The following is a 57,671-nucleotide window of genomic DNA, read 5'->3' as shown; positions in this document are numbered from 1 at the left end:
AGGTTGACTGTGCTGGCCCTATCGCGAGCAGGCTCGCTTCCACTGGGATCGCTGGTGAGCATGAATTTCAGATACACCCTGAGCCCATGTGGGAGCGAGCCTGCTCGCGATGAGGCCGGCAGCAACACAGCCTATTTGAAAGGTAAAACACCATGCTCCAACTCATCCTCGGCGGCGCCCGCTCCGGCAAAAGCCGCCTGGCAGAAAAACTCGCCACCGACAGCCAATTGCCCGTGACCTACATCGCCACCAGCCAACCCCTGGACGGCGAGATGAATGCCCGCGTCGCGCAGCACCGTGCCCGGCGCCCGGCGGAGTGGGCGTTGGTGGAAGAACCGCTGGCCCTGGCCCGAGTATTGCGAGAACACTCCGCACCTGGCCGCTGCCTGCTGGTCGACTGCCTGACCCTGTGGCTGACCAACCTGCTGATGCTCGACAACCCCGAACAACTGAACGCCGAACGCGAGGCCCTGCTGGACAGCCTCGCCGCGCTGCCCGGTGAAATCATTTTTGTCAGCAACGAAACCGGCATGGGCGTCGTGCCGCTGGGCGAGTTGACTCGCCGTTATGTCGATGAAGCCGGTTGGCTGCATCAAGCCTTGGCCGAACGTTGTCAGCGCGTCGTGCTGACCGTCGCCGGCCTGCCCCTGACTCTCAAAGGTACCGCGTTATGAATCACCGCTGGTGGCTGGACCCGTGCAAGCCTCTCGACACCCAGGCCTTGGAACAGGCTGCGGCCCGTCAGCAACAACTGACCAAACCGGCTGGCTCCCTTGGGCAGTTGGAAACGGTTGCGGTGCAATTGGCGGGGCTGCAAGGGCAGGTCAAGCCGCGCCTGGACGCCGTTTCCATCGCGATCTTCGCCGGTGACCACGGCGTGGTGGCCGAAGGTGTGTCGGCCTTCCCTCAGGAAGTCACCGGGCAGATGCTGCTCAACTTCGTCAGCGGCGGCGCGGCCATCAGCGTCCTGGCGCGGCAGTTGGGCGCCTCGCTGGAAGTGGTGGATCTGGGCACCGTAACGCCTTCGCTGGACCTGCCCGGCGTACGGCATCTGAATGTCGGCCCCGGCACTGCAAACTTCGTCCACGGCCCGGCGATGACCGAGGACCAAGGCGAGCAAGCCTTGCGGGCCGGGCGCGACAGTGTGGAGCGCGCTATCGCCGCCGGAACCCGATTGTTTATCGGCGGTGAAATGGGCATCGGCAACACCACGGCGGCCAGCGCCCTGGCCTGTGCCTTGCTCGATTGTCCGGTGGCCCATCTGGTCGGCCCCGGCACCGGCTTGGACGCAGCGGGCGTCAATCACAAAGCCCTGGTGATCGAGCGAGCGCTGGCGCTGCACGCAGCCCAGAACAACGACCCGTTGCAGACCCTGTTCAACCTCGGCGGTTTTGAGATTGCCGCGTTGGCTGGGGCCTACCTGGCCTGCGCCCAGCAGGGCGTCGCCGTGCTGGTGGACGGGTTCATTTGCAGCGTCGCCGCGCTGGTGGCGGTGCGCCTGAACCCCGCGTGCCGGCCATGGCTGCTGTTCAGCCATCGCGGCGCCGAGCCCGGCCATCGCCATCTGCTGGAAACCCTGGGCGCCGAACCGCTGCTCGACCTCGGCCTGCGCCTGGGCGAGGGCAGTGGCGCGGCGTTGGCCGTGCCGCTGTTGCGCCTGGCCTGTGACCTGCACGGGCAGATGGCGACATTTGCCGAAGCCGCCGTGGCGGATCGCCCGGCATGACCTTGCGCCTGGACCTGCTGCGCCACGGCGAAACCGAGTTGGGTGGCGGCCTGCGCGGCAGCCTCGACGACGCCCTGACCGCCAAGGGCTGGGAACAGATGCACGCGGCGGTCGCCCAAGGCGGGCCGTGGGATCGGCTGGTGAGTTCGCCGCTGCAACGGTGCGCCCGTTTCGCCGAGCAGCTCGGCGCCCGTCTTGGCGTACCGGTGCAACTGGACAAGGACCTGCAGGAACTGCATTTCGGTGCCTGGGAAGGTCGCAGCGCGGCGGCGTTGATGGAGACCGACGCCGACGCCCTGGGCCGGTTCTGGGCCGACCCTTACGGTTTCACGCCTCCCGACGGTGAGCCGGTACTGGCGTTCTCCAGCCGGGTGCTGGCCGCCATCGAACGCTTGCACAGCGCCTATGCCGGCCAGCGGGTCCTGCTGGTCAGCCACGGTGGCGTGATGCGCTTGCTGCTGGCCCAGGCCCGGGGCCTGCCGCGCGAGCAACTGCTGAATGTCGAGGTCGGCCACGGTGCTTTGCTCGCCCTGCGGGTGACGTCCGGCCCGACCCTGACGGAAGAGGCCTGAGCCGATGCTGCCGTTCTGGATCGCCCTGCAGTTTCTCAGCAGCCTGCCGGTGCGCCTGCCGGGCATGCCCGAGCCTGAACAATTGGGCCGCTCATTGCTGTTCTATCCGTTGGTGGGGCTGCTATTCGGTGGCTTGTTGTGGCTACTCAATACCGCGCTCCTCGGCGCACCGCCACTGCTCCATGCTGCGTTGTTGCTGACGGCGTGGGTCCTGCTCAGCGGCGGTTTGCACTTGGATGGCCTGGCCGACAGCGCCGATGCCTGGCTCGGCGGCTTCGGCGACCGTGAACGCACCTTGCTGATCATGAAAGACCCACGCAGTGGACCGATTGCGGTCGTCACCCTGGTGTTGGTGTTGTTGCTCAAATTTACCGCGCTGCTGGCGTTGGTCGAGCAAGGGCAGGGCGTGATGTTGATCATCGTCCCGGTACTGGGACGCGGGGCGTTGCTCGCGCTGTTCCTGACCACGCCTTACGTGCGTGCCGGCGGGTTGGGGCTGGCGTTGGCCGATCATCTGCCACGGCGTGCTGGGTGGCGGGTGTTAGCAGGGGGCGCGTTGGGCTGCGTGTTGGTGGCGGGGTGGAGTGGGATACCCGCGCTGGTGGTTGCCGTGGGGGTGTTTGTTGGCTTTCGGCGGATGATGCTGCGCAGGCTCGGGGGATGTACCGGGGATACGGCTGGGGCGCTGCTTGAATTGCTGGAGATGGCGGTGTTGGTCGCAATTGTGTTGGTCTGACAGGGTCTACGAGGACACTGTGCGTAAGAACACCTGTCAACTCTGACAGTTTCGTCGTAATCGAAAAAAGCGCTTACTTCGTTCAAGTGCAGAACGACGGGAAGCGTCTGGGTAGTGCCCGCTAATAATCGGTCTGCTTTTCGAACTGAAGCGCCATGGACGTCCATGGCGCAAAGTATGAATACGGAGAGCGATAACATGGCTGATTCAGATAAAAAAGAGCAGTCGGCTTCATCAAATGAGAGCGGAGCCGGCGGGCCCGCGCCTTTTGTGATACAGGATCCGGTTGTGGAGCCTCCTCCGTTAGCGGGCTTGCCACTAGGGCTTATCCGCAGGTCAGACCTGGATAACGGTCTGACGACAACAATCCAGACGTGGGGCAACGAGATACCGGAGGATTTTAAGGAGTATTTCCGGCTGCAGATTGCAAGAGGGACGAGTAACGAATGGGATTTGGTACAGGAGCATGAGGTCGCAGGGGGCGCTGACTGGGTGCCGCTGGTGTTCACTATCCCCAGTGCTTTCCTGTTGGACCCGGAGCACGAGGGCACTTTCAGTCTGCGCTACGAGCACGAGAACTTAGGCGGGGTTTTCGATCGGTCCGGACGCGCTTACATCCACATCGATAAGACTCCTCCAGGCGGTACGCTTCCTCCAGACCCAATGACATTCACATTCGTGCCGCCTATTACCGATGATACGTTTGGCACGGATGACTATCTGGAAGCGACAATACCGCCCTGGACTGGCGATCAAAAGGACGTGTTAATCGCGTTCGGCTGGATAAAAGGAGAATTGCCCGAAGACCCTGCTGATATCGACCTCATCGTTCAGCCTATTGATCCTGCGGTCAGCAGGGTAATACAGATTCCCAAGAGCAAGTTCATCGAGGCCGGGGACGGCAGGTGTTGCGGTGGCTATGTACTGATCGACAAGGCCGGTAACCCTAGCCCTCTGTCGAAATATGAACTGATCTCGGTCGCGCTCGATCCGTGGCCTGTTCCACCACTGGATGAGCCCACGGCTGCGGATGCCACGGGTGGAGAGCTCATTCGTTCGGATGTTGTCGATGGGAACGTGCTGGTCAATGTGCCTTACGTCGACAAGGGCAAGAACACCGATATCGTTGTCGTCAAATGGAACACTAAGGAAATCACCCCGGGTACGCCTTTAGGGAGCAACCCTGCGAGCGGGACCAACATTCCCGTGCCTTGGTCGACTATCTGGGAAGAATACGGCAGCACTACGACTGGCGTGGTGCCCACACCACTGTCCTACACGGTGTTTCGAGGGGTAGAGCCCTTTCCATCAGACGTAGCAACCGTACGGTGCAACTTCTCCACCACCGGGCCGGAAGACCCGGATCCGGAACCTGGCAACGATCTATTGGAGCCGGTCACGGTGGTAGGGCTCTCGGGCGTTGACAATGTGCTGGTGCCTAGCGACGAAGATCAAGATATCTTCGCCTATATCAAACTGGTTGCACCGCTGGTCGATGATGACACTTATCAAGTCCTATGGAATGGCACCCCCATCGGCTCCCCCTATGTGATCGATGTCAATAATGATTCGGCTGGGGACGTCATTGAGATTCCACTCGATTGGGACACCATCCGCCTCGAAGGCCCCAGCGCGGCCATGCCGGTCTGGTACAAGTTAACCAACGCGAGCCACGTCAACCCGGGAGAGCCGAAGGAACGCACCCCAGTCCAGATTGACTTCCTGGTTAGCCAACTGCCGCCGGCCATCCCTCAGCATGTGCATCCAACCAATGGTTTAGTGAACTGTGATTCACTGCGCTGGAATGCGGCTGGAACAAGCTACGGCATCGAATATCTGATTCCGCCGAGTCCCTATCTGAAGGCAGGCGACGATGTCGCAGTGCAATGGAACGGTTATACGAACTTTGCGAACCCGGTGCTGGTACCCGGCGCAAATAAAACTCACACATTCACGAATATTACCGAGGAGCAGGCCACTAACGGGATTATCTGGCTCATCGAACCTTATGCCACCCATCTCCTGCCTGTCTGGCAGAGCAATTCCCAGATAGGAAAAGGCGAAGTGAGCTATACGATTCCAGGGAAACCCGTTGTAGCAACGCCTACGGCTGACAGGATAGTGTTATCGCAGGGCGAAGGTACCTGCAACGTCCCAACGATGCCGACCCCTTGAGATGCAGTTATCCAACTGATGCCAGTCACCCAGACCGGGACGTCTGGTTGACTGGCATCAGGAAAAGTTAGGCTCGTTCCTATGATTGGGTTCATCGGTTGTGCAGATAAATTCAGAAAAGTCCTACATACCACGGAATCGACGATCTGTAGCCTGCGCGACCTTCTGTATCCCATTCGCCACAGGGTGCCTGTATGTCCACGCCTAAACCTTTCAAGCTGCGTCCGCTGTTCCGAGCCTTGAAGCTGTTGTCCATCCCACCTCTGGTGCTATTCGCAGAGGTAGGGTACGGGCGGGTCCTCATTCCGGGTGAAGTCGTGGATATCGACAGCACCACCCCAACCGATAACTATGTCTTGAATGGCGAGTCGACATTGAACGCCAATGGCGCCCAGACGCGCGATATTACCGTCAACAATTCCACCCTGAACCTCGACGGTACCAGCGTCCAGGCAACGAGCGCCAATGGCGTTCAACTGAACGCCGGTCGTGCAAACATCAGCAGCAGTCAGATCACCAGCGACCGGATCGGTCTGGCGGTCAGTCGTGACTCCGCAGCTACTCAGGGATCCACCGCGACGGTGAGCGACAGCACCATCACCGGCGCAACGACCGGTGTTTCGGTCACCGGCCTGAGTGAGCTGACACTGGTGCGCTCGACCGTTATGGGCACGGGTGCCAATGCGGCCGGCCTGCGGATGTTCGGCGGAACCGCCACGGTCAGCGACAGCACTATCTCGGGTGTAAGGAACGGTATTGAAATCGGTGGTGATGCCAGCGTGAGCGATCCCTCCACGTTGAACCTGGACGGCACTCATGTCGAAGGCCTGAATGGTTCGGCCATCGTCGTCGATACCTTGGGGTTGGGGGCAAGCGCCGCCAATATTTCAGTGGTCAACGGCTCCACGCTGTCGGCCAGCAACGGCATTCTGATGGACGTTCGCCGTGGCGCCGAGGGCAATTTGGGCGTCAGCGGCAGCACGCTGGTGGGCGATATCGTCGCGGACGACAGCAGTACCGCCAATGTGCTTCTGGAAAACGCCGCGACCTTGACCGGGAACCTGCAGAACGTGACGGACCTGGGCATCAACAGCAATGCCCGTTGGGTCATGGTCGGTGACGGCGAGGTCAAGAACCTGGTCATGAATGGCGGCGCCATCCAGTTCGGCAATCCGGGCGAATTCTTCAAGTTGAACGTAGAGACCCTGTCCGGCGATGGCGGCACGTTCTACATGCACACCGATTTCAAGACCGGTCAGGTCGACACCCTGACGGTGGCCGGCAACGCCACCGGCGACCACACCATCGCCATGGACTCCAGCGGTTCCGAACCGGTGGGTGCCGGGGCGATCCCGGTGGTCCATATCGGCGGCGGCGACGCGACCTTCACCTTGGCTGGTGGCGAAGTGGACCTAGGGGCCTATTCATACGACCTGATCCAGCAGGGCAGCAACGACTGGTACCTCAACACCGCCTCACGCACGATCAGCCCCGGCACCCGTTCGGTCATCGCGCTGTCCAACGCCATGCCGACCGCCTGGTATGGCGAGCTCAGCACCTTGCGCAGCCGTATGGGTGAAGTGCGCATGGATCATGGCAAGGCCGGCGGCTGGATTCGTGCCTACGGTAACAAGTTCAATGTCAGTGAAAGTGCCGGCGTCGCCTACAAGCAGGTCCAGCAGGGCTTGTCGTTTGGTGCGGATGCGCCGTTGCCGGTGGGTGACGGACAATGGCTGGTGGGCGTGCTGGGTGGCTACAGCAAATCTGACCTGGACATGAGCCGTGGCACCAGCGCAACGATCGACAGCTACTACCTCGGTGCCTACACCACCTGGCTGGATGAGCAGAGCGGCTACTACTTCGACGGTGTGCTCAAGTTCAACCGGTTCCAGAACGAGTCTGACGTGCAACTTAGCGACGGCAAGAAAACCAAGGGTGACTACGCCAGCAATGCCGTCGGGACCTCCCTGGAGTTCGGTCGTCATATCAAGCTGGCTGACGACTATTTCGTCGAGCCGTTTACCCAATTGTCCGGCGTGATCATCGAGGGCAAGGACTACGAACTGGATAACGGTCTCTCGGCAGAAGGCAGTCGCACGCACTCGCTGATGGCCAAGGCGGGCGCGACCGTCGGGCGCAACTTCATCTGGGATGACAAGACCGTGCAGCCTTACTTGCGCGCCGCGTATGTGCACGAGTTTGCCAACAATAACGACGTGAAGGTCAACGACAACACGTTCAATAACGACCTGTCGGGTTCCCGGGGTGAGCTGGGCGCAGGTGTTGCCATGACACTGACCGACAAGGTCTCGATTCATGCCGATTTCGATTACAGCAACGGCAACAAGATCGAACAACCGTGGGGTGCCAACTTGGGTGTGCGCTATCTCTGGTAGTGCTCGCTGAGCAGGCAAGCATGTCGAACGCCGTTCCGGCATCGCCCCTTCGCGGCATTCGAGTGTTCATCAGGATTTTGCCTCCCGGCCATGTCCGGGGGGTTGATAATCAGCAAAGGAGAACATGAAAATGTCATCGACCAAGTCCGATCTGCTCCCTCCTACCATGACGGCCCCTTGGACACGGCCGATGCCTTTGGCGGATGTTCCCGGTGGCGAGCACAACCTGCTGCATCGTTCAGCCTGGAGCGACCCGGCCAACCCTTTGAGGGTCGAATTCAAACCCTGGTATGACGACCCCCCGCCAGCGGGAACCGAGCGAGTCGATGTTTTTCTGGACGATGATGAAAGCAATATCATAGGGTCCGAGCAGTGGACCTTGCCTATGGATCCGGGCGATTACTTCGTCGAGATCAGTGCCGACAGATTACCTTCCGGCGAGCATACCCTCAGCTTCATCATGACCAACTTCGCTGACGTGTCGGCGCGATCGTTTCCCTTCACCGTGACCGTCGATAAGTCCCCACCAGTGCTGGCTTCTGACAGCAAATTGGTTTTCCCTCCCGAAGTCCTGCCTCCCAACAAGCTCACCGCCCGCTATCTGGAACAGAACGGCGATGCAGTAACAGCTGCTTTACCCCGATATACCGACCCTCGACCCTGGGATCGAATTACCTGGTTCTGGGGCAACAGCCCGGGCACCCAGGATCAGGGTGGTATCGTCGAACTCACCGACCAGAACTACGCTGATCCCGTAGTGATCACAATTCAGGCGGATCTGATACAGAATCGGGGCGATGGCTGGCGCTACGTGTGGTATCAGGCGCAGGATCGTGCAGGTAACCTGAGCCTGCGTTCCGAGCCGGTTGAGCTCGATGTGGCCGCCACGCCTATCCCGCGCACCTTGCCGCCTTCTTCGGTCAAGCAAGCCCAGGGTGGCGCCTCGAGTGGCGTATTGAGACCGCTCGATGCGGTCAATGGCGTGACGGTCGTCATTCCGCCAGAGGCGGTCATCTACGATGGGGAGGGCGTGTTCGTACAGTGGGCCGAGCCGGGTACGGTCGGCGCATTTCGTACCGACATTCCGGATCCAGCAGGGTCGCGGGACTACAAGATTCCCAAAGACAAGATCGCTCAACACCTGGGCAAGACAATCCCGGTGAACTATGAAGTGTTCGAGCCCGGCATTGCCGAGCCGCACAGGTCGAACACCTACAGTTTGCGCTTCGAGGAGTTGACAGGCTTGCCTACGGTGCAATGCGACAAGGTTTCGGGCGGCAAGTTGAGCCTGGCGAGCATTGCAAATGGAGGGTATGCCAATTTCACCCTTGAACGCTGGAGCTTCATGGCCACCGACCAGTTCCTGACGATCGAGGTCAGGGGGGTGGACAGCAGCAATCAGCTGGTGAGGATTCCGGTGCTGACGGAATTCCCGGTGCCGGAGGTGACCCAGACCCTACCCGCCGGGCGAATCTCGAAGACCGACCTGCAACGTCTGAAGATCGGCAATGCGCTAGACGTGCGGGTGAGTGTGAGTTTCGATGCCAGGCAGACTTGGAAGACTTTTCCGACGTTGACGCCGACGTTGATTGCTTGAGGTTTCGGATCGGAGGATGCCCAAGACTTCGGCGGCAAAACATTGTTTTGTCACCGAAGTCCATAGGATAGGTTTCATCGGCGGACTTGTGACTTAATCATCACGTCATGAATGAATTTCCCCGCTCTGTGCTGTTGAGATATTGGGATATGGCGGTTAAATTTCCACGCATTGGCTTTGTTCCTTATTTCTTGCACATAGCTCTTCGCATCCGCTGTTACGTATCGATATTTTGGGGGGCTGAGAATATTTGCGTTGCCGGAACTGGCAGCATTCAAGTTGCCAGGGGTAGCGGCAGCACTTCTAGTATCGATAAGTCTAGCTCTAGGAATTGTGATAGTGGGAGCATTTGTCGGAACAGCAGCTGGAGCCGCAGATGGAGCCGTTGGCGGACGTGCAGGTGCTGCTTGCGGAGTCGCTCTCGCTACAGGTTTTGCGTTGACCATGTTCGATGATTGGGTAAACCTGTTGGGTACTAACCCGCTGACCGGTTTGGGCCTAGTGGCCATTCGGTATATCGACTTGACTCCGTTGTAGGATCCCTGGGCGATAAGTGGGATCGACGCTACCATGCCCGCATACCCCAGATATTGCCCCCATTTCCCCGCCTCCTCATTCTGACCGGCGACTGCCACTGCACTGGAGATTGTCGAGCCGGCTGTGAGTGCGGTTGCAGTCAGCGCCAGGGCGAACGCAATTGAGGTGGGGCCTGAAGCGCCCAATGTGGCAACAGTCGAAATGACCCCAACGACAACAAACACGGCGCCTATCGCCACGGAAATCCAGCCTTCCAAACTGCTACCGCTCGACGACGGGGGAGTAGTATCCTCGTCCGGCCGTCGCAACCTGCCACCCCAGCCGATCGCCTCGTGCCCGGTGGGGTCACGCAGGGCAATCGGGTTGCCCAGGCAGTAGGTATAAGGATTCACCCCGCCGCTGCCAAACGGGCTGAGGGAGTCCGGACTGTGGAAGCGCATCAGGTTCGGGTTGTAGGCCCTGTAACCCTGGCCGAGCATGTACCAGCCATTGGCTTGTTCCCGGATTTCACCGTTGAACGCCAGCAGGCTTCTCAGGGGGGCGTCACTGTGGCGTTCCCCGTACGCGTTGTAGACGGCTGTGCGCAGGTCGCGTTGCCGGCTTTCACCAATGACACTTTGGTTCGGGTCGGTGAGCAGCAGCAAGGTCTGTGAATCGTCTGCGGCCTGTTGCCCCAAGGGGCCGTCGGTGTGATAGAGAAAGTGGGTCTGCTGGCCATCCTGGTCGACACTGCTCAGCTGTTCGTCCTGATAGAAGCGCAAGACTTCACCTTCATTGCCTTGTTTCGACGTGAGCAAATGATCATGACTGTCGTAACGGTACTGGCTCACGACCTGGCCCGCGGAGCTTTCGACACCCACCAGGCGGCTCTGGCTGTCATAGATCAAGCGTTGACCGCGCTCGTCATTGAGTTGGCAACCGTTGGGGTCGTAGCTGAAAGTCGGATTCCCGGTCGCTCTTGCCGGCGTGTACGTGATGCCCTGTAGCTGGCAGGGGTTAGCGTCTGCGTAGGTGAATATTGCCCGTTCGGTTGAAGCATCGGCGAATGTCGTCAGGACGAGCTTGATATTGTCCAAGGCATCGAACGCGAAGACTTGTCTGGTGATCTCCCTCCCTCCGTTGTCCCTGGGTAATGTGGTGCCCTCGCACTCGTGTTTGACCAGTCGCCCTCGGGGGTCATAGCCAAACGTCTCCTTGAGCAGGTTGACCCCTTCCTGCTGCAGGTGCCGACTTTCCAACAAGCCGTCGACCTGCCAGGTTTGCGTCTGAGTGTAGGGTGGCAATTGGTTCAAGGTCAGCGTGCGCAGTACTTCACGACCTTGATCGTCATACTGTAATTGCGTCACCAGCGTGCTGTCCGCTGCCACGTCCGTCGTGGTGGTGCAAAAGAGCTGGCCCAAGCTGTTGTATTCGAACGCGGAGTGGAGTTGGCCCTGGCTGATGTTACTCACTCGCCCGGCTTCGTCGTAGTCATAGACGGTGTCCAGCCCGGCGCTATGCGTTTGTTTCAATTCGGTGCGCTTGAGCGGACGGCCTTGCATGGAACTCGCATGCAGGGTCTCCCAGGCAGTGTTTCGACTGTCGACCCAACGCTCGACGCGCAATTGATTGGCGGTGTTGTATTCGTATTCGCGGCGCCCCTGTTCGTTACGTGCCTGGGTCAGGCGCGAGCTGACCGAGTGGTAAGTGAAGCCCGTGTTTTCATCCGGAGCGCTGCTGCTGATGGGCTGATCGGAGAGGGCCAGGTTGTAGTTGTACTCGATGGTATCGTTAGCTGGCGTGATCCTGGTCTTCACCTGTATCTGGCCAGCGTCATAAGTGTAGCGCTCCGTGCGCGTGCCGATCGTAGTCCGGGTCAGGCGTCCCAAGCCATCGAACGCCTGGGTGCCCACGCTTGTTTCGTCTGCGCCATCACCGCTGACGCGCAGGTCCACCGGCAACTCCAAGGTGCTGTGGGCTGCATAGGTGCGCTTGACGATACTGTCGTCGGGCAGCGTGCTGCTGATCAGGCGCGACCAGGCGTCATAGACGAACTCAGTGGTGTATTTCGCGGCATCCGTGTGTTGGGTGCAGCGGCCCAGGCCGTCATAGAGGTAGGTTTCGGTCGCCATTTCCTCCTCGGCTGCATCCAGGGTCTGGACCTGCGTGGGCTTGCCGAATGGGTTGAGCCAGGTCTCGCTCAGGCCGCTTATCATGGGGGATGGTCCGGGGCTCTGGATCCAGTTGCGCTGGATCGGTCCCTGGGACTCCGGTGTCCCGATCGGGTCCAGGCTTTGATGGACCTCGACTCCGTCGGGACCCACCACGTAGCTTTGCTGTGCCCAGTCGTCATAGTAGAACGTGCTCTTGAGCGCCCGCGATTCTCCGTCCAGCCAGTCATACTCGGTTTCTTCAGCCAACTCTCCCCAGGCGTTATAGATGGCCGCATAGGTTTGGCGGATCCTGCTCGAGTCGGCGCTATCGAGATGATCGCTCTCTTGGAAAATCAAACGGCCCAATCCATCGAGCACGCTGCGTGTCTTGATTCTCCTGGCGTCAATGCTCACATGCTCCGCCTGTTGCCCATGCGTGGAGCTGAGGATGTATTCATAATCGCGGGCGGCCGTGAAGGCAGTGTTCGGGGCGACGACTTCCCTCGTCACTCGATTCAGGATGTCATAGTAATAATGGGTTTCCACGCCGTCTTCGTGAGTCGATAATTCTTGCGAAGTGAGCCGCGAATTTTGTCGGACGATGGTTTTGCTAGCGTCATCGAACGTCGTGCTCAGCGTTTCCGTGGTTTGCAGCACGGGTACGCCGAACTGAGGGCTGTCGAATTTACTGTAGTCATAATCGACCCGGGTGGAATAGCCATTCAAGGTCGTCGTCTGATGGCAAACGCGCCCATGCAGGAACGCATCGGTCGGGTCGTTGATATGCTCGAAAAGTGTTTTTTCCAGTTCGGTTTCGGTGGTCCCGAGCTGCACCAGCATCTGGCTTTCGAGCGTGAGCCATCTCTTTAACGGTAGGTCTTGCGACGTGCTGTCGCCTACTTGCGACAACTCTTTATAGCGATAACGAGTGCTCAGCGTCGGGGCTTGGCCATTAGGTGACGGAGCGGGGGTAACGGTTTGCTCCTTGAGGTTGCGTACAAAACCCTCGGGGTCGGCTGGACAGCCGTCGTCACCCAAGGCGGAGTACCAGATGTTGGTTTCAATAACGCCGTCGGCTCGGACCTTCACCCGCAGGTTGCCAAACGTGTCATAAGTGCTGCTGACGGTTTCGCTGCGCCGGCGGTTCGGGTTGTTGAGCAGCGACCAGCTGGTTTTCACTGTCTTGGGTAGTTGGCAGTATTTGGGTTGCTGATCGAACTCGGCGTTCGGCGTCAGGTAATACGTGGTTTCGACCGTCTCGACATTATTGTTCTGAGTAGTCGTTTCGCGGGTCAGCAAATGGAACTGGTTGAACTTGCGCTCGATTTTTCGCACCGGACGCGGTTCCGGTTCCGCATCACCCTGGACCCACAGGGTTTCGATGCACACGTATTCGTAGGTGCCAATGTATTTGTAGAGATTGTCCAGGCCGTTATCTTCCCAGGACATGCGTAGGCCGCCGCCCAGGAAGTTCTTCTCGCTTTCCCCGGGGTCTTCACTTTTGTAGGTGTAACGGACATCGACCTGCGGCTGGTCGAAGCCCGGGTCAGTGAGGTGCCGGGTCACCCGGGGCAACGGTGTGCGGCCGCTGTTGTCCGGGAACTGGTGGCCGTCGTCCTGATAAAAGATTTCCTCTCGTCCGCCGGTGGGCGTTTCCACCCAGGTAATGCACAGATGATCGCGGATACGGTTGTAGCCAAAACGCCAGGATGCTTCGTTCTCCGTCGGCAGGCTGATACGGCTGACATATTTATCGGAACCTTCCAAAGTCATGGCAAAGCGCCCCAGCGGGGCGCTATCGGGCCCGGCCGACGGCTGCAGCAATACTTCAATGAACGTGCTCTCACGGTTGACCGTCAGCAGGGTCTGCTCCGTGTCATCCTTGACCCACGCCAGTATCTGGTAAGTGCCGCTAAACGGCGCGTAGCCGAGCGTGACCTTGTGCCCGACGGGTGAGCGAATCTCAACGGGCAAGGCCACCGCGTTCTGTGAGCTGCCCATCACTTCGAGTATCTCGACCAAGCCGGACTTATGCACGACCCGGTAATGGCTGTCGTCCTCTTGGTAGAAATGAAAACTGTCGAGTTTTTTTTCCTTCATCACCAGCTGACCGCTGTCGGTGTCGCTGCCGGTGACCTTGAAGGTCTCCCCCGTGCTCAGGGCCAGGACCTGATTGGCGGGGGTGTATTGCGACAACTGCAGGTTCCAGCCAAAACCGTAGCCACTGTCTTCGGTATTCAGCGAGCTGTACGCCAGCGCCAAGGCAAAACCAGGGCCACGTAAATCATTGGTTTGGACTTCGGGGAAGTTAATCGCTATCGAGTAGAGACCGGTGCGAGGATCCACACCATTCTTTACAGAGCTCATGAAGTTAAGCGCATTGGAATGCAGCGAGCTGGCGACGGACATTGATATGCACCTCATCGAGGATAAAAAAAAACGCCGGTCACAATGCAGTCGGACATAAACAATGCCAGCGCCGACTACCGCTGACAGCGGACTCCAGGAAATAAATACCGACTTTAGGCAAGACAGTAACAGCTCGAATAACGCCCGGTAACCTAACAGTTCTGATAGTAGGCAGATCGATGGGCCAGGCGTAAAACGAAGCAAACACGATTGATGCGACAGCGAAGTACCTGGCCATCATCAATACAGACTTGTCGCTCGTCGGAGTTCAAATGGTGGGTAAACAATCCGGGGTGTTGCTGCCTGTTGCGCAATTCAAGGAATCCCATGATTGCGATGTGGACCTGTCGTTGATAGTGGGTACTGGTGCGACCGTGGTAGCGCCGCCTTACCAGGCGATGTCGGTGGGCGACAAGGTGAAGCTCAGACTGAAAAGATTTTTTGATGGCGGTTTTCCATGGGAGGACTATACCGGCGAAAAAGTCCTGGCCCGACCCGACATCGGGCGACCCGTGCAATGGACAGTGCCCCTCAGCGAGCTGCAAATCATTGAAGATGGCTCCGCGCTGATGAGCTACAGCATCGTCTACGCTACCCCGACAGTGCCCACCGAGTCGCGGGAACAGGCGCTGCGTATCGTTACGCCACAGGCCCCGTTTTTGCCGGCTCCGCGAATCAAGGATTTTACCGGCGACATGCTGGACCCTGAGGCGTACCCCGATGGCCTGGTGTTGGTCATCGAGGTTTACCCCGACATCCAGGTGGGTGACGACGTGGTGTTGTACGCCTGGGGTGATCCACGGGCTGTGAAGACGGTGCGCGTCGATCAGTCAACGATCGATAGCCAGTTACTCGAACCCAGCGTTGACTATGACTGGCTGACGGCCAACAACGGCAAAACGGTGGAACTGATCTATCAGTATGCCCGGGAGGGAAATGCCGGCACATCCATGCCGTTGTCACTGATGTTACGCAGGCCCCTGCACCTGCCACACCCCATTATCGATAATGTGGTATGGGACGGTGAGGACGACGAATATCGAGGTTATCTCCTGGCCGCATCCCTCACGGGCGGAGTTGATATCGACGTCCCGGAAGAAGCGGTGATCGGTAACGACGACCAGGTTCAAATGCACTGGGAAGGCTATGGCAATACCGGCAGTCATATCGCTGATCCTACGGCTGGTAACCCGAGGCGTTTCAAAATCCCCCCGCGCGCTGTGCCGGCAAACATGGGCAAGCGTCTGGACGTTTTTTATAAAGTCACACCACCGGGAGAGCAGCCGTATACGTCCGGGGTTTTCGACCTGGAAATCAAGGACATCGAGAGAGGATGGCCGGTTCTGCAGATCAGCGCCCCTCCTTCTTCGGGAAATAGAATTTCCTTGGCTACAGTAACGGAGAATGGCGTGACCTTTCGCTTGGGGTCATGGATGTTCATGGCAGCGGGCCAACGGGTGAAGATACATGCCAATGGGGTTCTGCCTGGAGGTGGAGAAGAAGCGATAGATCTTCGCGCAGGCGATGAGGAAGTCGTCACCCAGGACGAATATAACGCAGGCGAGCTATTCGCGACGCTGCCGCGTTCCTTTCTTGAAAGATTACAACTTGGTAACCAGTTCGATGTGTTCGTCATGACCAGTTTTGACGAGGGTTTTACCTATAAAAGCTTTCCCTTGATATCCCCGCAGCTGATCGAATAGCGCGGCGGGTTGTTACTCAATTGAATGAGGACGGAATTATGTCAGGTAATTCGCTCGATTCATTGCTCGCCTGGATGAAAGAGACTTCGCGGTTGCTCGACTGGGGAATGATTGTTGCCCTGGAACGGAACAAGGCGAATTTATTGATGCGCCAGGAATATATACGTCGCTTTGACAGTGGAAGCTATTTGCCTCCGATCAGGGGCGAAGTGCCGATGGTCGAAAATCAATGGCTGGAGCTTATCAACGATTTTGTAATGGATGTTCCGTTGTTGTCATTCGAAAATGCCGATCTGAATGATTCCAAAGCCATGTTGTCCATGGCCGTCGTAGGCGGGAGCCAATTGACGTTAAAACGGGAGAGCGTCGGTTGGAAGGCGCAAAAAGTAGATGAGATCGATCCGCTGCAAGGGCCGAAGTTGTTTTTGGATTTACTGCTTAATCAGGTGCCGGGCGATGTGGAAGACGACGGGCGCATCATACTTGATTTAAGCAAGAGCGATCAGTTCAGATTGACCTTTGGCCAAACGGCAGAAGAACAGCGATTGGGCGGAAATTTTTTCCGGGACTTATTCAACGAACTGCCCGCGGAACAACGTATTTGGCCGTTGGGCCGGATCGAACGTGGAACCAGCGAACTGATGCGGCCGCAGTCATTTGCTCTGCGTACCCAAGCGAGCGGAGTGGCGGCCCGGGATCCGCGCTCATCCGAGCACGGCAACGGCGCTATTCTGGCTCTTGTGCGTATGGAGGGTAGTGAGGAAGGTGACTACCCCGGAACGAATTTCAAGTATTTGATTCCAGATGATGCTGGTAAGGACTACTCGGCCACAGTGTTATTTGACTGGAAACGTTTATCGCCCATTCTGGGGTGGCAGCAAAAGCTGATTGATGCAGTGAAGCAATTATTTGGCACTGATGACCTGGAATATGTCTATAACGATAATCGGCTTGAATCAGTGACCTTAAAAAGTGGGAAGATCAGTGTGGGTGCAGATGCCGAGTATGTGTATAACCTGGTGGCCATGGACAGGCCGGTTGTTGTGATTGTGAAGCGAAAAGTCTCCTCCGTTTATGCAAATGGCACTCAGCCCTTTACATTGACTTTTGATCTGCGTGGGGCTTCCATGCGTTGGGAGTCGGAGTGTGTCGAAGATCTAAAGATGTACTACGAGGAGGCTGGGCCTTTTGATATTGGGATGTCTGTACTCTACAAATTGGAGGCTGCATTTGAGTTGGTGGATGTCACCGACAGCAATGGCGCTATGGAGCCAGTCCTGAAACCTGTCGTTTTCGATCTATCCGTAGAGCCATTACCTAAAGAACCAACTGGGCAGGGAAATGGCGCTCCTGGAGCGGGCAAAGATATTGCAGATCTACTGATAGCGCTGGTAGTCGTTATCTTGGTAAAAGCACTTGAAACGCTGCACACTAGCGCAGGTATAGCCTTAGTCCGGGCTGCACTATACCTCCAGTTTCGTTTACAGATCTCGGTCAAACCTCTTATCGAATCCATTATCAAGATGAATTTCGGGCGGGCAATAGAACCCATCCATATCCGCTCGCCTAACGATATCGGTTACTTCGGTCGCGTTGACCCAACCCAGACTTCCTTCGTGATCAGCCCGATCCAGCCGCTGATGTCGCAGGATGATACCCAGCAATTCGTCACCACCCCTGTCATCAGCAGGGTGCGGTGGAACGTGGAAAATTTGGCTGAAGACGCCAGCGATCCGGGATCCATCAGTACCGATGGCTTATATCGTTCGCCACCGGCCTCCTCAATCGAGGGGCGTTTCAAACGGGTGCGGATCACGGCGACCGACCCTGTTTCGGGCTACTACAGTTCAGCCCTGGTGACCGTATTGGTCAACGAACTGTCTGTTCATCCTTTAATCCAGATCTGTGACCTTGGCACCAGTGTGGAATTGGCGGCAGGCGTACTAGGGGAGGATGAACTGGTCTGGTCGATCAAGAACCCTGTCGCCAACGAAAGTGGCGAGGTGCTGCCCAGCGATAAACCCGAGGGTGATCATACCTACCATCATGGCCCGGTTGTCCCCGATAGAACCTATGTCATCGATGAGATAGCCGTCAAAAACACCCGGACCAACCAGACCCGATCCGTTCACGTCCTGGCGCTGCAGGGCACACCCGGCGCAACGGTCAGGATTGTCAGCACAGACCTCGCCCTGGGGCGGGTCAAACTGGAGGCCATCGTGAATAACAAGCCCAAGGAGCAGGCTGTGTGGGAGCTTCCCTTGGGTGGCCCGGGTTCCATCGATTCAACGGGGTTGTACCAGGCCGACCCCGCGGCCACTGAACGATTCGTACTGATTTTCACTGTGGTCGATGATCCGGATTGGGGCAAATTCGAAGGCCACCTGATCTTGCCACTGCCTCTGGTTGAGCTACCCCAGTTGCTTCAGGTGCCGAGCCCATGAACGTCGGTCATCAAGCAGCCGTCCCGATCCCCGTTATTCGCCCACATCTCTCTGGAGGCAATGTCATGGCCGGTAATTCGCTGGAAAGTCTGTTGGCGTGGATGAACGGCAGTTCCCAAATGCGAGGGTGGGACCTGATCGTTGCCCTGGAGGGCCGTGAACTCAACGTTGGATTACAGCAGGATTACATCACTCGGTTAAGTCAGGACATGGACCTGGGCGCTATCACCGGCTCCATGGAGATCCCCGAGACCAACATTACTCATTACCTCACCGGTTTCAGATTGGCCGCGCCGGTGCAGTCCTTTGAACGCGCCAGTTTCCAGCACCCCAAGACATCCTTGAGCCTGGCGGTGGTGGAGGGGACCCATATGATGGTGGAGACGGTCCAGGGCCGGAAGAAAATCACCAGCGTCTCCGCCTTCGATCCTGTGAATGGCTCACAGTTGGCGCTGGACTTGGCATTGCGCGCAGATGCCCACGGCGTGAGGTGGGACCTGGCGGACAGCGAGGAGGTCTTGCTCAAATCGTTCAACACCCCGACGGAACAGCGTGAAGCCGGGCAGCTTTTCAAGGACTGGTTTCAGGGATTGGAGGTAGACCGGCGGGTCTATGCCCTGGCCACCTTTCCCGAAGAGGGAAATCCGTTCATGTTCGCCAGTAGCGTCGATGTGCGGACCCAGGTTCGCGATGAACAGGCGTTGACTCCCGGAACCGAGGACGGCGCGGTATTGCTGTTCGGGCGCATGGCCGATGGTCGCGCGGGGAGCTTCCCTGGCGATGACTCCGGCTTCAAGTACCTGATCCCCGACGATGATGCCCAGCAATTCTATTCGGCCACGGCGTTGTTTTCCTTGCCGTTGATTCATCGCGCTGCATACGGTCATGCACTCGTACAGTTACTCGAGGATGCTGATTTCCAGCGCTCCGAGGACCAGGACGGCGGGTTGGCCAGGATGGTGGCCCGGCGCGGTGCCCTGCAGGTGGGAGCAGGGACTTACAACACCCTTGATTACGAGTTCGAGTCCGAGCCTTTCACCCTTTCGGCGGCAGACGGGGCATTGCCATTGACCGTCGAGTTTGGCCAGGACGAGGTGGTTCAGCGCTGGCAGGGCGAGTTCTCACTGGCTTTCAGATACCGTCCTTCAGGCGGCACGGCCTGGCGTACGCAGACGGCAACCTTCACCATCAACCTGCACCATGAGTTCCGGTTGTCGGCGGATGAGTCCGGCGCATCGGCCATGGAAGGTCAGTTGTTCGTGCCGTACACCGATACGCAAGAGGTGAGTCACGTCTCCGGACTTCCTGGGTCGATCGAGCCCGGGGAACTGGAGCAGATCAAGGACTTCGTCGCCAATACGGTGAAGAGGGCAATTCTTGAGCGGTTCTCTACCACCCTGACGACGACTTCGTCGCAAACTTTCCTGACCGGCATGGAGTTGATAGGCCGCAGCGTCGCGCAACCGACCCATGTCGCCTTGCCTTTCGATTTGGCAATGTTCGGCCGGATCAATGCCGCCGGCTCGTCGTTCTCCATCGTCGAGCAGCAACCCAGGGTCGCCGCCGGCAGGCCTTTTCAATTGAGCACGACGCCTGAACATGCCGGCCTGCGCTGGTCGGTGGAGAATTTTTCCGGAAGCGTCAGCGATCCTGGTGAAATCGACGCCCAGACAGGCCTTTACCAAGCGCCACCCGCCCACGCGATCGCCGGCACCTATAACCGGGTACTGATCGTGGCCTTGGATCCACTCACCAGTGAGCGAAGCATGACGGTGCTGACGGTCCTGGCGAACCCGATTACCGCTAACCCGCAAATCCAGATGTGTTATCACGGCCAGCGGGTCGAGTTGTCGGCCGGTCACCTGGAAGGGGGCGTGCTTGAGTGGGACATCAAGAATCCCGTCGAGGGTGAAAGCGGTACCGTGGTCGTCAGCGACAAGCCTGGTGGTGATCACGCGTACATCGCTGGCCCACAGGTGTCCACGAAAGCCTATGTGCTTGATGAAATCGAGGTAAGCCAGGGTACGCAAAGCCAGTCTGCCTACGTTCTGGTTCTTCAGTCTGAGCCCGGAGCCATCGTACAGCTGGTAGACAATCCGGACTTGCCGGGCGGGCAGGTTCAATTGCAGGTTCTTGTCAACAATCAACGCCGGGATGGCGAGTGGTCGCTCCCGCTCGGTGGGCCGGGTTCGATCGATGCGTCGACGGGTCTGTACAGCGACAGCCCTGGAGCTAAAGAGCGATTCGTTTTGATTGCTGTCTCGGTGGACGGCGGTGACTTCGGTATTTTCGAAGGCCATATCATCCTGCCGCTGCCCCTTTCCGATTACCCGACCGTGCTACAGGCGCTGAGTCAATAGCGAACGGCCATAGTTTTATTGCTTTGCTTCTTAAGTGAGTCAGAGGGCAATATCATGTCTGTCAATTCGTTGGAAAGTCTGCTTAGGCGTATGCAGCAGGGTTCGGTGACCCAAGGCTGGGGCGCTGTCTCAATATTCAGTCGGGAACGCTTGAATCGTTTGTTGGAACAGCAATATATCGAACGTTTCAATGGGCTCGGCTTCCTCCCGCCTTTTGGCGGAAAAGTTTTTCTGGATGAACTTCAAAGCCGTTATGTCGAGTTGGAGAGTATTACGCTGGGCCAGCCGCGGTTGTCGTTCAACACCGCGTCACTGACCAATTCCACAGCGGTCGTGACGATGAATATTTTAAGCGGTCGCTATACCGCTTCTCGTCAAGCTGCTGGTGCGTCGAAGACGCTGTCGTCGATATTCAATATCACGGAAGCACAGGGTTACACGCTCGAAATGGATATTGACTTGTCCATGGTCGTTGGTGAAATCGACAAGCAAGGCAAGGTGAAATTGAACTTGTCTGAAGGGGTAAATTTTCGCTGTAATCTCAGTGAGGATGAGTCAACGAATACATACCTATCGGGTTTCTTCAAACAAAGTTTCGAGGAGTTGCCAGCGCATCGAAGTGTCTTTCAATTGGGGATGCTTGAACTTAAAGGCTACAGTTATTTGACCCCGACATCCTTTCACATTCTTACCCAGGCGGCTCCGGGCGCGAAGATCCGGGGAGCGTTGAACTTCGGTGAGGGCGGGGTGGTGATTTTCATTCGGCTGCGGGGCAATACGGCCGACGGCAACTTTCCTCCGACGGGCGACTTTCCCTATCTGCTTCCCGATGATCAGGAGCCCGATGGCAGTGATCGCTATACCGCTGCGCTGGTTCTTTCCCAAGCGATGATTCCGCACATCGAAGACAACCAGCTGGACGTGCTCAATAACCTGCTGTTTCCTGGGGACAATATTTTCGTAGAGCGCGAGCGACATGTGCCGGCCGACCTGGCGGTGTTCGGCAACATCGCTGCCAAACGCACCCGCATTAGCTTGGAACCTGCTTTCCAGACCATCCAGGCCGGAGGCAGCCAGCGCTTCCGGTTGCTGGACTGGAACGGGAGCGAGATTCAGGCCAAGAAGTGGGAAGCGGTCAGTCTGCAGAGCCATCGCGCTGCAGGGCATGGCTCAATCGCGGCCGGGCTTTATACCGCAGCCTCCAGAAGCGTTATCGGACATGATTCCCTGCATGTGGTCGTCACCGCCGAGTATCTCGCTGGGGGCGTTACCTATACCGCATCGGCCTTGCTTCTGGTGGTGTATGACAGCGTGACGGTGGCGCCGCGAAGCGCGGTTTATCCGGTCAGGACGCAATCGCAACCCATTGTGCTGAAAGCCTCTACGGCGGACGCCACGAGCGTGACATGGGCTCCGCTGTCCCCTGAATACGGGACGCTCAGCCAGCAAGGCAACCAGGCAACGTTCACACCGGATGCCCGATCCAGAACCAAAGGCCTGGCTGTTCAACAGATTGAGGTGACAGGTCCGGAGGCACGGCGCGTATCCCTGGTGCTGGTGAATGCACAGCAACAACTGCGGATCGATCCTGCTTATGTCCCGGCGGTACGAAAATCCGTAGAGATACAACTCAGGGATGACGCTACGCTGCTGCCCGGTCTCCCCCGGCGTTGGAAAGTCATCAGTGGCGCCGGCGCCGTCAGTGCCACGGGACGTTTCACCGCATTGGCGCAGGGCCTGGCGTCCAGCAGCGTCGTACAATGCGAAATAGTCAGCAATGGCGTGGTTTTGTCCAGTGGTTACAGCGTCGTTGAGCTTTCTGAACTTGAGCCCGAGCCCAGCTGGAAATCGCTTTCACAATTTACCGTGAAAGTGGCTGGCGGGCTCGAAGGGGGGCGATTGGGTTCGTTGTATGCCAATGGCTACCAGCAGCTCGCGGCCCAGATAGTGATCGAGACCGCCCCCGTCGATCAGGTCGAGTACCCGTTGAGCGTCACCGAGAAGGCCAGCCTGAGGTTGGTGGATGACGACACGAAGGATGAAATAGAACCTGTTGAAGAGCCGCTCGAAGGTATTCCGGCATGGGATGGTGAGACATGGCGCAGTCGCTTGTATCAAAATCGTTTTGAACTGGCCTCACCCAGAGCTGCTGCGCCAGACAGCTCGCGCGGTAGCGTCAGCAATCAGGATATCTATCTCCACACCCGAGCAAGCGCCAATTCGGTAAGGAAGTTTCATGCGACATTCCAGGCGGACAGCGACCAGAAATGGTGGAAGTCGACCGATTTCACCGATAACAACAAAACAATCGAAGTTACCGCCCTGGGCATCCCGTCGTTCGTGCCGGATGACTACGATTTCGCCAGGGCCAGGGTTGATGGTGGGTCCCATGCCCCGGGGGAGCCGGAAGAGGATGATTTTGACTTTCATTTGCGTACTGTCGATTACTGGACGTTACGATATAAGGGCGCGCTTGGAGCGATCCCGGGGACTGCGTTTGAAACGCTGGAGTTTGTTTCCGTCGACGGAAGCGATATTTATCTAGCTCCCCAGACCTCGACCATTCGTTGGGAAAGCGAGCAACTGGCTGAGACAATGTTCAGTTGGACGGGCTATATATTCAAGGATCCGTTAAAAGATGAAAGCATTGAAAAGGTTAAATTTGACAGTGTCTTAAAGGATGTTGTAAAGAACGAAAGTCTTGATGTTGGCGTTAATCAGACCAAGTTTGAGCAAGGCACATTGGTCATTACATTGCATCGCTCTGATCGCATCCCGTATATCCCCAGGGGAAATATGTCACGTGACAAACTGTCTCGTGACCTGGCGGTGCTATTGATAGACCGGCGAGGCAATCCACACTGGCGACGAATTGCCTTCCTCCCGCCAAGCATCGTGGGGGATCGCAACTATTTGGAAAACTCGTTGTTCACTCCTTAAGCTATTGCGGACAGATAATAAATGTTTACGCCCGGTTGAAAAATACCGGCATATCCAGACTTTGCCAGACCTAAGATATTGACGGCTATTCCCTGTTGTGGGCTAGGCGTTATTAAAATAGATGAGGACTTGAAAAATGGCCGCCTCGAATTCCGTACATTCCAATGCTTTCAACTTCATGAGCTTTATGGAGGGCGGTGTCGATCCACGCACCGGGCAATATACATTTGCAATCAGCTTGCCCGACATCAAAGCCAATTTATTGCGCGGACCGGATGTTCCGCTGAACTTGATATATAACCCGCTCAATACCAGAGACAGCGGTTATGGTCATGGCTGGAATCTGCAATTATCCCAATACACGCCCGCCAACCAGATTCTGTCCCTGAGCACGGGGGAAACCTTCAAGGTCACCGGCAGCGACACCGTCACCGGTCAGCTGGTGATGAAGGAAAAAAAACTGGACAGTTTTCACTTCTACCAAGATGACGACAGGCATTACCGGGTCGTGCACAAGTCCGGCCTGGTGGAAATACTGGAGGTGCTGGGCAGCTCTCAGAGCGAGGTAGCCCTGCCTGTTGAGATTCGTGCAGCCACGGGGCACGCGGTCACGCTCGGCTATACCCCGTTCAGTGGCACCGATCAGGTACTGGCATGGGTCAAAGATGACGCCAACCAGACTCTGCTGACGGTCGAGCGCCAGAGTACGTCCCTCGAGGTGCTGCTACAACCATTCGCCGGCCCCGACGGTGGCCCATTGGCGCGTTTTGCCATGACCTTGGAAGGCTCTGACAAATACGTCAGTCGCATCACCCTGCCGACCGAGAACGAAGCATCCTGGCGTTTTGGCTACAACCGCATCCGCGATCATGTGTGCATCACACGGGTAGAAACCCCTACCGGCGCGCTCGAGGAAATATTCTATCAAGACACCGGTCATCAATTCCCGGACAACAGCGGCCGCACGCCGTTGCCTCGGGTGACCCGGCACCTCACCGAGCCGGGATTCGGCCAGCCGCCGGTGGATGTTCGTTACACCTATCAACTGCCTGACAGTGACATCGAAACGAATTTTCTGGGTGGCGGCTTGCCTCTGTCCTGGGACAACGACGGTCTCGATAACCTCTACAAGCACATCGGCGCCTACGAATACGGCTGCATCGAAACCCACTGGGTCCCTGGTGACTCGGGACCGGAGCCGCGCCAGGCACGGAAAATTGAACGTCGGTTCAATCAGTTCCATTTGCTGACCCACGAAACGACTATCCAGAACAATAACGTCCAGACGGTTGAAACCACGTACTACGTTGATCCAGATGTCGAGTTCGACGGGCAAGTCCAGTATTGCCAATTGCCGAAGACGGTGAGAACCAGTTGGTCGTTAGTCAACAATCCGAACCACCGGCGCAGTGAAGTCGTCAGCAATACGTATGACATATACGGCAACCTTCGGGTGCAGGCCCTGGCCAATGGTGTTATCGAAACCAGTACCTGGTATCCCTCCACAGAAAGCGATGGGTGTCCGGCCGATCCCGAAGGCTTCGTGCGCAACCTGAAAGAGAAAAACGTCAACCCGGCTTCCTCGTCCGATGGCCAGGCCCCGACGCTGGCCACCCGCTATCGCTACAAGGCATTGTCTGAAGTAGGGGAATCTTCTCTCAAGAAATGGCTCACCATCGAGAGCCAGACGCTGGTGCAGCTTGGTAGCACTGAAGCCGAGCTGGAGAGGACACTTTTCGAGCATTTCGATGACCGGACCGATGCGTTCCTCCATGGGCGTGTTTCAGGCCAGACGGTGACCTTGGGTGGCAAGGAGACTGTCACCGAATTTGCCTACAGCACCCTCGATAGCCCACTGTTCAAGGAAAGCGTGCTGCAAACGGTCGAGACCCTGACGGGTTTTGATCATGAGCAAGATGACAGGAATGTGCAGAAAGTCGTCACGTTGTGGCATTCGGTGCTCAACGGCGAGCCACTGCTCAACCGCGATGACAACAATGTGGAAATCCACTACGCCTATGACGCGCTCAGACGCGTGACCCGTGAAACGGTAGCGCCCGGCACCGCTTTCGCGGCGTTCCGCAGCTATGAATATTTTCTGTGTGCCAATGCGGGAGAACAGGCCGAACAACGGCTGTATGACGTGAAACGGGTTAAGACCTGTACGAAGTTCGACGGGCTCAACCGAGCCATCTACGAAGAACGGGACGACGCGGATAATCCCAGTCGCGCCAGCACACCGCGTCAGGTCTACGCCGCTGAGTACGACGCATTGGGTAATCTGATCAAGGATGTCGAGTACGACTGGCTGGGTGAGGACGTACGGATCCTGGCAACGGAATATGAGTACGACGACTGGGGCGCGCAATACTGTGTCACTGGCCCGGATGGCGTGAAGACCTTCGAGCAGACCGACCCGATCGGTACGTCCGAGTCGCAAGGGCCGATCCAGCGCAGCTGGCGCGAAGGCCTCGTACCCGTCCCGAAAGTCAGTGGCGTCACCGAGACATGGCTCAACCTCTTCGAGAAACCCACCCGCACCGAACGGCGCGATTTGTCCGATCAACCCATCAGCCTGCATCGATATTTTTATGACGGGCTGGGGCGGACCGCAAAAGAGGTGGTCGGATTCCCGGATTTCGAACGTGTCACGCTCTATACCTACGACGCTTTCGACCGGCTCACGGAAAACACCCTGCCGGACACCGCCGTGGTTCGGCGCAGCTTTGCCACACACAGCCGCGAGGACCTGCCTACTTTAATCAGCGTCAATGAAATTGAGCTCGGGACCCAGGTATTCGACGGTCTCGACCGGATGATCCAGTCGACGACTGGCGGTCGTGAGCAGGTTTTCACTTACGAACCCGGGCAAACGCAGCCCCATACGGTCACCACACCCAGTGGCAAGGTCATCGAGTACGAGTATCAACCCGAGCTGGGCACCGAACCTCTGCGACGCAACCTGGCGGGCAGCATTGCCGCCGACTATGAATACGACCGGGAGAACGCACGCTTGACCAGTTGCCAGGAACAAGGCTTGCAGCTCACTCGTGAGTATTACAGTACCGGAGAACCGAAAACTGAGAAACGAAGCGTAGAAGGCCGCGAATACACCATGCATTACCGTTACAGCCGACTCGGTCGTTTGCTTGGCTACACCGATGTCCTGGGTCAGGAGCAGAGTTATCGCTATGACGACCAGGGGCGGCTGGAGTACACCGAACTGGGCACTACTGCGTCGACATTTACCTACGACGCGTTGGGCCAGACCGCCAGTATCCACACTCACGACAGCCTCAGTGGACAAAGCGTCGGCATCACCCTGCAGTACGACGAGTTCGGTCGTGAAACCTTGCGCACCTTTGATCTCGATGGGGTCGAACAGCAACTGAGCCAGGTCTACAACGATGTTGATGGCCTGAAACAGCGGACCTTGACTCAGGGGGCTGTCGTGCTGCGGGACGAAAACTACACCTATGATCTGCGTGGGCGTCTGACTGACTACACGTGTACCGGCACCCAGCCGCCCGTTGATCCGTATGGCAAACCCATCGACCGCCAGATGTTCCAGTTCGACGCGTTGGATAACCTCAAGCTAGTGCTGACCTACTTTACCGGCGGATTCAACCGGGCGATTTATAAGTACCAGGATTTGCCCGATCCTACGCAACTGCGCGAAGTCACCAACACTCATGAGGATTATCCTGAGATCATTGAATTGGAATACAACCTGGACGGTCACCTTATCCGCGACGAAGAGAGCCGTACGCTGGAGTACGACCCCCTCGGACGGCTGATTTCCGTCAGCGGCCAATCGGGCGAACCCCCAGCTGGCTACAGCTACGATCCGCTGGATACGCTGACTGGCCTGGACGATGGAAGCGGGCAAGAGCAGCGCTTCTATCAGGACGGAGAACTGACGAACCAGATCAAGGGCGCCAATAGCAGCACATTCCTGCGTGCAGATAACGTGGTGCTCGCCGAGCATCAGGCTGGTGCTGACCCAAAGTCGTTATTGCTGGCCGGGGATAACAAGAACACCGTGCTCAGCGAAATCGGGCAGGATACCGCCCAGTCGGTGGCTTACACACCGTACGGCCATCGCGCTGAAGAGGCTGCGGTCGGCAGCCACTTGGGCTACAACGGTGAACGGCGGGAGACGCAAACCGGTTGGTATTTGTTGGGAAAAGGCTATCGGGCGTTCAATCCGTCGTTGATGAGGTTTCATAGTCCGGACAGTTGGAGTCCGTTTGGGGAGGGGGGGATGAATGCCTATGCCTATTGCGAGGGGGATCCGGTCAGCTTTTCGGATCCAACGGGGCATGTAATATATAAATTACCCAATGTGATGCCCAGACCTGTTGTGAAAACTATATCAGCAGCCAGCGTGACTCGGAATGCAAGCCAACCGGTCGGCGATCATTCAGTTGGTGCATCACAGGCAGCGATGCCCGCTAACGTTCCTGCGGCAACAGCCATTCAGCCCAGTAAAATAGTCGTTGAGCGTGGCAGCATCGCAGATCTTGCAAAAAGTCGAGCTAACCGCATTATCCCGCCCAAGAACCAGAACTTTGAAAAAGGCTCCATTTCTGAGCTCGCAAAAAACCGAAGAAGTGATCGATATATCGATCAAACCGGGAGGCCGCCGATGCCTCTTCCCAGCTCATCCCAGTTCGCGCCGAAATCGGTTTCCAGGTCGGCGCCTAAATCGGTTCAACCACCGTCTGAACCTCCAACCCTTCAACCCCAAGTGTCTGAAAAAGTCCTGAAAAGAATAGCAAGACTAAAGGAAAAAATTAGGGTTGATGACAATCAACGCTGGGAAACGTCGCAAGTGGACAGAAAGAAATACAACAGCTGGAAGGCAGAACTCATCAGGTTGGGTGGCTAGTGACCTCGTTTACATGATTCAGTGCTTCAGAAAAATCCGTCAAACCACCGTCATGGTCAAGCTCTAACTTGTCCATGACGGTGTGCTTATATCAGCTGGAGCCTTCACCGCAGTTGAGCTGAGCGAGATGTTCAAGCAACTTTCTGTCCGATTTAGATGTGTACTCAAGGGCCTAAATCAACCCCTGCTCACGCGCAATTTTCCCCGCAAGATGACGCGAACTGACGCCGAATTTTCGGCGGATGTTGTTGAAGTGGTAATTGACGTTGGCCTCGCTGCAATCGACGATCACGGCGATTTCCCAGGACGATTTGCCGGCCTCGCTCCACTGCAGAAATTCTTTTTCCCGGTTGGTCAATCGGATGGGCGGAGGTTGTTTGTCCTCGAGCTGGTTAAAGCGAGCCTGGTAGGGCGATGGATGTCCAGGAACGACGGTGCTGTGATACATGGAAAATCTCCCATTCATCATCATTGATGGCGTGGGGGCGGCGGAATCTTCCTACTACTGAATGGGATGGTTCGCACGGCCCGGCTTCAAACCTTGTAGGGCTGGAGGCACGGGTTCGTTATAGCTCGATTCAAACCCGCTGAAACCTGTCAGACATGACAGGTGCGAGGACTCCAATGAGGAGCTGTTGAAAAAGCTGCGAGCTGAAGCGCTTGATATCGCAAGGAAATTTTCCCGGTTTCACCGCTTCATTGTGGCGAGGGGATTTATCCCCGCTGGGCTGCGAAGCGGCCCTCACGTCAGTCACCTGCGGCGTAATAGCTGGATTGCACCTAGGTTTTTAGGGCCGCTGCGCGACCCAGCGGGGATAAATCCCCTCGCCACAGGGGAGCGGTCTTCCATGATTTAAATTTGCATTCCACCCATCGCGGGTATATACACGCACCCATGCTTCCTTCCCAATGTCTCTGCATCAACCTGCGTCGCGCCGCCCGTGGCGTCAGCAGGTATTACGACGGCGCCCTCGACGGCTTCGGGATCAACGTTGCCCAGTATTCTTTGCTGAACAACCTGGCACGGCTGGACCAGCCGAGTATTTCTTCCCTGGCCGAGGCCATGGGCCTGGACCGCAGCACCCTGGGGCGAAACCTGCGGGTGCTGGAAGGCGAAGGCCTGGTGAAGCTGGCCGAGGGCGAGGACCTGCGTAACCGCATCGTCGAGCTGACCGAAGCCGGGCATGCCCGGTTGGCGGCAGCGCTGCCGGCCTGGGAAGCGGCGCAACAACGTTTGATCGATAAGCTGGGCGCCGAGAAGCGCACGGTGTTGCTGGCCTTGCTGGACGAACTGGCGTGAAGCCGGTTCGTTCGACTACAAGCGGGTATATACCCGCGAGCGGAGAACAAGAATGACATCGATGTGGCGTACCTGTGGTTGGGTCCTGGTGGGCAGCGCGCTGATCCTGGCGTTGTCCCTGGGCGTGCGGCATGGCTTCGGCCTGTTCCTGTCGCCCATGAGCGCCGAGTTCGGCTGGGGGCGTGGGGTGTTCGCCTTTGCCATCGCCTTGCAAAACCTGATCTGGGGTTTGGCGCAGCCGTTCACTGGCGCGCTGGCCGACCGCTTCGGCGCGGCGAAGGTGGTGCTGATCGGCGGGGTCCTGTATGCCGTCGGTCTGGTGCTCATGGGCCTTTCCGATTCGCCGTGGTCGCTGTCCTTGAGCGCGGGGCTGTTGATTGGCATCGGCCTGTCGGGCACCTCGTTCTCGGTGATCCTCGGGGTGGTCGGACGTGCCGTGCCACCGGAAAAACGCAGCATGGGCATGGGCATCGCCAGCGCCGCCGGCTCCTTCGGCCAGTTCGCCATGTTGCCCGGTACCCTGGGGTTGATCGGCTGGCTCGGTTGGTCGGCTGCGCTGTTGGTGCTGGGTTTGCTGGTGGCGCTGATCGTGCCGCTGGTGAGCATGCTCAAGGACACCCCGATGCCGACCGCCGGCCATGAGCAGACCTTGGCCGAGGCCTTGCGCGAGGCGTGCAGTCATTCCGGGTTCTGGTTGCTGGCGATCGGTTTTTTTGTCTGCGGTTTCCAGGTGGTATTCATCGGTGTGCATTTGCCGGCCTATCTGGTGGACCAGCATTTGCCGGCCAGTGTCGGGACGACTGTGCTGGCGCTGGTCGGGCTGTTCAATATTGTCGGCACCTACACCGCCGGTTGGCTGGGCGGGCGCATGTCCAAGCCGCGTTTGTTGACCGGGTTGTACCTGTTGCGGGCGTTGGTGATCGGCTTGTTCCTGTGGCTGCCGGTGACCACCACCACGGCCTATCTGTTCGGTATGGCGATGGGCTTGTTGTGGCTGTCGACGGTGCCTTTGACCAACGGCACGGTGGCGACCTTGTTCGGTGTACGAAACTTGTCGATGCTCGGTGGGATCGTGTTCCTGTTCCACCAGTTGGGCTCGTTCCTAGGCGGTTGGCTGGGCGGGGTGGTGTACGACCACACCGGTAGCTACGACTTGATCTGGCAGGTGTCGATCCTGCTCAGTCTATTGGCGGCGGCGTTGAATTGGCCTGTGCGTGAACGTCCGGTGGCGCGCTTGCAGGCCCAAGTAGGTGCGGCGTGAGTCGTGTCGGCCCGTGGTTGCTTGTCATCGGCGCTGGCCTGCTGCTGGCGCTCGCCTGGTGGGGCTGGCATCAGGGGGGGTTGGCCTTGATGCAATTGGGCATGGGCACTTGTTGAGCGGTGGACGGGGCTGCATGCGGCGGAGTAACGTCGAGGTCTGACGTGCTTTCAAGGAAATCCGATATGTTGATGCGCTGGCTGGCTGTTCCCGCTCTGTTGGTGGCCGTATCCGGGCAAGTCTGGGCGGCCGATTGCCCACCGTTGCTGGAAGGTTCGCTGCCCAAGCTGCGGGCCAAGGAAACCATCGATCTGTGCCAGCGCTTCGCCGGCAAGCCGCTGGTGGTGGTCAACACCGCCAGCTTCTGTGGGTTCGCCCCACAGTTCAAAGGCCTCGAGGCGCTGAACCAGAGCTACAAGGACCAAGGGCTGCAAGTGCTGGGTGTGCCCTCCAATGACTTCAAGCAGGAGTCCAAGGACGGCGCCGAAACGGCCAAGGTGTGCTACGTCAATTACGGCGTGACCTTCATCATGACCGAGCCGCAACCGGTGCGCGGCGCCGACGCCATCCCGCTGTTCAGGCACCTGGCGGAACAGTCTGGCGCGCCGAAATGGAATTTCTACAAGTACGTCGTCGACCGCCAGGGCAAGGTCGTCGCCAGTTTCTCCAGCCGCATCAAGCCCGATGACCCCGAGTTCATCAAGGCCGTGGAAGCCGCCATCGCCTCCAAGCCCTGACCGCTGGCCACGAAAAAGCCCCGCCTCTTTGCAGAGTGCGGGGCTTTTTTTGCTTCAGTCGGCGGAGGGTTCAGCTTCGCCGTGAACCATCAGAAGCGGTAGGTTGCACCGACGCCAAAACCGTTGGCGCTGTTTTTGTATTCAGCGTTATAGGATTGGCCCAAGGCGTTGCTGCCGCTGACGTTGACCTTTTCTTCCTTCAGGTAGGAATAAGCCACGTCGATGGTCAGATCATCGGTCGGACTCCAGCCGGCACCCAGGCTGAAAATGGTCCGGTCACCGGTAGGAATGCGTGGCGAACGGTCCTGGTTGTTGGTCGGCGCCTGGTCAAAGGTCAGGCCGGTGCGCAGTACCCACTGTTTGTTCAACTGGTAGGAAGTACCGATGGCGTAGGCCCAGGTGTCGTGCCAGTTCTGTTCTTCGGTGATGCTGCTCACGAACGCGGGAGCCGCGATACCGCCAGCGGCTGTCACGCCCTTGTTGTTCACGGTGATTTCTTTCAGGCGGCTCCAACGGGTCCAGGTGCTGCCGGCATAGACTTTCCAGGCATCGTTGATGTCTTGGGTCACCGAGAAGTCCACCGATTCCGGTGTGGTGATGTCCAGCGAGGCGTCGTAGCGACCATTGGCAAGCACGACGGCAGGTGTGCCGGCGCCCGGGCTCACTTCGGTGTGGCCTTCAAGTTTGTACTTGACCTTGGAGTGGTAGGTCATGCCGACGCGCGTGGTGTCGGTCGCTTGGACCAGCAAGCCGATGTTGTAGCCGTATCCGATGTCATCGCCCTTGATCTTTACATTGCCATCGTTCGGCGAAAACGGTGTGTTCAACGTCGATTCCAGCGAGCCGGAGATGCGGTTGATGGTAGGACCGAAACCGATCGAGACCTTGTCGTTGAAGGCATAGCTGACGGTAGGCTGGAAGGTCACGACCTTCACTTCGCTCTTGCTGCCGAAGTTGCCGCCCTGGAAGCCGTTTTCATAATCGGTGATCAGACCGAACGGTGCGTACACACCAAGGCCGAAGGCCCATTGATCATCGATCGGCTTGACGTAGTAACCCATTGGGACACCGGTGAGCGGGACCATGTCGCCCTTGTTGGTGCCGGACTTGGTACCACTGGCATCGTCGATATCGGTAGAGGCATCAATAGCCGCGAAGCCGCCGGTCACTTGCTGGCGCTTGAGGCGCGACATACCGGCAGGGTTGCCAAATACGGTGCTTGCGTCGTCGGCAGAAGACGAACGGCCCGCGAAACCAGTGCCCATGCCACTGATGCTTTGCTCGTTCAAGGCAAAGCCACTGGCGAAAAGCTGAGTGGATGCCAGGGTAACGGCAAGGCCAAGGGTGGTTTTGAGCATGATTTTTTTCATTGTTAGAACTCCTGATGGTCACCGGGGCGAAAATTACCAACATTTTCGTTCAAGCGCTATAGCGTGTATGGCTTGATTTAGAGCGGTTTTGTAGGACAATCCGACCAGATTCGCGACTGTTGTAGGAACTTTCCAAATTCCATGTCAGCAAGCGACCTGGTTCAAGGGTGAGACGCAGCTTTGCCAGGCGTAGGTAAAATCGCGTAGGCGACCTTGAGGATGAAACGTCTGACGCCAGATCCGGGCCATGCCCAGCAGGTCATCGGCTTCGGGAAGCGGAGTATTCTGTTCCTCCACCAGTAACCAGGCGATGGCGGTGGCGTAGCGCAGGTTGACGGTCAGCTCCAGGTGTGGACCGCTGAGGAAAGCGTGCTGGCTGGCCAGGCCCCGTACCAGACTGGCACGCTCCGGATCCTGCGCCAGGTAGTGATCCCAGAGCGCCCGGTGGCGGGGTTCCGTGATGCGATACAGTCCATGCCCGCGTCGGTCATGCAAGGCAGCGCCCAGGGCCGATTGGCTGGCGGCGATGCCCAGCAACAACGATTCCGCCGTTGCACTGTGACGCTCCAGGTAAAGAAGCGTCGGGCGGATTACATATCGACACAGTTCGCTGGCAGCGATACCCATAGGACCCTCGAAACGTTAAGGGCGGAGCCTGATGAGTGTGGGCTTGGCAGCGGTGAATCGAATCAGGCCCCGCCGGAAGCGGATCAAGCCGCTTGACTTGAAGTGTAGTGTCATATTTCTGCTGTAAAGGCCTGTTTTTAAAACATCTTCGGCGAGTGGTTATAACCCTTATATCCCTTCGTGCTTACGCCGTTTCGCTTGTTTCAGAAATCTTGGGCAATAAAAAGCCCCGCTGTTGGGGCGTAATGTTGTTCATTTAACGTTTATCACTTGTCGTGGCGAGGGAGCTTGCTCCCGCTGGAGCGCGCAGCGGTCCCAAGCTTTTGGGGCTGCTATGCAGCCCAGCGGGAGCAAGCTCCCTCGCCACGGGGCGGTGACTTTCTTAAGTGAACGGTATTGCGCTGTTGGGGCGGGGCTTTTGGGTTTCAGTCTTCAGCTGCGTCTCAGGCAACCAGTGCCTGACGGGTACGCTCGATCACGGCCTGCAGCGGTTCTGGGCTGGAGTATTGATCGGGGTACAGGCGTTCGCTGTGACGAGCGATGCCGTGTTCGTTGACCAGGGTGAAGCTGAAGCAGCCTTTACGAGCGGCCATGATCAGGCAGTTCATTGGAGCAAAAGCGTTGGTGAGGGTGCGGATAGCATCCTGTGCATGGATTTGATTAGACATGTTATGGGTGTTCCTACAATTGACACGATTAAGAACCGTGCAGTGTTAAAACGTTCCAGTAACATCGACCACCATTGGTCGAACGAAGAACCCGACTGGAACAAAGCAGCCAGTTTGAGCGCTATAGATAAGGTGCGCGCTTGGGCCGGCAGGTAGGTACTTAGGAGGGCAGGCAACACATCAAGGGCAGAGGTTCTGGGCCCTGGGTGAAGATCCTGATCAATTTTGCAGGTTGGTTCGGTCAGAGTAACGAGCCTGGCAACACCCTTTGCATTCGTTCAAAGGCTGTGTTGACGCAAGATTACCTGGAAACCATCGAGGGGATCGGTCCCTTTTTATCGGTGAGGCTTCCCGTGGGGATGGCTGACCGTAGAGATGTGTTCGACCCGGAATTGACTTTCAGCTTGGTACTAACGGCGCGGATGGTAACGGATCGGATCTTGGAAGGGAAGGGCGTTGGTTAAAAAATATTCAAATTGCTGTGGGCATTACCCGTGGCGAGGGAGCTTGCTCCCGCTGGTCTGCGAAGCAGACCCCAATCAACTGGCCCTTTAATCTTCGTTGTCGCTGGGTCTTTGCGGCTGCTCCGCAGCCGAGCGGGAGCAAGCTCCCTCGCCACAGGGATGGGCAATGCTCAGGCAAACAGTTATCCCCAGCTTTACCGCCATACGTACCAAAAAAGCACGCGGTTATAACCACTTCGGGTGTTACTTGTGCACACTTGTCGCGCCGCTTGTCACCGTACTGTCATGTGCGAACAATTTGCAGTGGGTGCCTGTATCCAAAATTTAAGTCAATGAAAAATAGCGCTTTTTTTTGCTGGTGAAAAAATCGACAGTTTGAGCGCAGGCCCCGTTCCATAGGGCTTTCGGCTGGTTCAGGGGTGGTTGTCCACTGAGTTATCCACAGCTTCTGTGGATTGTCCCAAGCGCTTGCTCTAGCACGGGCGTGCCGGTTTATTTCGGCTTTACCCGTGCGAAAAAAGGAGTAGAGTGGCGCGCCTTCCGATCTGCCCCACAGTGCTTTATGAAGTTTCGCTCAGTATCAACTCCTGTTACTTCCACACCCTCCGCTGTTACCCCACCCAAGCGCATTTCCATGCGCGTGGCCGAGTGGCTGCTCGACAGCCCTCGCCTGGGGGAAAACCCCAGTGTCAAACACCTGGCCGGTCGTCTGCTCAAGCAACCGGCCCGTGAAGGCGTGGTGGCCGCGCAAAGTCGCCTCGGACAACTGATGTGTCGTGAATGTGGAAACGCTCGGGACCGACGCATCGGTCACGACCTGCTGCGCCAGGCCGCCCGGGCTGGCGACCAGCGGGCCCGCCAGGCCTTGGGTGAAATCGAAGATTGATTCAAGACGAGCTGGGCAACCCTCGGCGGCTTGGTTAACCTTCGGGCTTTATTTCGGCAGGAATTGTCATGGCGATGGATTTGACCAGCCTGGTGCTGGGCCTGGCAGGCGCTGCGGTGCCGTTGCTTGCACTGGCCTGGCATCTTCAGCGCCAGGCGAGTGCTGCACAGACTGAACTGGCGCTGCTTGAAGAGCGCTTGGCCACGGCCCACATGGCCCACGATGGCCTGAATGCGCAACTCGACGCCTGCCGCGATGAAATCAGCGACCTGAGCCAGGCCAACGGCGCCAGACAGGCCGAGCTCGCGGCCGCGTGCCGTGAAGTCGAGCTGCTGCAGATCGAGCGCGACAACGCCCGGGATGCGGCCCATGCCTGGAATCTTGAACGCGCCAACAAGGAAGCGGAGCTACGGCGGCTCGATGCCCAGGCGGCATCGTTGCATGCCGAACTGCGCGAGCAGCAGGAAAGCCATCAGCAACGCCTGAACGATCTGCAAGGCTCGCGAGACGAGCTGCGGGCACAGTTCGCCGAGCTTGCCGGGAAAATATTCGATGAACGTGAGCAGCGTTTCGCCGAAACCAGTCAGCAGCGTCTGGGTCAGTTGCTCGATCCGTTGAAGGAACGCATCCAATCCTTCGAGAAACGTGTCGAGGAAAGTTATCAGGCCGAGGCGCGGGAGCGTTTCTCCCTGGGCAAGGAGCTGGAGCGGCTGCAGCAGTTGAACCTGCGCCTGAGCGATGAGGCCACCAACTTGACCCGGGCACTCAAGGGCCAGAAAACCCAGGGGAACTGGGGTGAGTTGATCCTGGAGCGGGTGCTCGAACACGCCGGCCTCGAGAAGGGCCGCGAGTACCAGACCCAAGTCAGCCTCAAGGGCCCGGACGGCGAGCGTTTCCAGCCGGACGTGCTGATTTACCTGCCCGGCGATAAACAAGTGGTGGTCGACTCCAAGGTCAGCCTCACCGCCTATCAGCAGTTCGTGGCCGCTGAAGACAACGCCATCGGCCAGCTCGCGCTCAAGCAACATGTGGTGTCGCTGCGGGCCCACGTCAAAGGCTTGGCCGGCAAGGACTACAAGCGCCTGGACGGGCTGCACAGCCTGGATTTCGTGTTGTTGTTCGTGCCGATCGAAGCAGCATTTTCCGCCGCCCTGCAAGCCGAGCCGAACCTGTTCCAGGAAGCCTTCGACCGCAACATCGTGATCGTCAGCCCGACCACGCTGTTGGCGACCTTGCGGGTGATCGACAGCTTGTGGAAACAGGAACGCCAGAGCCAGAACGCCCGGGAGATCGCCGAACGGGCCGGCTGGCTGTATGACAAATTCGTGTTGTTCATCCAGGACCTGGACGAGATCGGCAGTCGCTTGCAGCAGTTGGACAAAGCCTACAGCGCGGCGCGTAACAAACTGACCGAAGGCCGCGGCAACCTGATCAGCCGCAGTGAACAACTCAAGCTTCTCGGCGCCCGGGCCAGTAAAAGCCTGCCGGCCGAGTTGCTGGAGCGGGCGATGACGGATGCGGATGGGCTGCCGGAGTTGGCGGAAGAAGCCATCGAAAAAAACCAGGGCTGAAGGTACAACTCAAGGTCAATGCAAAATCCCGTGGCGAGGGAGCTTGCTCCCGCTTGAGTGCGCAGCACTCACAAAAGAGGGGCCGCTGCGCAGCCCGGCGGGAGCAAGCTCCCTCGCCACAGGGGGCCAGTGTGTTTGCTACAACGGCAAATGCCGACTCAACAACGCCCTGAGCGCCGCCGGCTTCACCGGTTTGGCAAGATAATCCAGCCCTGCGGCATGTACCTGCGCCACCGTCTCCGGCCGACCATCGGCACTGATCACCACCCCCGGCACCGGTTCGCCCATGCGCGTGCGTAACCAGGCCATCAGCTCGGTGCCGGTCTCACCATCATCCAGATGGAAATCCACCAGCGCCAGTTGCGGACGCCCGCCATCGGCCAGCCAGCGCTCGCATTCCTCACGGTTGCGCGCCGTGGTCACCTGGCAACCCCAGCGAGTCAGCAGGCTGTTCATGCCAATCAAGATGCTGTCTTCGTTATCGACACACAACACCTGTGCACCGCTGGGCAGATGCCCGTTGGGTTCGACCACCGCGCTGGGAACGGCTGCCTGCGAACGGGCCAGCGGCACACTGACGCTGAACACACTGCCGCGCCCCGGCCAGGAGCGCACGCGCAAGGTATGACCGAGCACTCGACATAGCCCGTCGGCGATGGCCAGGCCCAACCCCAGGCCTTTTTCGGCGCGGGTCTGGTGGCTGTCGAGGCGTTTGAACTCCTCGAAAATCACCTGCTGTTTATCCTCGGCGATGCCTGGCCCGCGATCCCAGACTTCCAGGCACAACTCGCCGCCGCGCCGACGCACGCCCAGTAGCACCGGTCCCTTGGCATAGCGGAAGGCGTTGGTGAGGAAGTTCTGCAGGATGCGCCGCAGCAGCTTGATGTCGCTGTCCACCCGTAGCCGCGAACCGCGAACCCGGAACTTCAAGCCTTGTTCCTGGGCCAGCACGGTGAATTCGGCGCCGAGGATATCGAACAGGTCGTTGAGGGCGAATGGCTTGCGGTCGGGGTTGATCTTGCCGTTTTCCAGGCGGGAAATGTCCAACAGGTCGGTGATCAGGTCTTCGGCCGAGCGCAGTGAACTGTCCAGGTGCTGCATCAGTTGCCGGGCTTCGCTGGGCAAGGCCTCGTGCTGGTGGGACAGCGCGGCGGAGAACAGGCGTGCGGCGTTGAGCGGTTGCATCAGGTCGTGACTGACCGCCGCCAGGAAGCGCGTCTTGGATTGATAAGCCGCTTCGGCAGTGCCTTTGGCTTCGGTCAGGGCCAGGTTCAGTTGCGACAATTCCCGGGTGCGCTCGGCCACCCGTTGCTCCAACCCTTCGTTGGCGTCGGTCAACGCTTTCTCAGCCTCGCGGAACGCGGTGATGTCGGTGAAGCTCATGACGAAACCGCCACCGGGCATCGGGTTGCCGATCAACTCGATGACCCGGCCGTTGGGGAACAGCCGCTCCGAAGTATGGGCCCGACCCTGGCGCATCCAGTGCAGGCGCCGGGCCACGTGGACTTCCGCCTCGCCCGGGCCACAGAGACCGCGCTCGGCGTTGTAGCGAATGATGTCGGCGATCGGCCGGCCAACGCTGATCAAACCGTCCGGGTACTTGAACAGCTCCAGGTAGCGCCGGTTCCAGGCCACGAGCCTGAGGGACTGGTCGACCACGCTGATGCCCTGGGTGATGTTCTCGATGGCACCTTGCAGCAGGGCCCGGTTGAATTGCAGCACCTCTGAGGTTTCGTCGGCGATCCGCACCACGTCCTCCAACTGCATCTCCCGACCTTCAATGGCAGCCTTCACCACCGCTCGGGTCGACGAGGCGCCGAGTACGCCGGCCAGCAAGCGTTCGGTGTGGGCGATCCATTCGCTGTCGGCGTTCTGGTTCGGGTTGAAGCCTTTGCCCTGGCGGTAGGCAAAACGGATGAAACTCTGGCGCGCCCGCTCTTCGCCGACGAACCGTGCGGCCAGTTGCAACAGGTCTTCGATGTGCACCGCCAGCATCGAGCGAGCGTTGGGCCGGGCGCTGATTTCCTGGCCGATGAAGCGCCCGGCCTGCCAATGCTCCGAGACGCGGGTGCGTGACAGCACGGAGACCCAGGCAAACAGCGTGAAATTGCCGGCCAGGGATAGCACCACGCCTTGGGTCAGTGGGGTGATCGGCAAATCCAAGGGGTTGCCGTGCAACCAGGCCAGCCCTGGAAAGCTGTTCAGCGACCATCCCAGGCTATGGGCGGCAATCGGCAGCACCAGGGTGTAGAACCACAGGAAGGTTCCGGCGGCGAGGCCGGCGAACACCCCACGGCGGTTCGCCTGCTTCCAGTACAAGGCCCCCAGCATGGCAGGGGCCAGTTGGGTCACGGCGGCGAAGGCGATCTGGCCGATGGTCGCCAGGCTCGCCGTCGAACCCAACAAGCGGTAGCTGACATAGGCCAGCAACAGGATCACCACGATGCTCACCCGGCGCACCGAGAGCATCCACTGGCGAAACACTTCGAACGGCCGCTCGGCATTGTTGCGCCGCAACAGCCACGGCAGCAGCATATCGTTGGAGACCATGGTCGACAGCGCCACACTCGCCACGATCACCATGCCGGTGGCCGCCGAGGCACCGCCAATGAAGGCGAGCATCGCCAGGGCCGGGTGGGCCTGGGCCAGCGGCAGGCTGATGACGAAGGAATCCGGCAGCACCGAACTGGGCAGCAGCATTTGCCCGGCGAGAGCGATGGGCACCACGAACAAGGCGGCCAGGGCCAGGTAGGCGGGGAATACCCACTTGGCCAGGCGCAGATCCTGAGGCTCGATGTTCTCCACCACGGTCACGTGGAACTGTCGCGGCAAGCAGATGATCGCCATCATTGCCACGCCGGTCTGCACCACCATGGACGGCCAGTTGATGGTTTCTTTCCAGTACTGCTCCAGCCGTGGCGCGAGCATCGCTTGGTCGAACAGATCGTCGAAGCCATCGTACAGACCGTAGGTCACGAATGCGCCGACCGCGAGAAAGGCGAACAGCTTGACCAGCGATTCGAAAGCAATCGCCAGCACCATGCCGCGGTGGTGCTCGGTGGCGTCGAGGTTGCGGGTGCCGAACACAATGGTGAACAACGCCAGGATCAGCGAGACGATCAGCGCGGTGTCTTGCGCACGGGTGCCCATGGCATCGGCGCCGGCACCGATCAGCAGGTTCACCCCGAGCACGATACCCTTGAGCTGCAAGGCAATGTAGGGCAGCACGCCCACCAGGCAGATCAGGGCGATCACGATTGCCAGGGACTGGGACTTGCCGTAGCGGGCGGCGATGAAGTCGGCGATGGAGGTGATGTTTTCCTGCTTGCTGATCATCACCATTTTCTGCAGGACCCACGGCGCTAGCACCAGCAGCAGGATCGGCCCGAGGTAGATCGGCAGGAACGACCAGAGCTGTTCGGCGGCCTGGCCCACCGCGCCGAAGAACGTCCAGCTGGTGCAATACACCGCCAGCGACAGGCTGTAGACCCAGGCCCGTACCCGAGGCGGCAGCGGCGTGCTGCGCCGGTCGCCGTAGAAGGCGATGGCAAACATGATGGCCATGTAGGCCAGGGCAACGACGGCAATCAGCCCGCTGGACAACGACATGAAGACTCTCCGACAAAGACACCGGGGCTTGAGCCCGGCAAGACAGTCTCGCATGCCGGCTCGGGTTCGTCAGTGTCGACCAAGGTCGAGGCGTGGCGGGGCGTCGCAGGTTGCGAGGATCCCGGGGGCGTGAGGCGGTTGGGCGGGCCTCATCGCGAGCAGGCTCGCTCCCACAGGGTCTTGGAGTGTTTGCTAATCCGGGTCCACCGTTGACCTACTGTGGGAGCGAGCTTGCTCGCGATAGCGGTGTGTCAGTCGAAGCATTCATTGCTGACCCGACGCCTTCGCGGGCAAGCCCGCTCCCACAGGTTTGAGCCTGGCACACAAGCGCGGCGCATCGCAGAACCCATATGGGAGCGAGCCTGCTCGCGATGGCGGCCTTACTGACCCAGCGCGATATCCACCAACCGATACAACTCCCCAACCTCCAGCGGCTCGCTGGCAAAGAGGATGCGGAATACCGTCGGCGCCACCACCAGGTTGATCAAGCGCTCGATGCCAGGGTTCGGTTCGTCGGGGTAGCGATCCAGGATGATCTGCAATTGAGCACTGATGATTCCCACGCACTGCCCGGGCGTGGGGCAGGCCTGGATGTCGCGCATCATGTTGCGGCCGGGCTCGGAACTCATTTCATCCAGGTATTGCTCGGCCCAGGCTCGCAAGTCGCCGCGCAGGCTGCCGGTGTTGGCCGGTTCGGTGTCCGGGCGCATGTGGGCAATGGCGACATCGGCCAGCAGCGCCGGCAGATCGCCCCAGCGCCGGTAGATAGTGGAGGGCGTCACCCCGGCACGTGCGGCGATTTGCGGCACGGTCAGGCTCGCGCGGTCCTGCTCTTGCAGCAACTGGCGAACAGCTGAATGAATCGATTCCTGGACCCGGGCGCTTCTGCCGCCGGGGCGTAAACCTTCTTTAATAGCCATGGGTCGGACCTTAACACAAAGAATTTGCTTTAAGCGCCTGTCGGTTGCACACTCAGCAAAAGCAAAAAATTAGCTTTTGCTGATGTTTTGTGAACAGCTTTTGCGGAGTGTGCCCATGTCCCGTCCAGCTTCGACCCGTGCCAGCCTGATCTTCCTCGCTGTCACCTTACTTGGTTTCCTCGCCGCCTCCAGCGCGCCGACGCCGTTGTATCACCTTTATCAGGAACATATGCAGTTTTCCCCGGCAATCCTCACGCTGATCTTCGGCGTGTACGCCTTCAGTTTGTTGGCGGCCTTGCTGACCGTGGGCTCGTTATCGGATTACCTGGGACGCAAACCGGTGATCTTCGTGGCGCTGCTGCTCAACGTGCTGGCGATGCTGCTGTTTATCAATGCCGACAGCATCGCTTGGCTGATCGGGGCGCGGTTGATCCAGGGATTCGCCACGGGCATGGCCACCAGTGTACTGGGGGCCGCGCTGCTGGACTTCGATCGCAGGCAAGGCCCGCTGATCACCAGCGTCGCGCCCTTGCTGGGGATGGCCTGCGGCGCGCTGGGGTGTGGCTTGCTGGCGGAGTTCGCCCCGTTGCCCCTGCAATTGACCTATTGGCTACTGCTGGGATTGTTTCTGGCACAGGCGATCTATCTCTGGCGCCTGGGAGAAAGTGTCAGCCCGCAACCCGGCGCCTGGCAGTCCTTGCGTCCAACCTTGCATGTGCCGCCGCAGGCGCGACGGCCGCTATGGCTGGTGTTGCCGCTGAACCTGGCGGCTTGGGCGGTGGGCGGTTTCTATCTGTCGTTGGCGCCTTCCCTGGTGCGGGCGGCGACCGGATCGACATCCAATCTGATTGGCGGTGCACTGGTAGCAGCCCTGACGCTCACCGGGGCCTTGTCTATTTACACGCTGCGCAACCAAGGCGCAGAGAAGATGCTGCGCCTTGCCGCCAGCTTATTGATAACCGGCCTCGCGCTGGTGTTGATCGCCGCGCATACGGGGAGCCTATCGTTGTTCTTCATCGGTACCCTGGTGACCGGCAGCGGTTTCGGCGCAGGATTTCTCGGCGCGCTGCGCAGCATCATGCCGCTGGCGTTGCCACACGAACGGGCCGGCTTGATGTCGGCGTTCTATGTTCTCAGCTACCTGGCCTTCAGCTTGCCGTCTCTGCTGGCCGGAAACCTGACGCGGGTGTTCGGTTTGATCCCGACAACCGACGGTTATGGCTTGGTGCTGATTCTGTTGGCAATCGCTGCGTTGCTGGGGCTGTTGCGTCAGGCCGCCAAACCGGCAGCCAGTGGCGTTCGACCTTGATCCGTTGAATGAAAACGATTGAATTGAGGTAGCCTTGGCCTCTCGCCATCTAATCTCGGTTGAACCTCCTTGAAAATTATTCGCAGTAAGTCTTTCACCGGCGAACGGCCCTGGGCCGCGTTGGACATCGCCAACATGAACGGCATCACCACACGCCTGCATTGGACTGACCAGCCGTACAAATGGCACGTCAACGATGGTCAGGAAGTGTTCGTGGTACTCGATGGGCTCGTGCAGATGTGCTATCGCGAGGAGGGTGTCGAAAAGGACACCTTATTGGCAGTTGGGGATATTTTCTACGCATCGGTCGGCACCGAGCATGTAGCCAAGCCCCAGGGAGCGGCGAGGATCCTGGTGATCGAAAGCGAAGGCAGCGTCTGAGGGATAATCTATAAAGTCGATAACATATAGAGAAATTACCCGTTATATCGATATTCGATCCGGCTCTAAGATGACTCCACCTCAACCGGGGACTGGAGTTCGTCATGACATGCTGCCCTGCAACAAACCGTCTGCGCCCACTGCGCCATTTGCCCAGGCCGCTGGAAGCCATTCGCCAATTCACGCCTAACTGGTTTGCCGTGACCATGGGCACCGGCGTAGTCGCCCTGGCCTTGGCGCAATGGCCGGACAACCCGCCTGGCCTGCGTGCCATTGCCGAAGGGTTGTGGTTGTTCAATATCCTGCTATTCGTGTTATGCAGCGGTTTGTACGCCGCCCGCTGGGTATTGTTCTTCGATGAGGCCCGGCGGATTTTCGGACATTCCACCGTCTCGATGTTCTTCGGCACCATCCCCATGGGGCTCGCCACCCTCATCAACGGCCTGTTGGTGTTCGGCTTGCCGCGTTGGGGCGAGGGCGTGGTGGCGGTGGCCGAGGCGCTGTGGTGGGTCGATGTGGCGATGTCCCTTGCCTGCGGCGTGTTGATCCCCTTCCTGATGTTCACCCGCCAGGAGCACCGGATCGACCAGATGACCGCCGTATGGCTGTTGCCGGTGGTTGCCGCCGAAGTCGCAGCCGCCAGCGGCGGGCTGTTGGCGCCGCACTTGGCCGGCGCCCACGCGCAACTGATCATGCTGGTCACCAGCTATGTGCTCTGGGCATTTTCCCTACCGCTGGCGTTCAGCATTCTGACGATCCTATTGCTGCGCATGGCCCTGCACAAACTGCCTCACGAGAACATGGCCGCTTCGAGTTGGCTGGCCCTCGGCCCCATCGGCACAGGGGCCCTTGGCATGTTGTTGCTGGGCGGTGACGCTCCACTGATCTTTGCCGCCAACGGCTTGCCAGGCGTGGGCGAAATCGCCGCCGGACTGGGGCTGGTGGCCGGTATCACACTATGGGGCTTCGGGTTCTGGTGGATGTTGACGGCGTTGTTGATCACCGCACGCTACTTGCGCACCGGTATCCCGTTTAACCTCGGTTGGTGGGGCTTTACCTTCCCAATGGGCGTGTATGCGCTGACCACGCTGAAGCTGGCAGACCTGCTGGGCCTCGGGTTTTTCAGTGTGTTCGGCAGCATGCTGGTGGCGACGCTGGTGGTGCTGTGGCTGATCGTCGCCCGTCGTACGCTGCTGGGCGCCTGGCACGGCGAGCTGTTTGTGTCACCGTGCATTGCGGGGCTGGCGAAATAATCGCTAAAGACAGGTAATGTGTGGCCTGGATCGAAAAGCGTCATTCCAATAAGCGTCCACGCCACTCAGGAACATGGAAGATGAGTCACCCTTCGCAGTTCACCTTGCTACGCACGCGGCGTTTCCTGCCGTTCTTCATCACACAGTCTCTCGGCGCGTTCAACGACAACATTTTCAAGCAGTCGCTGATTCTCGCCATCCTCTACAAATTGACCATCGACGGTGACCGCTCGATCTGGGTCAACCTCTGCGCCTTGCTGTTTATTCTGCCGTTCTTTCTGTTCTCGGCACTGGCCGGGCAGTTCGGGGAAAAATTCGCCAAGGATGCGCTGATTCGTCTGATCAAACTCGGCGAAATCGTCATCATGGCGGTCGGCGCTGTGGGTTTCATGTTCGATCATCTGTGGCTGATGCTGCTGGCGCTGTTCGCCATGGGCACTCATTCGGCGCTGTTCGGTCCGGTGAAGTATTCGATCCTGCCACAAGCGTTGCGCGAGGAAGAGCTGGTCGGCGGCAACGGTCTGGTGGAAATGGGCACCTTCCTGGCGATTCTAGCCGGCACCATCGGCGCCGGGATCATGATGTCCTCGGCCCAGTACGCACCGGTGGTGTCCTGCGCGATCGTCGGCGTTGCGGTGCTCGGCTACCTCGCCAGCCGCGGTATTCCACGGGCGGCGGCCGCCTCGCCGCAGATGCGTCTGAACTGGAACATATTCAGCCAATCCTGGGCCACCCTGAAGCTGGGCCTGGGCCAGACCCCGGCGGTATCTCGTTCGATTGTCGGCAATTCCTGGTTCTGGTTCGTCGGGGCGATCTACCTGACGCAGATCCCGGCCTACGCCAAGGAGTGGATGCACGGCGATGAAACCGTGGTGACCCTGATCCTCACCGTGTTCTCGGTGGGGATCGCCTTGGGTTCGATGCTCTGCGAAAAACTCTCCGGACGCAAAGTCGAGATCGGCCTGGTGCCATTCGGGTCGTTCGGGTTGACGGTGTTCGGGCTGCTGCTGTGGTGGCATTCCGGCGGGATCCCCGCCAGTGTCGAGGGCCACGGCTGGCTCCAGGTGCTCGGTTTCGGTCACGCCTGGCTGGTGCTGCTGGATATCCTCGGCCTCGGCGTCTTCGGCGGTTTCTACATCGTGCCGCTGTATGCGCTGATCCAGTCCCGTACCGCCGAGAACGAGCGTGCGCGAGTCATCGCGGCCAACAACATTCTCAACGCGCTGTTCATGGTGGTCTCGGCCATCGTTTCCATCGTGCTGCTGAGTCTCGCCAAGCTGTCGATCCCACAATTGTTCCTGGTGGTGTCGCTGCTGAACATCGGCGTCAACGCCTACATCTTCAAGATTGTCCCCGAGTTCACCATGCGTTTCATGATCTGGCTGCTGAGCCATTCCATGTACCGCGTGGAGCATCGCAACCTCGACGCGATCCCCGATGAAGGGGCGGCGCTGTTGGTCTGCAACCATGTGTCATTCGTCGATGCCCTGCTGATCGGCGGCGCGGTGCGTCGGCCGATTCGCTTCGTGATGTACTACAAGATCTACAACCTGCCGGTGCTCAACTTCATCTTCCGTACCGCCGGGACGATTCCGATTGCCGGACGCCAGGAAGACATCCATATCTATGAAAAGGCCTTCAAGCGAATCGCCCAATACCTCGCGGACGGTGAGCTGGTGTGCATCTTTCCTGAAGGAAAATTGACCGCTGACGGTGAGATCAATGAGTTCAAGAGCGGGCTGACACGCATTCTCCAGGAAACCCCGGTTCCGGTGATTCCCCTGGCGTTGCAAGGCTTGTGGGGCAGCTTCTTCAGTCGCGATCCAGCCAAGGGGCTGTTTCGCCGATTGTGGTCGCGGGTGACCCTGGTGGCTGGGCCGGCGGTGGCGGTGGAGATGGCTGAGCCGATCAAGCTGCAAGCATTAGTCAGCGAGTTGCGCGGGGCAGTCAGATAGAGAGGCTGCGGCCTTTCGATTTTTCGCGAGCAAGCTCGCTCCCACATGTGGCCGAGTTGCCCGGGCCGGACGCGATCCCCTGTGGGAGCGGGCTTGCTCGCGAAAGCGGAGTGTCAGTCGACGAGGATGTTGAGGCTGCCGGCCCCTTCGCGAGCAGGCTCGCTCCCACATTGACCGAGTTGTTCAAAGCGGACGCGATCCCCTGTGGGAGCGAGCTTGCTCGCGATAGCGGTAGTGGCCTAGGCGCTGACCTTGAGCCCGATCAGCCCTGTAACGATCAACGCCACACTGACTAACCGAACCAGCGCCGTCGACTCGCCGAACAGAATGATTCCGGCGATCACCGTGCCCACCGCACCGACACCGGTCCACACTGCATAGGCGGTGCCCAACGGCAATTCCTTCATGGCGAGGCCGAGCAGGCCCAGGCTGATTCCCATGGCGGCAATCGTCAAAGCAGTGGGAAGAGGGCGGCTGAAACCGTCGGTGTATTTCAGGCCGACGGCCCAGCCGACTTCGAACAGGCCGGCGAAAAACAGAATGATCCAGGACATTACACACCTCCCTGAGTGGATGGGGTCGTCCCCGGATAAAAGTTGATACAAGCTGGGGGTCGTCCCCGCACTGGTGAGACAGAGTGCCCATGATCGGGCACTCGATCAAGTCTGCCTCAGTCCGCCGTCTGTTGGCTGGCGAGCGTCTCGCGGTCCTGCTTTTCGCTCATGCGGCGGAAGTAGGTTGAGAGCAGCGCTCCGGAGATGTTGTGCCAGACGCTGAACAGCGCACTGGGTACCGCCGCCAACGGCGAAAAGTGCGCACTCGCCAGGGCCGCGCCCAGGCCGGAGTTCTGCATGCCGACTTCCAGTGCGAGGGTCTTGCGTTGGGCCAATGGAAGGCCGAACAATCGTCCGGTGAAGTACCCCAGCAGGTAACCGAAGCTGTTGTGCAACATCACAATGGCCATGATCAGCAGGCCGGATTCGGCGATCTTCGCCTGACTGGCTGCCACCACCGCCGCCACGATGATCACGATGCTCACCACTGATATCAGCGGCAGCACTTCTACAGCATGACGCACCCGGGCGCCTAACAGGCGTTGGGCAATGATGCCCAGTGCGATCGGCAGCAGCACGATTTGCAGGATCGACCAGAACAGCGCCGAGAACGATACCGGCAACCAGGCCGAGGCCAGCAACCAGATCAATGCCGGGGTCAGCAGGGGCGCCAGCAGGGTCGTGATCGCGGAGATCGCCACGGCCAGGGCCAGGTCGCCGCGCGCCAGCCAGGTCATGACATTGGACGACGTGCCGCTTGGGCAGCAGCCCACCAGAATCACACCGACGGCGATTTCCGCAGGCAGGCTGAACACTTGGCAAAGCAGCCACGCGGTACCGGGCATGATGACGAACTGGGCAATCACCCCCAGAGCCACACGTCCTGGACGGCGGGCCACTTCGGCAAAGTCTTCCAGCTTGAGCGCCAGGCCCATGCCAAACATCACCAGCCCCAGCAAGGGCACAATGGCGACTTTCAGGTCCACGAACCACTGCGGTAGCAAGAACGCCACGACGGCGAAGATCAGTACCCAGTAAGCGAAGGTATTGCCGACGAAGCGGCTCAGTGCAGCCAGTGCGCGCATGACCAGATCCTTGTTATCAGTCATTGAAACCACACAAAACCAATGTGGGAGCGAGCCTGCTCGCGATAGCGTCGGATCAGTCAGCGTCGATGTTGACTGAGAAACTGCTATCGCGAGCAGGCTCGCTCCCACAGAGGTAAGTTTGCACAGGGCAATCCTGTGCCTTTAGATCCCCTGCGGAATTTCTTCCCCACCCAACGCTTCAACCAGCGCCGGCAGGAACTCGCCGAAGGTCAGCATCATCAGCGTGAAGCTGGCGTCCAGTTGGCCGAGGGCTTCGTCGCCACCGTCCTGTTCCGCCTGGTCTTGCAACAGGTCTTCGAACTTCAGACGCTTGACCACCATCTTGTCATCGAGCACGAACGACAGTTTGTCCTGCCAGGCCAGCGACAACTGAGTCACCACTTTGCCGGTGTTCAGGTGCAGCTGGATTTCATCGCTGGTCAGGTCCTGGCGCTTGCAGCGCACGATACCGCCGTCTTCGTGGGTGTCGCGCAGTTCGCATTCGTCGAGGACGAAGAAATCATCCGCGGCTTTCTGGGTCTTGACCCAGTCGGTCATGATCGCGGTCGGTGCGGTCTTGACCGTCAGCGGACGCACCGGCAGCGAGCCGATGACTTCGCGCAGCGTCGACAACAGGTCTTCGGCGCGTTTCGAGCTGGCGGAGTTCACCAGGATCAGGCCCTGCTTCGGCGCGATGGCGGCAAAGGTCGACGAGCGACGGATGAAGGCCCGCGGCAGGAACGCCTGGATGATTTCATCCTTGAGCTGGTCCCGTTCCTTCTTATAGACCTTGCGCATCTGCTCGGCTTCGATCTCTTCGACCTTTTCCTTCAGGGCATCGCGTACGACGCTGCCTGGCAAAATGCGTTCTTCCTTGCGAGCGGCGATCAGCAAAAAGTCCTGGCTGACATGCACCAATGGCGCGTCTTCACCCTTGCCAAATGGCGCGACGAAACCGTAAGTGGTCAACTCCTGGCTTGCACATGGACGCGCCAGTTTGCTGGCCAGTGCAGTTTCCAACGCCTCGGCATCAAAAGGCAGATCTTGGGTCAGGCGATAGATAAGCAGGTTTTTGAACCACATGGGGTGAGTCTCTCCTTTATACAAAGGGGGGCATTATTCTCTCAGCGGCGCCATAGGCCAACCCTTCGCTAAGCCTTTGGAAGGGCTGAAAAAATTAATTTAAAAAGTGCTTGCCAGCTTACGGAGTGCTCCGTAGAATGCGCGCCACACCGAAAGCGAAGGGTGATTAGCTCAGCCGGGAGAGCGTCTGCCTTACAAGCAGAATGTCGGCGGTTCGATCCCGTCATCACCCACCATTCGTTCAACGTGTTACGCGCAGCGGTAGTTCAGTCGGTTAGAATACCGGCCTGTCACGCCGGGGGTCGCGGGTTCGAGTCCCGTCCGCTGCGCCATATTCGGTTATCTGGAACACTGAACGCCAGATGACCACGGAAAGCCCGCTAACGCGGGCTTTTTGCTGTTTACAGTTTCTGCGGTGCGCCTCGTTCACTTTTTTATCTGATTTATGTAATTAAATCAGCACGTTACAAAAAACTGTGAGAGAATGCGCCCCGCATCGAAAGCCAAGGGTGATTAGCTCAGCTGGGAGAGCGTCTGCCTTACAAGCAGAATGTCGGCGGTTCGATCCCGTCATCACCCACCAGACTTTCAATGTTACGCGCAGCGGTAGTTCAGTCGGTTAGAATACCGGCCTGTCACGCCGGGGGTCGCGGGTTCGAGTCCCGTCCGCTGCGCCATATCCGATAACCTGGCCCACTGAACGCCAGGTTGCCAACAAAAAGCCCGCTCACTGAGCGGGCTTTTTGTTGCCTGTCATTTGGCGATTGCTACTGTTCGGCATTACGGCGGTGACGATAATCGCTGACCGCCTCATACACCGCTTTACGCAAACGGTTGATGCCACCGATGGGGCGATGCGCCTCTATACCGAACCAGGGATTGAACGACTGGTTGTCGCAGGCCAGGTTCAGCTTGGGTGTGTCGAAGTCCTGGGCCGGCACCTTGATGCGCGCCACCGTTTCGAACGGCGCATCGCTTTCTTTCCATTCAATGCTGGTGTCTTCGATGGGCATGTACTTGGCGGGATCCTGACGCTGGATCTGCAGGACGAAGCAGGCTGGCACCCGGTCTGTGGATAACTGCTGCGTCAGGGCGCTGCGCAGAAAATTCGGCAGGTCCTGGTTCTGTTTCGGCAGGGTATAGGCCGGGCAGTTGTCCGGATCCGGTGCTACGCGAAACTTGGCGTTGGCTGCACCGAACTTGTAGGGCGATACCGAAAAGTACGTGGTCTGGGTCGGGCTGGCCGGAGGCGGCGAAAGGGTCGCCAGGGCGATGAACAAATGGCGAACCTGCCAGGTGCGCGGATCCAGGCTGGGGAAAAACGCCATGGCCTTTTTTCCGTCGGCCTGGGCGGCCACATTCTGACGATACTCGGCGACATCACTGACGAAGAAGTTAGGATGATTGAACATCACGAAGTCCTGCTCGCCGGATGAATGCCGATCCGCCAGCAGTTGCTTGCCCGGCACGTCGAGCAGTTTGATCGCCATCCCCCGGGCGTCGCGCAGGCTGTCGAATTGCGGATAAGCGTTACCGTTGGACAGGCGTATGGTCGCCTGCCAGACCTTCCCTGGTTCGGCAAACACGCCTTGGCGCAGCGGGGTTGGCAGGTCGCTCGGCACCTGGACTTCGGCCATCACGCAGCCGTGCGCCTTGGCGTGGGCATCGCGCAAGTAGCGCGTGCCTTCGCGGTGCTGGTCGACGATGCGGATCGCGGTCTGGATGACGTCCTGAGTCATGGCGGCTTCGCCGGGCGGCACTTGCTCCTGGTCTGGCACTGGCCCGCGGTGTTGCCAGGCGAACCAGGCCATGGCCAGTGCCCAGCCCAGCAGTCCGATTACCAGCAGCCACAGGAGCGTCTTGCCCAAAAAGGCGCCGAGGCGCAGCCAGAGCGTGATCAGCATGCAGAAATCCTTATACCTGTGGGGTTTGTCATTACAGTTGCGACTCCAGCGGTCCGCCCAACACTTTCAGATACTCCAGCAGGGCCCAGCGCTCCTCTGGTTGCAGCAGACGGCCAATCACACCGTTGCCGCGTTCGCCGGCGCGGAACTCATGGCCACTGTTGTGATTACCGGTGATCCGGGTATCGAAGAGGAAGCCGTTGGTGAAGTCTTCGGTGCGATAGCCCAAGTGCCGCGGATCGTATTCGAAGCTGCCTTTATAGAAGCGCGTCGCCCGCTCATCCTGCGGCGACAGCAACTGATAGATCGTCGGCACCGAGCCGTTATGCAGGAACGGTGGCGTGGCCCAGACGCCCGCCAGTGGCCGGGCTTTGTACGCACGCAATTCGCGTACGCCGATAGGCAGGCCGAAACCGTCCAGGGCCGGGCGCTCAACGGGGGTGACGCCGGCGTCGCGATAGGCACGGTTCTCGACGAAGGCCGTGACATACGCCAGACCCTTGGCAACCGAGATCTGGCTCAGGTCCAGTGGCTCGGTCGGGGTCGGGTGCAGTTGCACTTCCAGCTTTGCCAGTTCGGCCGGGTCCCAACCCAGGCTGGTCAGGTCGAAGCGATGGTCGGCAATGTTGTTGGCGGTGCCTGGGTCGGTGCCGATGACTTGCACCGGCAACATATGCAGTTGCTGGACCGGCCGGTCAGGGCCCTGGATGACTTTGGGCACGTGGCAGCCGGCGCAGTTTTCGGCAAACAGCGTCCGGCCCTTGGCAGCCAGAGGCCTGTCGACCGCGCCGAGCAATGCTTCCGGCCAGGCCGGAGGCTTGAGCAATTGCAGGGTTTCTTCGATCTTGTTCAGATCACGCACCCGCACGCTGGAGGGATAGCGGGCATCGCCCTGCAACGGTTTGCCCTGGGCGTCGAAGAAGCTCAGCGTCGCGCCGACACCCAGTGCTTCGCCGACGTTACGCGCCATCGGCTGCTGGGCAGATCCGTTCCACTGCACCCAGTCGAATGTCCAGATGTCCCACAGCTGTGGGTAATCCACCGGTGCGTTGGCGACTCGATAGTTGTCCGGCGAAATGGCGTCGCCGAAGCTGGCGTTGGCAATGCGGCCAAAGGCGTCGGTCCGGCCGGGACCTTCTTCGGTGGGGTAGAGGCCGCGGTGGGTATCGTTCCAGGCAGTGCGCAGGAAGGTGTCCAACGAGACCTTGAAGGCCTTGCGCAGTTCTTCGTGGCGGGCGTCGTAATCCTGGCCCAGCACCTGACGGGCGAAACGCTCGAATTTCCACGGGTTGTAGTAGGTTGACGCCAGACTGGCGACCAAGGCCTGTCCGAAACTGCCACCCCGTAATGTAGGAACGCTGGAAGGCAGGACGTGTTGGGCCGAGCCGCCGTCGATGCGGATCGCCTGGCCCTTGTAGTGCAGTTCGCCGGTGTGGCAGGCGGCGCACGTAATATCCAGAAACTCTTCTTTACTGCCGGGATTCTGGTGCCGTGCGAAACCCACTGGCAGGTTGCCAGGATTGGCTGGCGAGGCTTTTTGCGCCGGATCGATGAGGAAGCCAAAGCGCGCCAGGTATTCGGGTGAGGCGAAGCGCTGTCGCGAAAACGGCAATTCCAGGGCGGTGAACCACTCGTAGCGCAGGCCTTTGACCTGGGTACCTTGGGGTGTGAAATAGTAAGTCTGACGCTCGGCGGCGCTCCATTGGTCCAGGTAATGCACCTGTTCGACCGGGTTGTAGAGCGGCAGACGCGGGTTTGCGACGTAATAAAGCACCACTGCCACGACGAGGATCAACAGGGCGAAAAGCAGCCAGAGCAGGCGAGAAAGAAGGCGCACGGGGACATCCTTGTTTTTTTGATATGCCCTTATGCCTCAGTGCCGCACGGCGGGCAAGTGGCCATTACTTGATGCCACGGCAAGCGACAATCTGTCCCTTGTAGGCAACAGATGACAGAGGCTTCATCTGCCAGAGACTAAAAAGCATTTGGGGGCCTGAACTTATCCCTGCTTTGCGGCTCACATGCCGGTAGCCATTGGTCGGGGCCGCCTGATAAGCTCGCGGCTTTACTCGATTGCCCTTTAGGCGCATGAACAAGGAAATAGCATGAAACAGCATCGGTTGGCGGCGGCGGTGGCCCTGGTTGGCCTGGTACTCGCGGGTTGCGACTCGCAGACCAGCGTAGAGCTGAAAACCCCGGCGCAGAAAGCTTCCTACGGTATCGGCCTGAACATGGGCAAGAGCCTGGCTCAGGAAGGTATGGATGACCTGGACTCCAAAGCGGTTGCCCAGGGCATTGAAGATGCCGTCGGCAAGAAAGAACAGAAGCTGAAAGACGAAGAATTGGTCGAAGCTTTTGCGGCACTGCAAAAGCGTGCCGAAGAGCGCATGGCCAAGATGAGCGAAGAGTCGGCAGCCGCCGGCAAGAAATTCCTCGAAGAAAACGGTAAGAAATCCGGCGTGACCACCACCGCTTCCGGCCTGCAATATGAAGTGGTCAAGAAGGCCGATGGCCCACAGCCCAAGCCGAACGACGTGGTGACTGTTCACTACACCGGCAAGCTGACCAATGGCACCGTGTTCGACAGCTCTGTTGAACGTGGCAGCCCGATCGACCTGCCGGTCAGCGGTGTGATCCCGGGTTGGGTCGAAGGCCTGCAACTGATGCACGTCGGCGAGAAGTACAAGCTGTACATCCCGAGCGATCTGGCCTACGGCGCCCAGAGCCCGAGCCCGGCCATCCCGGCCAACTCGGTCCTGGTGTTTGACCTGGAGTTGCTGGCGATCAAGGATCCGGCAAAAGAAGACGCAGCCAAGTAATCGCGTCTGCTATCACGACAACGCCTCGCTTATGCGGGGCGTTGTCGCATCCGGGTTACGGTGATTCCCAAAAAAACCGAACGCTGCGCGCAGGCTATAGTCATAGGCAGTACAGGCGCTGTGCTAGACCCAGCCGCCCAATCAAGTCAATGAAATATTGGGTTTTTTTATGTGAGTAAAAAACGCCCGATCTAAGCCGGGCCCTTATGAAACGGGGGCTTCAGCGGTGAAATGCAGCTCTGTTCACAAGGTTATCCACAATTTGTGTGGATAACATTTCAGTGGGGAAAAAAATGAAGGCCCCGTGGAATTTCGCACGATTTCTGCCCTTGGCAGGCCGGTTGCTGGCCCGCGGTCGACTGCCGACATTGCTGTTCGCCGTCGCCAGCAAAGGCGCCCGGGAGGGTGGCCGGCTCGGCAAGCTCAAGGAAGACCTGCGCCTGTTGCAGGCGCTGTGCCTGGCTTACTGGCGGGGTGAATACCGGGCCGTCAGTGCCAAGTCGATGCTTTCGATCGTTGCTGGGCTCATGTATTTCCTCAGTCCGCTCGACGCGATCCCCGACATCCTGCCGATGTTCGGCATGTTCGACGATATCGCCGTGCTGGCCTGGGTCATGAAAACCCTTGACGTTGAACTCGAAGCATTCCGCGCCTGGCGTTATCGGCAATCGCCGGAGAAACTTGCCCAGGTCGAAAGGCTGCCCGACACCCCCGAACAACTCCAGCTACAGGGTCATGAAAAAGACTGACCCTGCCTCTCTAGCCCCTGGAATTCATCGCCCCGCGACCTCAGCCGGTATTAGGATTACACTTCCAAGAAAAAAGGCTGATTCGCTAAGCGTTGTTGTCCTACGGGGTAGACATGGATATTCAGATAATCACTCGTGACGGAGAGCCCGAATACGCGGTTTTGCCGTGGGATCAATACCAGTCGTTGCTGAGGGCCGCAGGCATCGACCCAACTGCGCCGCGCGAAGCGACAGTTCGTCATGCGGCGGCACCCGGCCAGGTTCTTCCTGGCCTGGATCAATTACGAAGTTTGCGCGAAGGGAAGGGCATCGCCATTGAGGCGCTGGCCCGCACGGTAGGTATCAGTCCGTCTTATCTGGCCTTGATCGAAAGCGGCGAGCGTCAGCCCGATGCCGCGATTCGGCGCAGTCTGGCCTGGGAATTGACGGTGCCAGGTTGGAGGGATGAGTCGTGAGTGTACGCATCAGTCGGCAGCATTGGGATGGATTGTTGGGGGAGTTGGACCAGGCGCGCCGCCAGCGCCATCTGTTGACCTACCGCGCCTTGCTGGAGCGCTTGCAGTTGCCCAGCCCGGCCATGCAGACCTTGACCGCGGCCCTGGAGCACCTGGCCGCGCTGGACGCTCGGGCGGAACAGCCGCTGCGCAGTTCCCTGGTGATCAGCCAGGGTGCCAGTCGACTGCCGCGCACCGGCTTCTTCGAGTGTGTTGAGCGCCTGGGCCGTTTTTCCGGGCCGTCCGATGGGGTGGCGGCCGCTTCCTGGCACGCGTCGGAGGTGGTCCGGGTGTTTGAATACGAATACCCCGAATCGGCGGAGGCCTGAGTGCTCTGGCGCCTCAAGGCGCGGGCCGGTTACTGGCTGGCGCGTCGGTTGTTCCATTGGTCCTGGTTCGTCCGCCAGCCACGCGGCTGGGCCTGGCTCGAGGGCCAGTTCTCGCGCATGGCGAACCTGGGTGATGTCGGTGCGCAAAGTTTCTACGGGCATATCCTGACGTTTCGTGGCCAAGGGCTGGGTGCGCGAGAAGAAGGGGTTCGCCTGCTGCGGCTGGCAGCATTGGCCGGTGATGGCAAGGCAGCCTATCAGGTCGGTGTGATCAGTCTCGCGGGCTCCGCCAGCAAGGCACCGGACCCGGTCGAAGCGGCACATTGGTGGGCGCTGGCGGCGAAGGCCGGTCATCCATTGGCCGAGATCAAGCTCAAAGGGCTCGAGGCCCGCGACCCGTAGCGAATTGCGCGGCTTTCTCGAGCGTTGTTCGTTTTTCAGATTGGGCGAATTAGCGAATTGCCCTACGTTCACTGCTTCTTTCGCTGACTTATTTCTCCTCATATCCTCGGCAAAGTCTCGCGCTCCCTGAGCGCTGCGAGACGTTTGCCCATGTTCGACCGTTTTTTGCCGGTGTCCCCTGATCGAGCGGTGCCCTGATGGATCAGGTCAGTCGTATCGAGCAGGAGCTCGATAGCTTCAAAGACGTCCTGATTGTTTATCGCGAGCAGCTCGAGCGCTGGTACAACCGGGCTGCGGACACTGCCAGCCACGCGGCCGACCTGCCTTCGCTGTTGGGCATGGAGCGACTGATCCGCTTCGCTGACAGCACCACGGTCGTCAGCACCGGTGACGACGATTTTCTTTCCACCGTCGTGCAGTGCCCCAACGGCGGGGTGATGACCATCGAGAGCAAACTCGAATCGGTCTACGACATTCCGCTGGGCGACATCGTGGTGGATGTGGTGGCGGTGGACAGTGGCGAGGTCACGCCGGTCACTCTCGATGCTCAGGGCCTGGGGACCTTCAACGGCGAGGCGGGAAAGCGCTATCGGGTGCGTGTCCAGGGCGAAGTGTCGCCAGCGCAGCTCAACGAGCTGTTTTCTTCCTACGATGGCCTGAGCTCTCAACTGACGGACTGGTTGCGGGGTGAATGGCAGGGCTTCAAGCCGCATTGGGCGCAGCAATCCTTGTCGACCTCGGCGGCTGCGGTGGGCAACGGCCTGCTGGCCGGAAGCTGGGCGGCGATCGAAGGCGTGTGGGACAGCATCAGCCTGCTCTCCGACATCCTCAAAAATCCTGAAGAGTTTGTCGGGCGGTTGGGCGAGAGCGCGGCGCAACTGGCCGAACTGGCGCAGACGGCGCCGCAGGTCATGGCCAGGCTGCAACTGCTGGCGAGCGACGAAGCAGCGCTGTGCCTGCTGGTGCGCGCCGCCAGTCTCTGGCTGGACATGCTACCGCCCAGCGAGGTGGCCGGCGAAACGGCCCAGGCGCTCTCGACACTGACCGTACAGCTGTTGATCGATCTGTTGATTGGCGTCGTCCTGACCTTCGCTGGCGCAGGGGCCGGGATCGCTTATCTGTCGATGCGCCTGGCCGCTGTGGGGGCGCGCCTGTTGAGCGCCTTGCAGCGTTTCATCCGGGCGATTTTCGCCGTGGTCAACGGCTTCATGGGCTATGTGGACCGTTACAGAACCGTGGCCGCCAGAGGGACCGCGGCGGGGGTGAAAAAGGGCCGGATGCAGATGCGTTGGAACGCCCAGCGCAATACCACGCTGAAAAAAC

The 57,671-nt window shown here is 59.1% G+C and carries 40 protein-coding genes, 4 tRNA genes and 1 pseudogene (1 of these 45 running past the window's edge); 33 read left to right on the top strand and 12 right to left on the bottom strand.

Going from position 1 to position 57,671, the window contains the following annotated elements; all coding sequences use genetic code 11:
- From ACLEJR_RS18020 to ACLEJR_RS17985, 8 genes are all read left to right on the top strand, one after another.
- On the top strand, positions 1-2 hold a 2-nt sliver of the coding sequence (locus ACLEJR_RS18020; RefSeq protein WP_440815518.1) for a cobyric acid synthase. The gene continues 1,450 nt to the left of window position 1, outside the view; a 2-nt sliver of its 1,452-nt coding sequence is all that appears in the window; the start codon falls outside the window, past its left edge; only part of the stop codon is in view: it crosses the left edge, with 2 bases visible at positions 1-2.
- 150 nt (positions 3-152) lie between these two features.
- Entirely contained in the window at positions 153-674 is a 522-nt protein-coding gene (gene cobU / locus ACLEJR_RS18015; RefSeq protein ID WP_440815516.1) for a bifunctional adenosylcobinamide kinase/adenosylcobinamide-phosphate guanylyltransferase, read from the top strand.
- A complete protein-coding gene (gene cobT, locus ACLEJR_RS18010; RefSeq protein WP_440815513.1) occupies positions 671-1,726 on the top strand; it encodes a nicotinate-nucleotide--dimethylbenzimidazole phosphoribosyltransferase in 1,056 nt (351 codons plus the stop codon). The genes cobU and cobT overlap by 4 nt, the downstream gene beginning before the upstream one ends.
- Complete coding sequence (gene cobC, locus ACLEJR_RS18005) at positions 1,723-2,298, top strand: alpha-ribazole phosphatase family protein (RefSeq protein ID WP_440815511.1); 576 nt, start codon at positions 1,723-1,725, stop codon at positions 2,296-2,298. The genes cobT and cobC overlap by 4 nt, the downstream gene beginning before the upstream one ends.
- Positions 2,299-2,302: 4 nt before the next feature.
- The gene (locus ACLEJR_RS18000; RefSeq protein ID WP_440815509.1) at positions 2,303-3,034 is read left to right on the top strand and encodes an adenosylcobinamide-GDP ribazoletransferase; all 732 of its coding nucleotides are present in this window, start codon (positions 2,303-2,305) and stop codon (positions 3,032-3,034) included.
- Between the two features lie 198 nt (positions 3,035-3,232).
- Entirely contained in the window at positions 3,233-5,209 is a 1,977-nt protein-coding gene (locus ACLEJR_RS17995; protein WP_440815507.1) for a hypothetical protein, read from the top strand.
- 194 nt (positions 5,210-5,403) lie between these two features.
- Positions 5,404-7,605, top strand: a complete 2,202-nt coding sequence (locus ACLEJR_RS17990; protein ID WP_440815504.1) for an autotransporter outer membrane beta-barrel domain-containing protein — start codon at positions 5,404-5,406, stop codon at positions 7,603-7,605.
- 130 nt (positions 7,606-7,735) lie between these two features.
- Positions 7,736-9,202 (top strand): hypothetical protein, encoded by a 1,467-nt coding sequence (locus ACLEJR_RS17985; RefSeq protein WP_440815501.1) that lies wholly within the window; start codon positions 7,736-7,738, stop codon positions 9,200-9,202.
- A 74-nt stretch (positions 9,203-9,276) separates the two neighbouring features.
- Here the strand turns inward: ACLEJR_RS17985 and ACLEJR_RS17980 are convergent, their stop codons facing one another.
- Positions 9,277-14,280, bottom strand: coding sequence for an RHS repeat domain-containing protein (locus tag ACLEJR_RS17980; RefSeq protein ID WP_440815498.1), 5,004 nt, complete (start codon positions 14,278-14,280; stop codon positions 9,277-9,279).
- A 272-nt stretch (positions 14,281-14,552) separates the two neighbouring features.
- Between ACLEJR_RS17980 and ACLEJR_RS17975 the strand changes: the two genes are divergently transcribed.
- The 5 genes from ACLEJR_RS17975 to ACLEJR_RS17955 all read left to right on the top strand — a co-directional run bounded on the left by ACLEJR_RS17975 (position 14,553) and on the right by ACLEJR_RS17955 (position 28,618).
- Positions 14,553-15,983, top strand: a complete 1,431-nt coding sequence (locus ACLEJR_RS17975; protein WP_440815496.1) for a hypothetical protein — start codon at positions 14,553-14,555, stop codon at positions 15,981-15,983.
- A 38-nt stretch (positions 15,984-16,021) separates the two neighbouring features.
- Positions 16,022-18,427, top strand: a complete 2,406-nt coding sequence (locus tag ACLEJR_RS17970; protein WP_440815493.1) for a hypothetical protein — start codon at positions 16,022-16,024, stop codon at positions 18,425-18,427.
- A complete protein-coding gene (locus ACLEJR_RS17965) occupies positions 18,424-20,787 on the top strand; it encodes a hypothetical protein (RefSeq protein WP_440815490.1) in 2,364 nt (787 codons plus the stop codon). The genes ACLEJR_RS17970 and ACLEJR_RS17965 overlap by 4 nt, the downstream gene beginning before the upstream one ends.
- A 54-nt stretch (positions 20,788-20,841) precedes the next feature.
- The gene (locus tag ACLEJR_RS17960; protein ID WP_440815488.1) at positions 20,842-23,727 is read left to right on the top strand and encodes a hypothetical protein; all 2,886 of its coding nucleotides are present in this window, start codon (positions 20,842-20,844) and stop codon (positions 23,725-23,727) included.
- 136 nt (positions 23,728-23,863) lie between these two features.
- Positions 23,864-28,618 (top strand): RHS repeat-associated core domain-containing protein, encoded by a 4,755-nt coding sequence (locus tag ACLEJR_RS17955; protein WP_440815487.1) that lies wholly within the window; start codon positions 23,864-23,866, stop codon positions 28,616-28,618.
- 172 nt (positions 28,619-28,790) lie between these two features.
- On the opposite strand, the gene ACLEJR_RS17950 is transcribed toward ACLEJR_RS17955, so the two are convergent.
- Positions 28,791-29,066: a helix-turn-helix transcriptional regulator gene (locus ACLEJR_RS17950; RefSeq protein WP_440794811.1), complete on the bottom strand. Its 276-nt coding sequence runs from the start codon at positions 29,064-29,066 to the stop codon at positions 28,791-28,793.
- Positions 29,067-29,513: 447 nt separating this feature from the next.
- Here ACLEJR_RS17950 and ACLEJR_RS17945 point away from each other — a divergent pair, with 447 nt between their 5' ends.
- The 3 genes from ACLEJR_RS17945 to ACLEJR_RS17935 all read left to right on the top strand — a co-directional run bounded on the left by ACLEJR_RS17945 (position 29,514) and on the right by ACLEJR_RS17935 (position 31,913).
- The gene (locus ACLEJR_RS17945; protein WP_440815484.1) at positions 29,514-29,918 is read left to right on the top strand and encodes a MarR family winged helix-turn-helix transcriptional regulator; all 405 of its coding nucleotides are present in this window, start codon (positions 29,514-29,516) and stop codon (positions 29,916-29,918) included.
- 61 nt (positions 29,919-29,979) lie between these two features.
- Positions 29,980-31,179 carry an MFS transporter gene (locus ACLEJR_RS17940; RefSeq protein WP_440815585.1) on the top strand — a complete coding sequence of 400 codons (1,200 nt, stop codon included), beginning with the start codon at positions 29,980-29,982 and terminating at the stop codon, positions 31,177-31,179.
- 182 nt (positions 31,180-31,361) lie between these two features.
- Positions 31,362-31,913 (top strand): glutathione peroxidase, encoded by a 552-nt coding sequence (locus ACLEJR_RS17935; protein WP_440815481.1) that lies wholly within the window; start codon positions 31,362-31,364, stop codon positions 31,911-31,913.
- A gap of 89 nt (positions 31,914-32,002) precedes the next feature.
- Here the strand turns inward: ACLEJR_RS17935 and ACLEJR_RS17930 are convergent, their stop codons facing one another.
- From ACLEJR_RS17930 to ACLEJR_RS17920, 3 genes are all read right to left on the bottom strand, one after another.
- Positions 32,003-33,283, bottom strand: coding sequence for an OmpP1/FadL family transporter (locus ACLEJR_RS17930; protein WP_440815479.1), 1,281 nt, complete (start codon positions 33,281-33,283; stop codon positions 32,003-32,005).
- A 144-nt stretch (positions 33,284-33,427) separates the two neighbouring features.
- On the bottom strand, positions 33,428-33,910 hold the full coding sequence (locus ACLEJR_RS17925) for a hypothetical protein (RefSeq protein WP_440815476.1): 483 nt from the start codon (positions 33,908-33,910) through the stop codon (positions 33,428-33,430).
- Positions 33,911-34,353: 443 nt separating this feature from the next.
- Complete coding sequence (locus ACLEJR_RS17920) at positions 34,354-34,578, bottom strand: hypothetical protein (protein ID WP_440794801.1); 225 nt, start codon at positions 34,576-34,578, stop codon at positions 34,354-34,356.
- A 206-nt stretch (positions 34,579-34,784) separates the two neighbouring features.
- On the opposite strand from ACLEJR_RS17920, the gene ACLEJR_RS17915 reads away from it, so the two are divergent.
- The 3 genes from ACLEJR_RS17915 (at position 34,785) to rmuC (ending at position 37,499) form a co-directional block, all read left to right on the top strand.
- Entirely contained in the window at positions 34,785-35,042 is a 258-nt protein-coding gene (locus ACLEJR_RS17915; RefSeq protein ID WP_440815474.1) for a hypothetical protein, read from the top strand.
- A gap of 562 nt (positions 35,043-35,604) precedes the next feature.
- Positions 35,605-35,928 carry a sel1 repeat family protein gene (locus ACLEJR_RS17910; RefSeq protein ID WP_440815471.1) on the top strand — a complete coding sequence of 108 codons (324 nt, stop codon included), beginning with the start codon at positions 35,605-35,607 and terminating at the stop codon, positions 35,926-35,928.
- Between the two features lie 182 nt (positions 35,929-36,110).
- Complete coding sequence (gene rmuC, locus ACLEJR_RS17905) at positions 36,111-37,499, top strand: DNA recombination protein RmuC (RefSeq protein WP_440815584.1); 1,389 nt, start codon at positions 36,111-36,113, stop codon at positions 37,497-37,499.
- Between the two features lie 138 nt (positions 37,500-37,637).
- Here rmuC and ACLEJR_RS17900 read toward each other — a convergent pair whose 3' ends face one another.
- Positions 37,638-41,108, bottom strand: coding sequence for a hybrid sensor histidine kinase/response regulator (locus ACLEJR_RS17900; protein ID WP_440815468.1), 3,471 nt, complete (start codon positions 41,106-41,108; stop codon positions 37,638-37,640).
- Between the two features lie 380 nt (positions 41,109-41,488).
- Entirely contained in the window at positions 41,489-42,028 is a 540-nt protein-coding gene (locus tag ACLEJR_RS17895; RefSeq protein ID WP_440815465.1) for a TetR/AcrR family transcriptional regulator, read from the bottom strand.
- A 115-nt stretch (positions 42,029-42,143) separates the two neighbouring features.
- On the opposite strand from ACLEJR_RS17895, the gene ACLEJR_RS17890 reads away from it, so the two are divergent.
- The 4 genes from ACLEJR_RS17890 to ACLEJR_RS17875 all read left to right on the top strand — a co-directional run bounded on the left by ACLEJR_RS17890 (position 42,144) and on the right by ACLEJR_RS17875 (position 46,926).
- Positions 42,144-43,337, top strand: coding sequence for an MFS transporter (locus ACLEJR_RS17890; protein ID WP_440815463.1), 1,194 nt, complete (start codon positions 42,144-42,146; stop codon positions 43,335-43,337).
- A 69-nt stretch (positions 43,338-43,406) separates the two neighbouring features.
- Positions 43,407-43,718 (top strand): cupin, encoded by a 312-nt coding sequence (locus tag ACLEJR_RS17885; protein ID WP_440815461.1) that lies wholly within the window; start codon positions 43,407-43,409, stop codon positions 43,716-43,718.
- A gap of 104 nt (positions 43,719-43,822) precedes the next feature.
- Positions 43,823-44,971, top strand: a complete 1,149-nt coding sequence (locus ACLEJR_RS17880; protein ID WP_440815459.1) for a TDT family transporter — start codon at positions 43,823-43,825, stop codon at positions 44,969-44,971.
- A gap of 80 nt (positions 44,972-45,051) precedes the next feature.
- Positions 45,052-46,926, top strand: coding sequence for an MFS transporter (locus ACLEJR_RS17875; RefSeq protein WP_440815458.1), 1,875 nt, complete (start codon positions 45,052-45,054; stop codon positions 46,924-46,926).
- Positions 46,927-47,165: 239 nt separating this feature from the next.
- Here the strand turns inward: ACLEJR_RS17875 and sugE are convergent, their stop codons facing one another.
- From sugE to rdgC, 3 genes are all read right to left on the bottom strand, one after another.
- Complete coding sequence (gene sugE / locus ACLEJR_RS17870; RefSeq protein WP_440815456.1) at positions 47,166-47,480, bottom strand: quaternary ammonium compound efflux SMR transporter SugE; 315 nt, start codon at positions 47,478-47,480, stop codon at positions 47,166-47,168.
- A 116-nt stretch (positions 47,481-47,596) separates the two neighbouring features.
- Positions 47,597-48,565 carry a bile acid:sodium symporter family protein gene (locus tag ACLEJR_RS17865; RefSeq protein WP_440799755.1) on the bottom strand — a complete coding sequence of 323 codons (969 nt, stop codon included), beginning with the start codon at positions 48,563-48,565 and terminating at the stop codon, positions 47,597-47,599.
- Positions 48,566-48,730: 165 nt separating this feature from the next.
- On the bottom strand, positions 48,731-49,651 hold the full coding sequence (gene rdgC, locus ACLEJR_RS17860; protein WP_440815453.1) for a recombination-associated protein RdgC: 921 nt from the start codon (positions 49,649-49,651) through the stop codon (positions 48,731-48,733).
- A 160-nt stretch (positions 49,652-49,811) separates the two neighbouring features.
- Between rdgC and ACLEJR_RS17855 the strand changes: the two genes are divergently transcribed.
- The 4 genes from ACLEJR_RS17855 to ACLEJR_RS17840 all read left to right on the top strand — a co-directional run bounded on the left by ACLEJR_RS17855 (position 49,812) and on the right by ACLEJR_RS17840 (position 50,328).
- Positions 49,812-49,887 (top strand) — tRNA-Val (locus ACLEJR_RS17855).
- 19 nt (positions 49,888-49,906) lie between these two features.
- Positions 49,907-49,983, top strand: a tRNA-Asp gene (locus ACLEJR_RS17850).
- 175 nt (positions 49,984-50,158) lie between these two features.
- Positions 50,159-50,234: transfer RNA gene (locus ACLEJR_RS17845), tRNA-Val, on the top strand.
- Positions 50,235-50,251: 17 nt separating this feature from the next.
- A tRNA-Asp gene (locus ACLEJR_RS17840) sits at positions 50,252-50,328 on the top strand.
- A gap of 90 nt (positions 50,329-50,418) precedes the next feature.
- Here the strand turns inward: ACLEJR_RS17840 and ACLEJR_RS17835 are convergent.
- Both ACLEJR_RS17835 and ACLEJR_RS17830 read right to left on the bottom strand, forming a co-directional pair.
- On the bottom strand, positions 50,419-51,555 hold the full coding sequence (locus ACLEJR_RS17835) for a catalase family protein (RefSeq protein ID WP_440815451.1): 1,137 nt from the start codon (positions 51,553-51,555) through the stop codon (positions 50,419-50,421).
- A 31-nt stretch (positions 51,556-51,586) separates the two neighbouring features.
- Positions 51,587-53,392: a di-heme-cytochrome C peroxidase gene (locus tag ACLEJR_RS17830; RefSeq protein ID WP_440815448.1), complete on the bottom strand. Its 1,806-nt coding sequence runs from the start codon at positions 53,390-53,392 to the stop codon at positions 51,587-51,589.
- Between the two features lie 268 nt (positions 53,393-53,660).
- Here ACLEJR_RS17830 and ACLEJR_RS17825 point away from each other — a divergent pair, with 268 nt between their 5' ends.
- The 6 genes and pseudogenes from ACLEJR_RS17825 to ACLEJR_RS17800 all read left to right on the top strand — a co-directional run.
- Positions 53,661-54,374, top strand: a complete 714-nt coding sequence (locus tag ACLEJR_RS17825; protein WP_440799745.1) for an FKBP-type peptidyl-prolyl cis-trans isomerase — start codon at positions 53,661-53,663, stop codon at positions 54,372-54,374.
- Positions 54,375-54,667: 293 nt separating this feature from the next.
- Complete coding sequence (locus ACLEJR_RS17820) at positions 54,668-55,123, top strand: YkvA family protein (RefSeq protein WP_440799742.1); 456 nt, start codon at positions 54,668-54,670, stop codon at positions 55,121-55,123.
- A gap of 113 nt (positions 55,124-55,236) precedes the next feature.
- Complete coding sequence (locus tag ACLEJR_RS17815) at positions 55,237-55,578, top strand: helix-turn-helix domain-containing protein (RefSeq protein WP_440799739.1); 342 nt, start codon at positions 55,237-55,239, stop codon at positions 55,576-55,578.
- Complete coding sequence (locus ACLEJR_RS17810; protein ID WP_003179080.1) at positions 55,575-55,946, top strand: hypothetical protein; 372 nt, start codon at positions 55,575-55,577, stop codon at positions 55,944-55,946. The genes ACLEJR_RS17815 and ACLEJR_RS17810 overlap by 4 nt, the downstream gene beginning before the upstream one ends.
- Positions 55,947-56,348, top strand: a complete 402-nt coding sequence (locus tag ACLEJR_RS17805; protein ID WP_440815445.1) for a sel1 repeat family protein — start codon at positions 55,947-55,949, stop codon at positions 56,346-56,348.
- A gap of 197 nt (positions 56,349-56,545) precedes the next feature.
- A pseudogene (locus ACLEJR_RS17800) lies at positions 56,546-57,671 on the top strand (type IV secretion protein Rhs); the annotation flags it as partial.

Source organism: Pseudomonas sp. SMN5 (assembly GCF_052041925.1).
GTDB lineage: Bacteria > Pseudomonadota > Gammaproteobacteria > Pseudomonadales > Pseudomonadaceae > Aquipseudomonas.
The sequence above is the reverse complement of the archived record's forward strand: the minus strand, read 5'-3'. Positions and strand labels throughout refer to the sequence as shown.

Coding starts and splice junctions, on each gene's coding strand:
- cobU (WP_440815516.1), top strand. CDS start 153: ATGCTCCAACTCATCCTCGGCGGCGCCCGCTCCGGCAAAAGCCGCCTG.
- cobT (WP_440815513.1), top strand. CDS start 671: ATGAATCACCGCTGGTGGCTGGACCCGTGCAAGCCTCTCGACACCCAG.
- cobC (WP_440815511.1), top strand. CDS start 1,723: ATGACCTTGCGCCTGGACCTGCTGCGCCACGGCGAAACCGAGTTGGGT.
- ACLEJR_RS18000 (WP_440815509.1), top strand. CDS start 2,303: ATGCTGCCGTTCTGGATCGCCCTGCAGTTTCTCAGCAGCCTGCCGGTG.
- ACLEJR_RS17995 (WP_440815507.1), top strand. CDS start 3,233: ATGGCTGATTCAGATAAAAAAGAGCAGTCGGCTTCATCAAATGAGAGC.
- ACLEJR_RS17990 (WP_440815504.1), top strand. CDS start 5,404: ATGTCCACGCCTAAACCTTTCAAGCTGCGTCCGCTGTTCCGAGCCTTG.
- ACLEJR_RS17985 (WP_440815501.1), top strand. CDS start 7,736: ATGTCATCGACCAAGTCCGATCTGCTCCCTCCTACCATGACGGCCCCT.
- ACLEJR_RS17980 (WP_440815498.1), bottom strand. CDS start 14,280: ATGTCCGTCGCCAGCTCGCTGCATTCCAATGCGCTTAACTTCATGAGC.
- ACLEJR_RS17975 (WP_440815496.1), top strand. CDS start 14,553: ATGGTGGGTAAACAATCCGGGGTGTTGCTGCCTGTTGCGCAATTCAAG.
- ACLEJR_RS17970 (WP_440815493.1), top strand. CDS start 16,022: ATGTCAGGTAATTCGCTCGATTCATTGCTCGCCTGGATGAAAGAGACT.
- ACLEJR_RS17965 (WP_440815490.1), top strand. CDS start 18,424: ATGAACGTCGGTCATCAAGCAGCCGTCCCGATCCCCGTTATTCGCCCA.
- ACLEJR_RS17960 (WP_440815488.1), top strand. CDS start 20,842: ATGTCTGTCAATTCGTTGGAAAGTCTGCTTAGGCGTATGCAGCAGGGT.
- ACLEJR_RS17955 (WP_440815487.1), top strand. CDS start 23,864: ATGGCCGCCTCGAATTCCGTACATTCCAATGCTTTCAACTTCATGAGC.
- ACLEJR_RS17950 (WP_440794811.1), bottom strand. CDS start 29,066: ATGTATCACAGCACCGTCGTTCCTGGACATCCATCGCCCTACCAGGCT.
- ACLEJR_RS17945 (WP_440815484.1), top strand. CDS start 29,514: ATGCTTCCTTCCCAATGTCTCTGCATCAACCTGCGTCGCGCCGCCCGT.
- ACLEJR_RS17940 (WP_440815585.1), top strand. CDS start 29,980: ATGTGGCGTACCTGTGGTTGGGTCCTGGTGGGCAGCGCGCTGATCCTG.
- ACLEJR_RS17935 (WP_440815481.1), top strand. CDS start 31,362: ATGTTGATGCGCTGGCTGGCTGTTCCCGCTCTGTTGGTGGCCGTATCC.
- ACLEJR_RS17930 (WP_440815479.1), bottom strand. CDS start 33,283: ATGAAAAAAATCATGCTCAAAACCACCCTTGGCCTTGCCGTTACCCTG.
- ACLEJR_RS17925 (WP_440815476.1), bottom strand. CDS start 33,910: ATGGGTATCGCTGCCAGCGAACTGTGTCGATATGTAATCCGCCCGACG.
- ACLEJR_RS17920 (WP_440794801.1), bottom strand. CDS start 34,578: ATGTCTAATCAAATCCATGCACAGGATGCTATCCGCACCCTCACCAAC.
- ACLEJR_RS17910 (WP_440815471.1), top strand. CDS start 35,605: ATGAAGTTTCGCTCAGTATCAACTCCTGTTACTTCCACACCCTCCGCT.
- ACLEJR_RS17900 (WP_440815468.1), bottom strand. CDS start 41,108: ATGTCGTTGTCCAGCGGGCTGATTGCCGTCGTTGCCCTGGCCTACATG.
- ACLEJR_RS17895 (WP_440815465.1), bottom strand. CDS start 42,028: ATGGCTATTAAAGAAGGTTTACGCCCCGGCGGCAGAAGCGCCCGGGTC.
- ACLEJR_RS17890 (WP_440815463.1), top strand. CDS start 42,144: ATGTCCCGTCCAGCTTCGACCCGTGCCAGCCTGATCTTCCTCGCTGTC.
- ACLEJR_RS17880 (WP_440815459.1), top strand. CDS start 43,823: ATGACATGCTGCCCTGCAACAAACCGTCTGCGCCCACTGCGCCATTTG.
- ACLEJR_RS17875 (WP_440815458.1), top strand. CDS start 45,052: ATGAGTCACCCTTCGCAGTTCACCTTGCTACGCACGCGGCGTTTCCTG.
- sugE (WP_440815456.1), bottom strand. CDS start 47,480: ATGTCCTGGATCATTCTGTTTTTCGCCGGCCTGTTCGAAGTCGGCTGG.
- ACLEJR_RS17865 (WP_440799755.1), bottom strand. CDS start 48,565: ATGCGCGCACTGGCTGCACTGAGCCGCTTCGTCGGCAATACCTTCGCT.
- rdgC (WP_440815453.1), bottom strand. CDS start 49,651: ATGTGGTTCAAAAACCTGCTTATCTATCGCCTGACCCAAGATCTGCCT.
- ACLEJR_RS17835 (WP_440815451.1), bottom strand. CDS start 51,555: ATGCTGATCACGCTCTGGCTGCGCCTCGGCGCCTTTTTGGGCAAGACG.
- ACLEJR_RS17825 (WP_440799745.1), top strand. CDS start 53,661: ATGAAACAGCATCGGTTGGCGGCGGCGGTGGCCCTGGTTGGCCTGGTA.
- ACLEJR_RS17820 (WP_440799742.1), top strand. CDS start 54,668: ATGAAGGCCCCGTGGAATTTCGCACGATTTCTGCCCTTGGCAGGCCGG.
- ACLEJR_RS17815 (WP_440799739.1), top strand. CDS start 55,237: ATGGATATTCAGATAATCACTCGTGACGGAGAGCCCGAATACGCGGTT.